Raw genomic sequence first — 57,671 nt, 5'->3', positions numbered from 1 at the left:
CAATAAACCACAGGTCAACATTATCATTAGTTGTCCCCGTTTTTCCCCCTTCTCCTAACCCCAAGGCAGCTGCACGACCAGTACCGTTGGTAATGACTCCACGCATCATACTGACCATTTGATTAGCAACATCCTGTTTGAGAACTCGTTTGTTGCTATTGGGGTCTTGGTCAACTGAATAGATGACACGACAGGTTTTTAAATTTTTACGGTCTTGACAATCGCTACTATCTAAAATCCGGCTAATAGCATGGGGAGGGTTCCACACACCACGATTACCAATAGCACCAAAAGCCCCAGTCATTTCTAAAACATTCACCACACTTTGACCCAATACCAACCCAGGTACAGGGTCAAGATGGGACTGCACTCCTAAACGCTGGGCCATTTCTACCACCTTGTTCAGACCAATTTCCCTAGATAATCTTAAAGCAATGGGATTTTCAGACAAAGCTAAACCTGTGGTCATATCCAAACTGCCACCAGCACCAGAACGACAGGGTTTATAAGTAAAACCTTGCCATCTTAACGAGTCACAAGAATAGCTTTTAAAAGGTGATATACCCTGCTCAATGGCAGCGGTATAGGCAAAAATTTTGAAAGTAGAACCTGGTTGTCGTTGGGCTTGGGTGGCACGATTAAACTGACTTTTTTTATAGTCAGTTCCTCCCACCATAGCTAAAATACCCCCAGTGCTGGAATCAAGAGTCACCATTGCCCCTTGGGAAAACCCAAAACTACCACCAGCAGTATTCACAGAATTACGCAGCGCTGCTTCTGCTTGGGCTTGAATGGCTGGGTCTAACTGGGTTTCAATAATGTAATTACCTTCCCTCGCTGCTCCCTCTCCCAAGCGAGCTTCTAATTCTTGAAAGACATAATTATAAAAATAGGGAGCAATGGTTTTAGCTTGTTGTTCACAAACCTTGGGGCTAACTCGCACCGTGGAACGTCTGGCACGGTTGGCATCTTCTTGGGATATTTTGCCCATTTCCAGCATCCGCTTAATTACCCGGTTGCGATATTCTGAAGCGGCCAATTTATTAGGCCCATTGCCGCAAAAATCAAAGGCATTGGGAGCAGGTAAAATACCTACTAAAGTAGCTGCTTCCGAGAGGGTTAATTCTTTCGCTGATTTTTCAAAATAATAACGAGAAGCATCTTCAAAACCAGAGGTATCTGCTCCTAGAAATACCCGGTTTAAATACATCAGCAAAATATCATTTTTGCTGTAAAAAGTTTCTAGTTTCAAGGAAACCACAGCTTCTCGTAATTTCCGTCCTAGAGAATCTTGGCGGCCGACATATTCCCGGAATAAACTGCGAGCTACCTGCTGAGTAACTGTACTTGCACCTTGTTGTACATCACCGCTGCGGCTGTTAATTAAGACTGCACGTAAAATACCCAATGGGTCTACCCCAAAATGCCAGTAATAGCGGCTATCTTCCGAAGCCACCACAGCCGCAGGTAAATAGGGGCCAAAATCAGTCAACTCTTTCATATCGATGTGAGCCGTCGTCCGTGGTTCCCGTAGGGGTGTAGAGCCATCACGGGCATAAACGACTACAGGGGCGCGAGTTGCGGTTGGTAAAGGCCGCACAGTAAATTTCGTCCATTCAAAGCCAATTACTAAAGCTAAGAGGGCACTGACACCACCAACGCCACAGACTCCCCAGGAAATAGCTTTGACATACCAAGGGGGAGGGTCAACATATTGTAGGCGCACTGATGCAGCTAATTCTGGTGGGCCGAGGGTGAAAATATCACCATGGCGTAGTTCTAGGGAAGTGATGCGACGCTTACCACGATAAATGCCATTGGTGGAGTTTTCGTCTTTAATGATGAAAACTGGTGTGGGTTGAGACGAATCCCGTGATAAGGAAAGGTGAATTTGGCTAACAACTGGATTACGGATGACAATATCACAGGATTTAGAACTACGGCCAAGAATATAGCGATCGCCTAATAATGGATATACTTCAGCTTTATCTGCCCCCGCATCCTGCACCCAAATTTCCGGTACTTTAGCATTAGGTTTCAGGGCCAGTTTAGAAAAATCAACCCTAGCTTGAATAGTATTTACAGCCTGAGTCAGTTGACCCAGTATGGTTTGTGGCTTTTGCGGGTGTTGGGGGGAACTCATCGGCTATATCACATTACAGCGTTTAATGCAAAATCTGGCGAATGGGCCTTGTTGATGCTATTCTTACACCATTTTACTCTCAAGCAAAAAGGAGTTTCGGGGGTCAGGAGTTCAGGAGTTCAGAAGTTCCAGAAGTTCAGAAGTTACAGAAGTATGGCTAACGCCACGCTACGCGAACAGGAGTATGCCTACGGCACGCTACGCGAACAGGAGTATGGCTAACGCCACGCTGCGCGAACAGGAGTTCCAGAAGTTCCAGAATGTCATAGAAGTTACAGAAGTATCAACAGTTGCAGAAGTTCCAATATGTGAGCAGAAAGACAGAAGGGATTGATATTTTTAGCATTACTCCCCCTGTTTATGGTGCTTTTATCTGGTTTTCCTCTGGGAACTGGGTGTATTGCGCCAATAAGCAATAAACAAACAAATAATACCAATAGTAATAAACGAATCAGCCATATTAAATACGGCAAAATTAATCAGGCGAAAATCGAGAAAATCAACTACATAACCAAGTCGAAATCTATCAATACCATTGCCCATTGCTCCGCCTAAAATTAATCCATAACCCCATTGTTCCCACACAGCTAAGGCGGGACCAAAATAGGCAATACCGATTAATAATAAACTGATGAATAAGGATAGCCACCTCAACCATTCGCCTTTTTCACTGAATAAATTGTAGGCTGCACCGTAATTTTTTACATAGGTAAAATGGAAAATATCCGGTAATAATGGTAGAGTTTGTTTCAAGGCAAAGGTCTGTAAAATCCAATATTTGGTAATTTGATCAATCACACAAGCAATTAAGGCGGCTATCCAGAAGAGGCGATTTTTTAGGCGCATGGTAAATCGTTTAATTTAGTCATTACAGAACATCCGACAAATGTTTCTTAGGTGCAAGTTTAATTACCTAATTTGTGGAATGAGCAGACGTATCATGGCAAGGTCAACCAACGTAATTGTTGTTTCTGCTAGGATTTTATAACCCCGGCTGGATTGCTGACACCTGTTAAACTTACCAACAGTTTTTTAAAGACACAAGGCTTGAGGAATACGCTACGCGAACAGGAGTATGGCTGGGCTATCAGCAGTGTCTTCGGGTGAGCTACTTCAGAACTTTTAGTCATAAGAGCGTAGCCTTGATTTTTCAAGGTCTCAAATCGTCCAGAGTCTTAGCTTTGCTACACTGTAGAGAGATATAAAAATCTCCGTAATTACCAATGACCAGTTCTCACCGCCGCTACCACATTACCACCTTCGGTTGCCAAATGAATAAAGCCGACTCAGAGCGTATGGCTGGTATTTTAGAAGACATGGGCTTTGAGTGGTCAGAAGACCCTAATTGTGCAGATGTAATTCTCTACAACACTTGTACAATTCGGGATAATGCCGAACAAAAGGTATATTCTTATTTAGGTAGACAGGCCAAACGTAAGCATGAGCAGCCTGATTTAACTTTAATTGTTGCTGGTTGTGTGGCCCAGCAGGAAGGGGAATCGCTGTTACGCCGTGTGCCAGAGTTAGATTTGGTGATGGGCCCTCAACACGCTAACCGTCTCAAAGATTTATTAGAATCGGTTTTTGAAGGTAATCAGGTTGTGGCTACAGAAGCGGTGCATATCATGGAGGATATCACCCAACCCCGACGGGATAGCAAAATCACTGGCTGGGTAAATGTGATTTATGGATGTAATGAGCGTTGTACATATTGTGTTGTTCCTAATGTGCGTGGTGTGGAACAGTCCCGGACACCAGAAGCTATTCGTGCGGAAATTGAAACTTTAGGAAAACAAGGTTACAAGGAAGTTACTTTACTCGGTCAAAATATTGATGCTTATGGTCGAGATTTACCTGGTGTGACTCCAGAGGGTCGCTACAAACATACTTTGACGGATTTGCTTTATTACGTCCATGATGTGCCAGGAATTGAAAGATTCCGATTTGCCACTAGCCATCCCCGTTATTTTACGGAAAGGTTGATTAAGGCTTGTGCAGAGTTGCCCAAGGTTTGCGAACATTTCCATATACCTTTCCAATCTGGTGATAATGATGTGTTGAAGGCTATGGCACGGGGTTACACTCAGGAAAAATATCGCCGGATTATTGATACTATCCGTGAGTATATGCCTGATGCTTCTATTAGTGCAGATGCAATTGTGGGTTTTCCTGGGGAAACAGAAGCGCAGTTTGAAAATACTCTCAAACTTGTAGATGATATTGGTTTTGACCAGTTAAATACTGCGGCTTATTCTCCTCGTCCTGGTACACCTGCGGCTGTGTGGGAAAATCAATTAAGCGAAGAGGTAAAAAGCGATCGCCTACAACGATTAAATCATCTGGTGGCACAAAAAGCAGCAGAGCGATCGCAGCGTTACTTGGGTCGTGTTGAAGAGGTATTAGTAGAAGACCAAAATCCCAAAGACACCACCCAAGTGATGGGCCGGACAAGGGGAAATCGTCTCACCTTTTTCACTGGTGATATTCAAGAACTCAAAGGACAAATAGTGTCAGTGAAAATCACCGAAGTGCGTGCATTTAGCTTGACTGGTGAAGCTGTTCAGGTACGGGAAGCAATACCCGTCTAATGCAGATACAATTCTCTTGTTCACCTTGTTAATATAGCAGGTGACAGGTGACAGGTGACAGTTATAAAAGCCTTTCAGTGTCTGAGTTTTAGTTTTGCTTCATGTCCTAACGGCATTGTCTACGGCTATACCTATCCTGTTGAGTTGGTGATTTGAGGATAAAAATTGCTGGAGGTGATGGAGTTCACTGATGTCCATCACCTCAATTTTTTATAGTCGTGGGGTTTTGAATGGATACAGGAGATAAATTCGGTGACTTATACCAACAAGAAATTGTTGATCAATACACCATGAACATATATTAGACATCTCCGAAAATGGATGTAGAAAAGTCTCTACAAGGATTATAGACAACACATATTTAATCGCACCACATGTCTATTGGGATTGCCAAGTTGTAAAAAGCCTCAATGTCAAAGTTTTTAATATTTAGAAAGAATCTCCTCATCTTGTTTGTCTAGAAAGGTATTGCATAACATATTATTGACATTATTTTTCAGTGCAAATTGAAAAGTTAGTAAAATTGTGGTTTTTTTTATCCAAGAAAATATATTTTAATTCAAAGAATTTTCAGACAATCAACATTGATTTTACGGTTGTCAAAGTAGTCAACAAAATATTTATAATAATTTAAAAAGTTAAATAGGATACTAAAAATGAGTGCTGGAAGCAAGAATTTACAGAACCTGCACGTCAAAACCCGGTTGTTACTTGCTTTGTGGGACTTGGGAGGGGTACAGCAAGAAGTAAAGAAGGGTCAAATAAGCAAGCGGATTGTAGCGAAAGGTGAGAAAATAGGGGATTATCAGCGGATTTTTGAGGAACTAGAGAAAGAAGGTGTGATCGCAATTTCCAAAACTGGTTACACTCTCACATCACCTACTGGTTTAGAGGTATTGGGTGCAAGTTTAGGTAATGAGGAGTTTAAATTTGACAAAAATGTTGGTGCTTGGATAGGAAATTCATTATTACGCTGGTTGCGTCAGACTGAGATTTTAGTAACTGCATCAGCTGCATCAGGTAATGGGACTAAACCTGGGTTGATTAGTTCTTACGAAGAGTTTAAAAATGTAGCTTTAAAAGTTTATGAAAAATTGAATTATGAATATAACTTTAATCATTTAGTTCCGATTTATCGGCTGAGAAGAACTATAGGAGAGCGAGTAAATAGAACAAATTTTAATGATTGGCTATTAGAAATGCAAGCTGATGATATTTTCCAATTACAAGGAGGAAGTATAGAAGATAGTGCCCCTGACAAAATAGAAGATTCTGTCACCACAGAATTAGATGGATTACGTTGTTACGCCAAACTTTTGAACGTTTAAATATCATTATTTCGTACACAACAAACTCACACTATTATGACTAATAACACATCTAGTATTGATGAATTACTTAAATCTCACAACCCATTTGCAGGACATATGGTAGTGAGACCACAGCAAATATGGGGAAAAAGCTTTCCAGATGTTCCTTCTATTAACTCTCATGCTTCTAACGCTGTATTCGATGCCCTTGAAAAAATTAATCAAGGACAGTATCAAACAGTAGGTATAACCATTACAGCAGAGAAAGGTTTAGGGAAAAGCCATATTATTAGTCGCATTAGACATCGATTACAGCCGCAAGATAATTATGTATTTATTTACATGGGTAAATATGATAACTTGAATCAAATTAAATATGAATTTCTCCAAAATGTTGCCTCTAGCCTAAGGGCATTTGGCAAACAAAATGTTATGCAAATACAAGAAATTGCGGCTTCATTAATTAACGAAGCCATACAACGTAAATATTCACCGCAACAGTATATTTCTGATATATATCCCAAGTGGTTACGTGAACGCTCAAATAAATTCATTGGACAACTGACACAAGCTATCCTAAAACATAAGCCAGAAATCCCTAATCCATATATAGTAAAAGCTATTTTGTGGACACTTTCATCAGACCATGTTAATTATGCTAGCTATTGGTTATCTGGGCTAGAGTTATCACAAACTTACACTAATGCAATGGGTTTGCCTAATATTAAAAGTAATGATAAAGAAATTGTATCAATGAATATTGCTCGCCAACTGCTAGATATAACTAATTATTATAAAATTCCGGTGATTTGCTTTGATGAATTAGATGATGGTAACATTTCAGATTTTGGCTTAACCACAGCACAAGTCATTGCTACTTTAGTCAAAGATTTATATCAAAGTATCAAACGAGGTGTTTTATTATTAGCCATGTATCCTGATACATGGAATCAACAAATCAGGGTATTACCCCAAGCTGAAGCAGTAATTGATCGGTTAGTGAGTGAACAACCAGATAGACAGCCAATAGCATTAAAATATCTCAATTCTGATGATATTGTGAATCTGGTTAAAACTTGGCTACAAGATTTTTACCAAGAAAATCAACAAACTCCACCACATCCCTTATACCCATTTGACGCAGGTAAACTTAAAGTTCTGGGCAAATCTAAGCCTACAGTTAGATCAGTTTTAAAATGGTGTGCAGATAATTTTATTGATGAAAAAATACCCAACCCTGATCCACCGATAGTAGAAATAAAAATATATTCCGTTAAACCATACTACCAAAGTGAACTAGTACATACACAAGCTTATATAGATTCTCTCATTGAAGATGAATCAATAATTGCCCAATCTCTGAAATTTGCCTTTGAAAGATTAATAGGTAAAACAATAGAAGGGGTAACAATTGAGAAAATTGAGGAAATACCTAACCAAAAACATATTGATTTTAAAATTGTTGGTAATCAACAGCAAATCAAAATTGGTGTAGATGTAGTACAGATAGCAGGGGGTGTAGGAATTACTACAGCTTTGCGTAAACTAATCGATTATCAAACTTTTGATTTAACTCGTGGTTGCTTGGTACGTTCAAAAACAATTGCTGCTAGTGCCACATTAGCTAGAGAAAATTTGCGAAGGCTTTTGAAAGAAAAGGGTGGAGAATGGGTGAGTTTACAGAGTCAAGATATTAAACCTCTCATAGCTATCTGGTTTGTGTGGAATCATAGAGAGATTTATGAATTAACAGATGACGAAATTTTTGGATTTATAGAACAGCAGCAAATAGCTATCAATAATCCTTTGATTAGGGAAATTTTAAGTGACCCTTCCGGTCAAGAACCTGATAATTTAACAGATGAAGACTTACCAATGAGAATTCCCCAAAGCGTTGTGAATAATCGGGTAATTGAATTAAATCTATAACAGGTTATCTCATTTTTTATGGGTTTAGGAATACTAAACCCTCATTGATTAAGGTAGTAATACCAATTCCATAAAAGAATGCGACAGATGCGTAGGTTGGGTTGAACAAAGTGAAACCCAACGTTTACAAGGTTTTAGAGTGTTGGGTTATGCCTTTGCTACGCAACGCTACCGCGAACGGCACACTGCGTGTTCACGCAGCGTCGCGCAGGGATACGTACCTCAACCCAACCTACATCTGTAACAATCATTTTTTAAATTGGTATAACTAGGTTATAAAAACATATTCTTTTGCCAATAATTTTGAACTACTTATAGAAATGAGTCAAGTTTTTTCACTACCCACAGCATTATGTTTACCTGTTGCAGATATTGAAGCTTTAATACAGGGCAGAACAATAGCAGCTTTACCTAATATGTTTCTTCGTCCAGGGCAGAAATTTGCTCTTTATCCTGTTGCTCATACAAACTTATTAATACCAATTGAAAAATACTATAGTCAAAGTTTTTTACCTACTGCTCAAACCGCTATCAAGTCAACTAATTCTCAAACAGTTGCAGTTAAAATGTGGGGTAAATGTGAATTTTGTCAAATTATAGATAAAACTAAATCATTAGATGTCTTTTCTAAATTAACTATTTGGACACCAGAAGTATTTTATGCACTTTTAGAAAAACAGCAAAATATTTTTCTGGCTTATTTGCGTGTTTATCATTTACCTCAATTTTATGAATTTACAATTAATCCAGGTAGTCAAGATAAACTAGGTAGATTTATTGCCATACATAATGTTACTGGTTCAGAAACTCAACCTATATTAACTGAACAAAGATTTAAACAGTATCAACGTCAATTAGAAAATCTAGAACCACCTTTGCATCCTCAGCTAGAAGAATTACACAATGCATTATCAAAAATATCAATCACCAACACAGTAGCACAGCAGTTAACACATGAAATCAGAGTTTTATTAGGTTGGAACAGTCAGTACAATCAAGATAGAGTAGATGGGGATTTAATTTGGATCAAGAAAATTGCTAAAGTTGGCAACTCTAGTGATGGTAATGAATTTGAAAAATTAGTACGTAAAAGCTTAGTAAAAATTGGCTTTTCTGCTTCTAATATGAATTCCAAAGCTAATCTAGACCCTGAAAAATTAGGTGGTGCTGGTGGTTTGGATTTTTATTGTGAATATCCCTACCTTGTGGTAGGAGAATGTAAAGCAACAAAGACAGAAAAAGTTCCTGATGGTACAGCAGCACAACTGGTAAAACTAGGCTTGAAGCATTTACAACAACAATACAATAGTTGTATCAAAATTATTATGGCTGCTGGAGAATTAACAACAGATGCTGAATTGACAGCAAAGGGAAATGAAATGAACGTTATTCGTCCAGAAACATTACAAAGACTAGTTGAATTTAAAGCTAAATTCCCAGGAGCAATAGATTTATTAAATTTAAAACCATATTTGCAAAACGAACCATTTGGTTCAGCAGCCGATGATAAAATTAATGCTTATCTTAATAAAATAGAGCAAAATATCAAGTTGCGATCGCACATAATTCAAGTGGTCAAAAACTATCTGCAAAACTCAGGAACCGAGTCTGCTGGAGTTGCAGCTTTACATGGGGCATATTTTGGGTCACAGCCCCAACAGCAATTAAAACCAGAAGAAATACACGAAATTTTAATAGAACTGTCATCGCCTCTAACTGGTTATTTAGGTAGAGAAAAAGGTAGTGACTGGACAACTGATAGATTTTATTACTTACGTGACTTATCTATTAATTAAAAAAAGCACCCTGGAAATAAATTGTCTTCATTAAACCCAATGTCAATTATATCACCACCAACGATATAAGCATCCCCATCAGACAAATAGGCCTTGAGGAGGATGCTTAATCATGAAGAATTGTTGCTGAAATAACAACACTCTTAGGTAATATGCTGTTTTACGCCAGAGAAACTGTTAAACTGCCTGGTTTACTCAAATCACCTGTTAACACCACACCTCTTTGATTAGCCTGAAGATGGCGGAGAATTTTGTAAATTGATTCAACTTGTTCAGGAGTGCCAACTTTGTGAGCAATTTCTTCCAGAGAAAGGGCCTTTTTCTCTTGTTGCAACACAGATATGACTTTCTGTTGTAATTCCAGAATAGCCGCAGCAGCTTTCTTACCAGCTTCTACACCTGGTTGGTGATAAGCATTAATATTCACCAAGCTAGCATAAAACCCTACTGCCCGTTCATACAAGGCAATTAAAGCACCAACTGTGCGGGCATTAACTTGAGGAATGGTGACTGTTATGGAATCACGGTTATTTTCATACAGTGCTTGGCGTGTTCCCAAGAGAAAACCAGAGAGATAGTCACCGGATGTGACACCAGGGTCTATTTCTGGGGATGCCCCTTGACGGTCTTCTAATACTTCTATCAAGGTAGCGAAGAAATTGGGTACACCTTCCCGCAACTGTTGCACATAGGCGTGTTGGTCGGTGGAACCTTTGTTACCATAAACGGCAATACCTTGATAGACAGTTTTGCCATCTAGGTCTTTTTCTTTACCCAATGATTCCATGACTAGCTGTTGCAAATAACGGCTAAAGAGCAACAGGCTATCTTTGTAAGGTAAGATTACCATGTCTTTTTCGCCTTTACCGTTGCCTGCATAGTACCAGGATAAAGCGAGTAGTGCAGCGGGATTCTTTTTCAGGTCAGGGATGCGGGTGGCATCGTCCATTTCCTTGGCACCATCCAACATGGCACGAATATCTATTCCCTGTAAGGCTGCCGGTACTAAGCCCACCGCAGACATTTCTGAGGTACGTCCGCCCACCCAATCATACATGGGAAATCTGGCTAGCCAACCTTCAGATTTAGCAATTTTATCCAAGTTACTATCAACGCTGGTAATAGCAACTGCATATTGGGCAAAATCTAGGTTTTGTCCAGCGTAGGCTTTCTTGACTTCTATCATGCCGTTGCGGGGTTCAGGAGTACCGCCGGATTTAGAAATCACTACGACCAAAGTGCTAGAAAGGTTATTTCTCAGTTGGGTGAGTACCCGGTCAATACCTGAGGGGTCGGTATTATCGATAAAGTGAATTTTCAGAGGGGGAAAATCAGGGGACAGGGCTTCTGCCACGAATTGGGGGCCCAAGGCAGAACCACCTATGCCTATGGAGATAATATCGGTAAAGCGGCTAGATTTGGGAGGATGAATAGCACCTGTTTGCACCTTTTCCGCAAAGGCTTCGATTTGTTCTAAGGTTTGGACTATTTCTTGTGTCAGTTCTGGAGATGGTGCTAAATCTGGATTCCGCAGCCAGTAGTGTCCTACCATGCGGTTTTCATCCGGATTAGCGATCGCTCCCTTCTCCAAGGCTGCCATATCCGCAAATGCCTTGTCAAATTTCGGCCGCAACGACTCCACAAAGGCATCGCTAAACTGCATCCGACTGATATCTAGATACAGTCCTAAGCCTTGGTGGTAATACAACCAATCTTGGTATCGTTGCCAAAGTACCCTAGCATCCATAGGGAAATCTCAAATATATTGGTCAAACTCCAGTTTAATGTATGGTTTTGGCGATCCCTGCTTTGTCTTATACAGTTTGTCATCACGAGATTGATAGGCAGCAAGGGAATGGAGGTAAATATTTTTGATTTGAATATTTTTGCTTGCGTATTACTGGCTAGTAATTAATATTTTATTGTATCGTAGTTCTTCCTTATCGAATTCATCATAGCAAAAATAGATTTAACTGTCAATATAGCAATGAACAGCGCGGTTAGGACATTAACTAACGATAAAACTTAGACAGCCAAAGGCTTTTAACACTGTATCTCGACTACGCTCGACTTGTACTGAGCGAAGTCGAGCGTAGTCGTATCGCTAAAGCGTGCCTTTTTCAGAGAAGCTACGCTAAGAGGAGTTTAAAAATGCAAGAATTAAATAGTAATGCTATGAATTATTCTGTACGGGCGGGTTTACCAAAATTCTCGTTTATAGTTGATGATATCTGTAAACCCGCCCCTACTGACTCCTGTTCGCGCAGCGTGCCGAAGGCATACTTCTGAACTCCTGAACTTCTGAACTTCTGTCTTCTATTCTGCCGAAAATACCACTCGAAAACCGCAAATTCTCAACCCACCATCCACTTCATTCCAACTGCGACTAGCACTGCGACATAGTTCAGCACTGAAATTCCAAGAACCACCACGCAATACTCGCCTATGTTTATCACCCCCATCTTCCCACACACTGCCATCATTGGGTGCATCTACATAGTTATTATGCCAAGGGTCAGCACACCATTCCCACACTAACCCGTGCATATCATATAAACCAAAAGCATTGGCTACTTCAAAACTACCTACATTGGTGGTTTCTCTGCGAAATTTACTTCTGGGTTCCACCGCGTAAATATCACCACCATTACAATTAATCAATTCTGCAGTGACTGCTTCCCCAAAATGAAAAGAAGTGGTTGTACCAGCACGACAAGCATATTCCCATTCTGCTTCGCTGGGTAAACGATAGTCTCTTCCAGTTTTTGCAGACAAGCGTAAACAAAATTCCACCGCTTCGTACCAAGATACATTTTCTACTGGTAGATTTGCACCTTTATATTTTGCCGGGTAGGGGTTTAAAGCTTGTTTGACTTTGGGTAAAGCTGCAACGGCTTTCCATTGTGCTTGAGTAATGGGATATTTCCCCATAAAGAAAGGGTTGATGGTGACTTGATGTTGAGGACGTTCATCTGCATCACCTTCTAAATTGGGAGAACCCATTAAAAATTTTCCACCAGGAATAGAGACCATTTCTAGATCAACATTTCTACTTAATTCCTCCTCAAAGTATTTAGCACTAAGTCTGTCACGGTTGACTTCTCTACCTTTGGTGTCTACGGTGACGACGTAAAAATCAAAGGTTTTGAGGGGAGGTAAGGGGACAATAATTTTTGTAGGTTGTGGTTGAGCTAATGGTGGTTGGGGAAGGGAAGAAAATTTGAGTGCGACCGGGAAGTCTGATGAGTTTAAATCTTCTAGCACTGTTGCCGCTGACTGATATCTATCATTGGGGAGATGTTCGAGTAATTTATTTAAAATTTTTCTTAAACTATCGCTAATGGTGATGCCTTTTTCTTCTAAACGTTCTTGCCACAACCATTCCCCATTCATGGGATCATATAGAGGATCGTTAAGTTGACCGTAATCATCTTGAACAGGTAAATCTTGGGTGAGTAACCGCACACAGGTGACACCTAAAGCATATAAATCGCTAGCTGGACAAGTAAACCCTGCCATTTGTTCGGTGGGTGCGTAACCAACGGTATAGATAATTGTTGCTTGTCTACCCATAGTTGTTTGGGTGACTTGTTTGGCACCACCAAAGTCAATTAATACTGGTTTACCGTCTGTGTCACGACGAATAATGTTTTCTGGTTTAATATCCCGATGGATAATATTGTTTTGGTGAATAAAGTCAATAACTGGTAATAAATCCGCTAAAAGTTGGCGAATTTGCGCTTCGCTGTAGGGTTTTTGTTGAACTTCTTGGAGAAGGGTAGACCCGTTGATAAATTCTTGAACCAAATACAAACTGGTGGCTTGTTCAAAATAAGCTAACAAACGGGGAATTTGGGGATGATTTTCTCCTAATTCATAAAGGCGAATGGCTTCTTCTTTGAAAAAATCTGCGGCTTTAGCACGTTGTCCTGTTCCCCGCACTTGGGGGAAAAATTGTTTGATGACGCAGGGTGCATCAAGTCTATCTACGTCTTGTGCAGCATAAGTTCTACTAAACCCACCTTCACCAATCAGCCGCAGGACTTGATAGCGGTTTCTCAACAGTTGTCCAAAGTTGGTTTGTCCACAACTGATGCAAAATCTATTGCCTATGGGGTTGAAGGGGTTGGAACAATTGGGATTTTGGCAGATTTGCATAATGAAGGGAAGATGGGATCTTGTCCAAAGTTAGCCCCAATATTATCCATTTGCAAAAATCGATTTATTTATAGAAGTGACAGTTTCTCTATGAAGAAAAGATGATGGAAATGAATTTGTTGAATTGATTTATGTGGGGGAAGGGAAAAACTGAGTTGAAATTGATTTGGAATTTATGTATATCTTATATATATGCGCGCACAGATTCCCATTATAAATAAATTATAAACAAAACCACGGTTTTGTCAAGGGGGTAAATCACTGGAGGCAATTAACCTACTTAGGGACGATTTTCACCTGAAGCGCGAATTAATTCGGCAATTAAAGCGACAATCCCGGTGATGGAAATTAACATAACGCTGAGGGCGTTGATATCTGGTTTGACTCCGGTTCTAATGCGGCTGAAGATTTCCATGGGTAGGGTACTAGCACCACTACCAGCGGTGAAACTGGCAATGAGGAAGTCATCTAAACTGAGAACAAAGGCGAGTAGACAGCCAGAAATTATCCCTGGCATGAGTTGGGGTAAGAGGACTTGAATGAAGGCTTGAAGGGGGGTTGCACCTAAATCTAGTGCAGCTTCTTCCAGGTGGGGGTCGAGATTATTGAAACGGGAGGAGACAACCAAGCCAATGTAGGCCAGACAAAAGACCACATGGGCAGCAACAATTGTCCATAGACTGAGGGGAATGGCAAAGGCAGCTAAACAAACGAGGGTAGCTACAGCGATCGCTATGTCGGGGATTAATAATGGTAGATAGGCAATACTCTGGTAGATTTTTTTCCCAGGAAATTCGTAACGAGCTAATCCCACAGCCATCAAGGTTCCCAACACAGCGGAAATACCCACAGCACCAAAAGCTACCAACAAGCTATGGTTTAACGCTGATAAAATCCGCTCATCATTGAATAATTTTTGATACCATTGCCAAGTAAAGCCTTGCCAAGTTGCACTGTAGGGCGATTTGTTAAAGCTATAGAAAGCCAGTACAAAAATTGGTAAGTACATGAATACAAATATCATGGCTGAGAAAACCGCCTGCCAAGGGACACGCGGTTTTTTGCTGTGCTGAGATATATTCATGTTGCTTTGGTAATGATTTTTCGGTATTTACACTAGCAGTTTTTGTGCAGAAAGTCAATTGACTGCATGAGTTACTGTAGCAATGGGTAAAAATTGATGATGTTGAAAAGATACAAAAGCTAATTAACAAGTTCTACGCCCAAATTAGATATGTATTTTCATCTCTTCTTCGCCACTTATTCCCCAGAATAAATAAAGGCAATTTTCAGGTAATTTTGCTTTTTTAGGAAAATAAACAGAATTTTTAATTTTTGCTGCCACTATATTTTTGACTAATTTATTTCTCAGGGGGAAGGTGATTTACCTACCTGAGATAGACAAAAAATATCAAAGTCAACGCATAAGATTTTGAAGCGATTGTTTCTGTTATTGGTGTTGATCGATATTAACTAATACAGTTATCGCCATCCATTAATTGTCAATTACACAAGTAACACCAATCAATTTACATTTCATTTTCAGGAGTTAGATTATGAGGATTGCTCAGATTGCACCACTGTGGGAGAGAGTACCACCTCCTGCTTATGGTGGCATAGAGTTGGTAGTGGGGTTATTAACTGATGAATTAGTGCGGAGAGGGCATGAAGTCACACTATTTGCATCTGGAGATTCTCTGAGTTTAGCGCAATTAATTTCTGTTCATCCCCGTGCCTTAAGACTTGATTCTACTATCAAAGATTACAGCATTTATGAACTAATGCAACTGGCTGCTGTATTTGAGAAAGCCGATGATTTTGATATTATTCATTCTCACATGGGACATGCGACTTTAGGATACATTAATTTAGTCAAAACGCCCATAGTACATACATTGCATGGCATTTTTACTTCAGATAATGAAAAGATATTTACTTACGCCAATAAACAGCCCTATATTTCTATTTCTGATGCTCAACGACAACCCAATTTGGGCTTGAATTATGTCGCAACTGTCTACAATGGCATAGATGTTAATAGCTATGACTTTTATCCTCAACCCACAGAACCACTGTATTTAGCATTTTTAGGGCGGATGTCACCGGAAAAAGGCCCACATTTAGCAATTGAAATTGCCAAAAAATCAGGTTGGCGATTAAAGATGGCAGGTAAAGTAGATGTGGTAGATAAAGAATTTTTTGAAAAAGAAATTCAACCCCATATTGATGGGGAACAAATTCAATATTTAGGTGAAGCTAATCATGCACAAAAAAATGCGTTGATGGGAGGTGCTGTAGCCACTCTATTTCCCATTACTTGGCGAGAACCTTTTGGGTTAGTAATGGCAGAATCTATGGCTACAGGTACGCCAGTTATTGCCATGCGCTTAGGTTCAACAGAAGAAGTAATTTCCCATGGAGAAACTGGCTTTCTATGTACAGATATCCAAGAATGTATACATGCCATTTACAAAGTCAGAAGGTTAAACCGTTATGCCTGCCGACGGTATGTGGAAAATAATTTTAGTGTGGAACAAATGACAGATGGTTATGAAGCTGTGTATCAACAAGTGATGGCAGAAAGATTTTCTCAAAATGGGCGTTTTTATAGGATGACGAGTTTAGGGAAATAGTCCTGTAGGGGAATTAGTTGTTATGGGTTGGCGATTTATTCTTAAGTCGCCATTACCTGAGATGATTAATCTCGATAATGTGCTAATAACCACAGAGCGTAACGCTCTAAACCTACTAGAATAGATGTAATTGCTAATGCCCAAGCAAATAATACCAAGTTATTAACATTATTGGCTTTAAGAGCAAAACTGAGAGATGTAGCAACAGCGGGTGGGTGCATAACATCGAGGAATATCATTAAGAAAATAGCTGTCACCATAGCCAGTCCACCGGAAATATAGCCACCACCAAAAAATATATAAGTGCTAAAACCAATACCAGCAGCCATCATTTGAGCAATTATCAAAGTGCGGATAGCATTTGTACCATGTTGGGGGTCAAGATAAATTAAAAAGGCGCTGGAAGCTAAAGAAGCAAATAATAGGCGTTGTTGAGTGAGTGCTTCGACAAAATACATAACCAACAAAACGACAGCGGTCGGTGCTGTAGCTAAGGCTATTTCTCCTTTCCAGTCTAACCTACGCCTCAGTTGACGATTTGCCCCTGGTAATGGTTTTAAACTAGAACGTTTTTCACTCATGAGACCATATCGCCTTAACAACCTGTTACATCTACTTTAAGACTTGAGGAATATGGCTTCTTCTCACGAATGATAGACAATTTTGAGGCTGATGAAAACATCGGTAATCTAATCGCTTTATCATGCCATTAATTACTATTTAGCCTCGAAATCAAATATGACATCTACAATTTCCATCAACGATAGTCAACGTTTACAACTCTCACCCCTAGAAGTCCCCAACCGCTTATTATTAGGCCCTGGCCCCTCTAACGCCCATCCTGCGGTCTTACAAGCCATGAATACCACCCCATTAGGGCATCTTGACCCCTCATTTTTAGCCCTGATGGACGAAATTCAATCTTTATTGCGCTACGTCTGGCAAACAGAAAACCCCCATACCATCGCCGTTAGTGGCACAGGTACAGCTGCCATGGAAGCTACCTTAGCTAACACCGTAGAACCAGGAGATGTGGTATTGATTGGTGTCGCTGGTTACTTCGGTAATCGTCTCGTGGATATGGCAGGAAGGTATGGTGGAGATGTTCGCACCATAACTAAACCTTGGGGACAGGTATTTTCTTTAGATGAAATTAAAACAGCTTTAGAAACTCATAAACCAGCTATTTTTGCTTTAGTCCACGCAGAAACTTCCACCGGTGCCCGTCAACCCTTGGAAGGAGTAGGGGAATTATGCCGCAAACATGGCACATTGCTATTACTAGATACTGTTACCAGCTTGGGTGGTGTTCCCATCTTTTTAGATGAGTGGGGTGTGGACTTAGCTTATAGTTGCAGTCAAAAAGGCTTGGGTTGTTCTCCTGGTGCTTCTCCCTTTACCATGAGTCCCCGGGCCATGGAGAAGGTACAGAAGCGGGAGACTAAGGTAGCAAACTGGTATTTAGATATGTTGTTGTTAGGGAAATATTGGGGAAGCGATCGCACCTATCACCACACAGCCCCAATTAATTTATATTATGGTTTAAGGGAAGCTTTGCGTTTAGTCGCAGAAGAAGGTTTAGCTAGCTGCTGGCAACGCCATCAAAAGAATGTGGAATATCTGTGGGAACAGTTAGAAAGTATTGGTTTAAAAATGCACGTTGCGAAGGAATACAGATTACCAACTTTAACTACTGTTTGCATTCCTGATGGAGTGGATGGGAAAGCTGTAGCACGGCAGTTATTACTTGAGCATAACATTGAAGTTGGTGGCGGTTTGGGAGAACTAGCTGGTAAGGTTTGGCGTGTGGGTTTGATGGGTTTTAATAGCCGTCCTGAAAGTGTGGATAGGTTGGTTGAAGCTTTGAAGGAAGTTTTGAGTAAGTAGCATCATTGGTGGTGGGCATTTTGCCCGCCAAGATTCACAATTGTCTCACCCAGAGAGGAGAAGATAAGATTGTTTTGATATAGCTGTAGACAAGGGAGTTAGGAAATTTCCACCAACTAAAATTGTAGGTTGGGTTGATGTACGAAACTCAGAAAATTCAACTTGGTTTGGTGCTATATAAAACTCACATCTTCATATAAATCATCCATATTTCCATGGAAATTAATACTTTGTAAATCAAAAGATGATTCTGTGTAAGATTGTAATACCCACAAACCTTGAGAATTACGGCGAAAACATTCTATTTTAGGTTTTTTAATATTAACTAAAACGTATTCTTGTAAAGTCTCTATATTTTGATAATCTGCAAATTTATCACCACGATCAAATGCTTCTGTAGAATCAGATAATATTTCAATAATTAAACAGGGAAATTTTTTATAAACTAAATTGGCTTTATCTCTCTCATCACAAGTGACCATCACATCAGGATAGTAAAAACGATTTATAGATTCTATTCTGGTTTTCATGTCACTTGTAAAAACTCGACATCCACTACCGCGAATGTGATTCCGAATGAGAAAAGCGATATTTAATGTTACAGTAACATGAGGGTCAGAAGCTCCAGCCATTGTGTAGATATAGCCGTTAATGTATTCATGTTTTACTGGGCTTTTCTCTTCTAGTGCTAAATATTGTTCGGGAGTAATGTAAACATCATGATTGGCAATCATAAAATTTCTAGAATGTTTCTCTTAATGTGTTAATCAAATTTTACTGTAGATGTATTAGGTCGCACTTCATTTAACTAAACCTACAATTAATTAACTCAAGAAATCAATTGTTTTTGCAAATACTGAGTAAAATTTTTGTCTTTGACGATGGATTTGACATCATGCAATGAATATTTATATTTTCTTGCATATGAAATTGTAAAATTAATAAGTAAAGATATGGTTTGTTTGAGAATATCTTTTGATAATTCTTCCAAGACAAGGCTTTTTATATCATCTGGTTTGTAATTAGACTTACCTGCTAATTTAGATGTGAGAAGCATTGCAATATGAAACCTTAATGTATAAAGATTTTCAGGTGTACAAATTGTTTGAATTTCACGCCTATCAATATCTTTCAAAACATTTGATTGTTCAGATTCATTGTTCCGAATAAATGTCTCAATATTCTTTAATGTACTAGCACAAAATAGATATACATCTGGTTGAAAACGTTGATTAAATACTCTTTCGTAATCTTTGGTTATAATTAAAGATGGACTTCCTTTTGTTGATGATTTATGCGGTTCAAATAAAACTATTGCCATGACTGCTTGAGCTAAATATGTTATGCTTATAATTCTATCAATAGGTTTACCTATGTTTTTGTAATAGTTTTTACGGCGATCATAAAACCAATTATGATTTAAGAAATAATGTTCAATGTCTCTTTGAATAGACTGAGTTACGATTGATATTTGAGTAGTTGGAATAGGAGTTTGATAATTGGTTGCTTTTATAATTCTGTCTCTAGTTTCAGGATCTTGAATTACAATAACTTTGATTAAAATTGCCTTATCAATATTTTTTGTTTTGTCTTGTTTGCGTACATATTTATACACTTCAGTAGTAGTCTGAAGTCCATTAACTATTTGTACATCATCAAGTTGAATAGTATCACCAGAAATAGATTCTTTAGACGCAAGAATTGTTACACCATTATTTAGCCACCAAAAATCTGCTATGTCATTTTCTCTTTCTAAAGTATTGCGAATATTTTGATTAACTCCAACATCTCCTTGGTAGTCACGAACATTGGACTCAAAAATATATCGACGTAAGTTGCCATGCTCATCTGTGACAAAATTATAATAATCTTTCAGACTAGAGAGCAAAACGTATTGACCATGGCTGGAAATATTTTTCAAAAAGTTTAAATTTAGAGTGTAAGTAACTTCTTGTCGTGATTGTTCTAATAGTTCACGTGCGCCCCAATATTCTACACTCACTCTAGATCCTGGCAAGTATTGAGAGATAGTTTGTTTAAAAAGATCAGCTTTACTGAAAACCTTGGGATGAATTTCGTTTCTATCGCCTGTGCTTGCATAGAAAAAATTAACGGATAAATTAGCGTGTACAGCTTGTTTAATAGCCTGTCTGAATTTGTCTAGATTCTTAATCAACTCTTGATTGTAATTTTTACTCAATTCGGATATTTCTTTTCTAAAATCAAAAATAGTCATAATAGTTGATATAACTTTATCAAATACTTGTTCACTAAATGAAGGTGTTTCTTTTGCCTGAATTAAATATAGTTCTATTGAGGGATTTCTTTGACTAATTTTTATGGTTGCTTTTTCATTATTATCCAATACCATAAAATCATCAATTATCCTATTTTCAATAAAAACAAAAAAACCATCTATTCCTCCATCATCTCCTTTTCCTGTTTTACCAGATAATAATTCATCATTTGATAGATCAAATTTTTTTAAAATCTGCTCAAATGTAAATAGTTCAAAAAAATCGCTTTTTGATAATGAAGTAGCAGTTAGATTTTTCTTTTGTTCTAGAGTATTTTCTAAAAACAAGATGTCATTAACAGCCATGTTAAGTAATCCTAAAGTTTTAAATGTCACAAGTTGTCAGATGATACTAACAAACAGATATAAATCATATTATACTGTTTTATAATTAAAAGTAGTTAAATTTATTACTTCACTACATTAACTTGTTGGCAGTATGTCAATGTGTAAAAGAGATTCACATAAATCCACATTTATTGTATAAAAATACATACAAAAATGCAGCTTACGTAAAAATCTTGTATAACATTGTTTCCCTCGTTCCCAGTCAGAGACTGGGAATGCTTACCAGGTTAAAATTATTCTAGAATGAAGATAAGAATTCTATCATTTCCAAACTCTGGTTGGGAATGCCTACCAAAATACTCCCAGATTTAAGGCTAAGAGTAGTTAAATGAATACAGTCACCTTAAACCTCGATCCAATTATTCGCCTTACAGATGATCAGTTTTACCAACTCTGTATGGCCAATAAAGATGTAAGCTTAGAACTAAATGCACAGGGAGAATTAATTATTGTGCCACCAGTAGGAGGAGAAAGCGGCCGTAGTGAAGCTGACTTAATTATCAAAGTAGGTAATTGGAATTACCAAACAAAACTAGGAATAGTATTTAGTTCCTCAACAATATTTCGACTTCCCAATGGTGCAAAACGTTCACCTGATGTTGCTTGGATAAAGTTAGAACGCTGGGAAGCATTAACAGAAGAAGAACGAGAAAAATTTCCCCCACTTACACCAGATTTTATCATTGAACTGAGATCAAAAACCGATAGATTGAAAACCCTGCAAGAAAAGATGCAGGAATATATAGAAAATGGTTTGCGTTTGGGTTGGTTAATTAACCCCCAAGATAAAGAAGTAGAAATTTATAGAATCGGAAAACCTGTAGAAATTGTCCAACTTCCTGCTGTACTTTCTGGAGAAGATGTATTACCAGGATTTGAATTACAAATTTGAACCCTATATTAAAGCCACCTGATTATTAGATAAATAAACAGGACGACACTTTTTCTCTTATGTGGTAATTAAATTTTAATTGTAAATGTGTTGGATTGCACTTCGTTTAACCCAACCTTTTATCTTAGAGGAAGTGGTAGACTAGATTATTATGTATTTGTTAGTTAAAATAGTTTTAGGAAAGCGCATAATATCACCAGAGAAATACGTAAAGCATGGTATATACTTTGACATTCCCCCAAGAGATGATTGACAGCATTCAGGAAAGGATAGAAGTCCTGGAAAAATGCTTAAATGATGCTAACCCGCACGATGAAAAAATGGCGGAGATGATTGAATTTGCTAATATTCAGGAAATATCTCTTATTCAACTTAAAGAGGAATTAGGAAAGTTAATTGAAAAGTTGATTAATAAAAGCAAACTATATCAGGTAATTTGTGAACAATCAACCAAGGGAGAATTACCTTTGTTACTATATGTAAAACATTATTTTATAATGAAAGAAAGTATAGATATAGAATTTATAGACTTTGATTTATACTTAATTACCAAAAATCAAGAAATCCTCAAAAAAATAACAATAAATATTGTAGAACAATTTAATCAATCTAAAATAGAAAATGTACAGATTGTAGATAAAGATTTTTATAAATTATTAATTATTAGGGAATCTTTAAAGCACTTACTACAATCACTTATCAAGGCTTGTTTAAAGACAAATCTGTTCACGGAACAAGAGATTAATGCTTTTAATTTGGGAGATATCACACCCCAAGAATCAGAAGCTATGCTGATTTCTTTAGCATCTACGGAAAAATGGGATTATGTGTATAGAAAACTGGCATAATCCTAAATTCATTAATAAAGAAGATGTATTAAATATACATAAAAAGCAGATTAACCTTTATGGTGGATTACATGGTATCCGAGATGAAGGTTTATTAGATTCTGCTATTTATCAACCTCAAGCAAGTTTTGGCGGAGAATTATTACATCCGACAATTTATGAACAAGCAGCAGCATATTTGTTTCACATTTGTAAAAATCATGCTTTTATAGATGGAAATAAACGCACTGCTTTTGATGTAATGGTGACGTTTTTGAACTTGAATGATTATGAATTAAATCTGACACCAGAGGAAGCATATCAATTAACAATGCAAGTTGCTGATGATAAAGTGAGTAAAGAAGAGTTAATTGAGATATTGAGAGATTGTATTATTGAACTGTTTTAAAATATTTGTTGAAATGTGGTGCGTTAGCGATAGCGTAACGCACCCTACCATTAAACCGTTACACCTTCCAATTCTTCATCACTTAACTCATATAATTGACGCAACTTTTCCAACCTATTACTATCAGCATTCCATAAACCGCGGCCATGGGCTTCTAACATTCTGCTGACAATATTTCTAAATGCTTCTGGGTTGGCTTGGCGTAATTTTTCCGCCATTTCTGGGTCTAAAGCATAGGTATCTGCGGCTTGGTCATAGACCCAATGATCTCGAAAATCAGCAGTACCACCCCAACCAATTAAAGCTGTCATGCGTTGGGAAATTTCAAATGCACCACCAGAACCTTGATTAGCCATTGCTGCGGCCCATTTGGGGTTTAATAATTTGGTGCGGTATTCCATTCGCAGTAAATCATCTAAATTGCGGGGTGTTGTATCTTTAGAGAAGCTTTCCACAAAGCTAGCTTGTACCTTTTTCCCGCTTTGCTGTTCTGCGGCTTTTTTCAATCCCCCAGTATTGGCATAATATTCCTGAATATCAGTTAAACCATATTCTACCGAATCTATTTCTTGAACAATGCGATCGCTTGTTTTTAACAAAGTCTGCAAAACTTCCGGTCTTGCTTGTCCTTTATCCTGTCTTCCGTAACTAAACACATTGCGGCTTTCCCAAGTCTTCCCTAATTCATCTCCAGAGTCCCAGTTACCGTCCACGACTCTATCATTGACCAAAGAACCAAAATCACCTGCTGGGTTAGAAAATAATCGCGCAGAAGCATTTTCCACACCTTGCGCTTTCAATGTCAACGCATGTTTGCGAATAAAGTTCTGTTCCTCTGGTTCATCAGCATCCGCAGCACGTTGAAATAAATCATCCAATAATTCGATAATATTCACAAAACTATCGCGGAAAATTCCTGATAAATTTCCTAACACATCAATGCGGGGATGTCCTACTTTATCCAGAGGTTTTAATTCATATCTCACAATTCTTCCTGTTCCCTCTTTTACTGGTTCAGCACCCACTAATTCCAATAAAATTCCCAAAGATTCACCCTTGGTTTTAATGGCATCTAAACCCCATAATAAAACTGCGACTGTTTCAGGATATTTGCCATGTTCTTGTAAATGTTGAGCAATGATTTTCTGTCCTATTTCTCTACCCCGTTCATAGGCAGCAGGAGAAGGCATTCGATAAGGATCTAAAGCGTGAATATTTCTACCAGTTGGTAACACACCTGCACCATCCCGTAACAAATCTCCACCAGGTGCAGGAGGAATATATTCACCATTTAAACCTCGTAAAAGATTAGTTAATTCATCAGTAGATTGATTGAGCAAATCTGTAATAAACTTTGCTTCTTCTTGCCTTTCTAGTTCTATTTTTTCACCAAAATACCCATTGAGATAACCTTGTAACTCTTCCTCATTTGGTGCTTCACCCAAAACATGCAAACCAGAAGAAAACAGGCGATTTTCTAACACCTGTAAATACTCATACAACTTCACCAAATAATCATCAAAAGCATGGGCACTAAACATCCTGATATTTTCTGGTGTAAAGGGAATACCTAACTTTTTCGCCTCTATAAATGGACAATCAACTTCTAAACCAGTATCCAGAATCTTTTTACAAATTCCTTCTTTTAAGACATAATTCTTTTGCGGATCTTCCCGATATTCAGCAATTAAATCCCGTAATGCTACCAATTCCTTATATAAACCAGCCCGACCATAGGGGGGAACATTATGAGAAATTAATACCCCATAACCACGGCGTTTAGCTAAAATCGATTCCGAAGGATTATTAGCAGCATATATGTATAAATTTGGTAAATCTCCTAACAAAATATCTGACCAAGAATAGCCTGTATTTCCTAAAGGGGAACCAGGCAACCATTCAACAGTACCGTGCATTCCGAAATGGACAACTGCATCTGCTTGAAATTCTTTTTGTAACCACTTATAAAATGCTGCATATTGGGGATGGGGTGTTAAATCGCGCTCAAACATTAACCGCATGGGGTCGCCTTGTAAACCCAATGGTGGTTGTACACCTATCCACACATTTCCTAACTGCACACCACCAATATGTAAATCATCTCCATAGGTTTTAATCCCACTACTGGTTAAAGATTTCCATTGTTTTTCAATGCGAGAAGTGCGGAGATATCCTAACCATTTTTCTAATTTACGAGCATTAACTGTATTGGCATCAATGGGAAAAGGTTTATTTTTTTCCCATGTTTCCATTTCTTCATCTGCTGCTTTTACTTGACGAATTAATTCTTCACCATCTTCAGGAATATCACCAACTTGATAACCCTGTGCTTTTAAAGCGTGAAGCAATTTAATTAAACTGCGGGGAACGTTTAATAATGCTGCTGTACCCACTGCACCGTAACCAGGGGGAAACCCATATAAAATAATGGCTATCTTTCTGGCAAAGGCAGGTTTTTGACGTAATGCCACCCAGTTTTTGATTCTGCCAATTAAACGCTGTACCCGTTCAGGAACTAAATAAATATTTTCTCCTACTAAACCACCAAGGGGAACAGTATCAATTGCACCATCTAATTCTGGTAGTGCATATAAAACTACACTTTGCAAACCTCCCACACCTTGACGTGTCCAAGAATAAATATCTTGAATTAGCAAAGGTGCAGCCACAATATAAGGTAAATTTTTGGCGCTAAGAATGCGTTTAGCAACTTCCACCTGTCGTCCTGCTTCCATGGAACCCGCAGGCCCACCCACCAGGGGAAACCCAATAGTAGAAACTATTGCATCAACTTTCACTGCTTCGGAGGACAGAGAAGGAGTTTCAATATTTCCTTGTTGACGTTGTTGTGTTTCATAGTCGGTGGTCATCCAGTCGCGGACAGCTACATGTCCTTCTACACCGTTGATGAAAATGGGTAAGGGAATTAAACCTGATGCTTCAAATTTGCTAATTAATTGGGGAATATAAGGTTGTTTAGTAATAACATGTTTACGATAAAGGAGAATACCAATGACAGGTAAATTCTTTCTGCCCTTTTCTTTTTTGTGATACCAATCTAAATATTGTTTTGGTGATGTAAAAAAGCCTGGGTAGTCTGGATGAAGTAACCCCATGTTGGGTGTTTCGATGGGTGGGGGAATTTCACCAACTCGTAAATCTAAATATTTTTCTGCTAATGTCCAAAATAGGGCAGCAACATTTTCTGTACCTCCAGCATTCCAGTAACCGTAGATAATTAACCAGTTGCGGAGGTCTTGAACTTTTTGAACGGGAACAAATTTGAGGAGTTTGGGACCGATTTTCAGAAAACTAATATAACCAGCAAGTTTATCTTCTTCTTTGCCATTGCTGAATTTATCGAGAATGAATTTAACTGGTTTTGGCATTCCTTTGGGTTTGTCACCAATAGCAAAGGCACCAATCTTAGTTAAACTCATCAATTCTAGTGCAGACTCAAAGACAAGACGAATGGGAATATTAGCGACACGTTCCCGTAACCATACCACTTGGTCATAATCAAAGAGTAAACTGCCAAAAAACACGTCTGCACCTTGGAGTGCGGCTTCTACCTCGCTGCGTTTAGTGTTAATATCGCGATCGCTAAACACCCGAATATCCAACTCCTGTACCCGTGAATTAGCCAAAAAAGCGGCTTTCCGGTACAAGTCAGCGTTAAACGATTCAAACCCAGCAATTAAGACGATGCGTTTCATGCTCTTCAGCTACGAAATCTTTCTTTACTTACATCTTAGACATCGTGACGGGTTTGTGGGGGAATATCTACCTAATTGATGCTGTTGAGTGGGAAGATAATGCAGGGTGTAAGGAAAAAAGAGTTAATGAGCATGTTGATAAGCAAAAACACTGTGAGGTAACACCCTCAATATCTCCTCTATCGTCGTCACCCCAGTTGTCACCTTTTGAATAGCAGACACACGAAAAGAAACAAAGTTAATTTCTTGGAGATAACGATGTAACTGAGTCATCGTTCCCTCATAAATTAACTCTCGTACCCGGTCATCCACATCCAATAACTCCACAATTGCTTCCCTACCCAAATAGCCAGAATTAAAACATTGAGGACAACCCTTACCTCGTCTCCAACCTGTAGTTGTGGTTGATGTTGCTTCTAAGCCCAGTTTGCGTAAATCAGCCGCATTAGGTGTATAAGGTTCTGCACAGTAGGGACATACCCGACGCACTAAACGCTGGGCCACAATACCCAACAGGGCATCACTAATTAAACCGGGGTCGGGGCCAATATCTTTTAACCGGGGAATTGTACCCACAGCATCGTTAGTATGCAAAGTAGTAAACACCAAATGTCCAGTTAAAGCCGCCCTAATTGCCGTTTCTGCCGTTTCTGCATCCCGAATTTCCCCCAACATAATCACATCTGGGTCTTGACGCAAAATTGCCCGTAAACCTGCCGCAAAGGTCATGCCTGCGGCTTCATTCACCTGGGTTTGGGTAATTCCTGGTAAAACATATTCTACCGGGTCTTCCACTGTGACGACATTAACTGACTCTGTGGCTACCTTTTGCAAACTTGTGTACAAAGTGCTGGTTTTACCGGAACCGGTGGGGCCGGTGAGAATAATCATCCCTTGGGGTTGACTTAACCATTTGGTATATGTTTGCAATGTGGCACCAGAAAAGCCCAGTTTATCCATATCTGTGAAGGGGTTACGCTGGGGTAGTAAACGAATCACGACCTTTTCACCACCAACACAAGGGAGGGTACTTACCCGCATGTCTAACCCTAAGTTGAGTGAGTCACCAGAGTTATATTTTTCCCCAATACGTCCATCTTGGGGACGACGACTTTCAGCTATATCTAAGTCAGACATCACCTTCAGGGCCACAACTACTCTGCGGCTGAGTTCCAGGGGTAAAGTAGTAATATTTCGCAATACACCATCGATGCGATAGCGCACCCTTAACCCATCGGGAATGGGTTCTAAGTGAATATCACTGGCACGGTTGCGTAAAGCACCACTAATGATGGTTTTGACTCGTTCAATTTGGTCTGAGGCTTTGGAAAGATAGAGTTCTGTGACTTCAGAAATGTTTTCTGGTTCTGATTCTTTGGTTAAGGGGTTAACTAAGGTATCATCATTGATTTTGCTGAGGTCGAGATTTTGGGTGAGATACCAGGTTTTATAGCTTTTTTCCGAAATCGAGATGATTTTGATATCGGTGTGGGTGCGATCGCTCAGTTTCTGAATTATATTTGGTGTGAGAGCCACTGGACTCCCTAAATAATAACAATTCCGCCACAATAATAGGGGAACAACAGGGGGAATATCTTGGACATGAGGAAATAATTTAAAAAAGCGGTTGCTCACTTCTGCATCTAAGGCAGCAAAGCAAACATTTTTATCTTCATTGACTATTAACCTTAAAGCCTCTTCACAGTTAATTTCCGATTGTTTTAGCCGTTGCCAAGGCGATTTAGTAATTGCATTAAACATAAGTATTTACAACAGAGAATGATATTTAATTAATCATCTAATTCAGGACAGTAATACTCCACAGCCATAGTATTCATAAGATCGGCATCAATATTGCGAGAAATTGCATCTAAATTAGCTGAATCTCTGCTTTGAATTACCCCACAAATTCCCCTAGCACGTTTAACTACATTCTCTGGAGATGATTCTGCCTGTGAGAGAGCACTACTAATCAAAGGCGAACCACCTAATCTTTTTTTTAAGAAAAATTTGTACTGTTGTAAAAATTGCTGATCTGTGGATGAAATTGTCGATTTGAGAACCGGATTTTTTTTAATACCACACAGTTTGGTCAGATTGATAACTTGCCCATCACTTCTTTGCATATAACAAAGAAAATCTCTGGCTGCATTTGCTGTTGAATTACCAGATTCAGATAAAGCTGCTTGGGGCAAAGATAAAATTATTAATGAACATGGCAAAATTGACATGCCAAATTTAACGATGCTTTTGTGCATGACTATTCTCAATTGTCTAAACTTTATATTCATCTGCCAATTATTTGTAGAGATATTCCCCTAGAACATCTCTACAAAACTGAATTAACCTATTCTCACAGAGAACGATTAAGCATTTCTTCCTGTCCAAGGTCCCCAAATAGCTACAGTAATTCCTGGGGTTTGGATATTGACAAACATAGTTTTGCCATCAGGAGAGAAACAAACACCAGCAAATTCACTGCCATTGATAGCGTTGGTTGCAAACCGGTAAATTTCACCTCTTTTGTTCACCCCATGTACATATTCTGTACCGCTACCATCTTCACAAATGAAGAGATGACCAAATGGTGCCACAGTAATATTATCAGGAGCATTTAATTCATTAGAATTTATAGATTCAACAACCAAGGTAAGAGTATTATTGTCAGGGTTATAAGCAAATACCTGGCCCTGTCCTATATTACCACCATTAGTACAGGTAAAATAAACTAAACCATTGCCATACCAACAACCTTCTCCACGACTAAAGATAGCTGCACCTTTATCTTGTCCCTGTTTCCGTACAGAAAGATTAAAATCATTGTTAACAGGGTCAACCGTATCTATGTTTACCCAACTAACAGGTAAAGGTTTATTTTTGTATTGCAGAAAATTATTGCGAGTATTAACTTTAGGCATTCCTTCAATGACTAAAGCCTCTAGCACTCCACCACTTTGGAGATTATCTTTCTGATTAGGACGGAAACGATAGAAGCAACTATTTCCTTCATCTTCTGTTTGATAAACCCAACCAGTTTTCGGGTCTACTGCAATCGCTTCGTGGTTGAATCGTCCCATAGCTACCAGAGGAATAGGGTCAGCAACTAGCACATCTTCAGTTGCTGGTACTTCAAAGTTATAGCCGTGTTTCTTAGTAGCTAGATTATTAGGATTATTAGGAGTAGGAATAGTTAAAGTTTCTTCACAACTTACCCAAGAACCCCAAGGAGTTGGGCCACCAGCACAGTTACGAACAGTTCCCGCTAAAGAAGCAAAATGTTTTTCTATTCGACGATTTGGCCCCACAACCAGAGTTGTTGTCCCTCCGGCAGTGCGGTCATATTGCTTAGATGCAATTACCCCGTTAGCTGTGAAACCCAGTTCATGATTTCTGACGATAATAGTCCTATTGTTTTCACCTGGGAAAGCCGCCATACCATCATGCAATCCAGGTACAGGCGTATTATCACTCATCATTTGCCCTGTATAGGAGATAGCTGTGTAGTTAAAACCTGGGGGAAGTTCCAGTAAAGGAGTTCTACCTAAATCAATTCCTCCCAGCACAACACCCATGAGTTCATCCGCATTTTCAGGCAGTTTGGCTGCTAAAGGGCCATATCCAGTCCCACGCACACGTTGACCATTGGCAACTTTGGCATAGAAGGCTTCCAAAGGAGAAAGCATGGTTACGCCAACAGCACTAGCACCAGCTAATGAGAAGAATTTACGTCTTGATAAGTTCATTGTTGGTAAATGGTGATTATGTTGGAACTAGAATAATTCCATCAGTAACATTAAGTATTTTTGTCTAAAGACTAAATAAGATCCGGTTAAGATTTAGAAAATAATTGAAAATTCAGGGTGTAAGTAAAAACCAATACTAATACTTTTGATAGAGGCAGGACAGAAGGTCATAAAAATAATTCCTCAAAATAAAAAAGCTGCGATCGCAGCCAAGAGATAGGATAGGCTGTATTACCTACTCCTATAGATTTTATAAAATTTGTTGTGAATTCAACTATTCTGAGAAAGCTGAAGCCGGGGGTAAGTTGACATCCTTAGCTAAACCCATAGTCTTTAACAGTCCAATTACCCACCAAGTTAAATCAATTTCCCACCAACGCCAACCGCATTTTGCCACATGAGGATAGGCATGGTGATTGTTATGCCAACCCTCACCATAGGTAAGAATAGCTGCCCACCAAAGGTTGCGGGAATTATCATTACTGTCAAAGGTGCGATATCCCCACATATGGGTAACAGAATTAATTAGCCAAGTTGTGTGCCAGAGAACCACGGCTCTCACAAATACACCATAGATGATATATGGCCAACCACCCATAAAATAGAGCAGTATGGCTACGGGAATTTGCAAAACTAAGAAATAGCGATTTAGCCAGCAATAAAATGGGTCTCGCGCTAAATCAGGGGCATATTTTTGATAATAATCGTAGTCGAAAAACTCAGATTTGGGATAAAAAATCCACAGCATATGACTCCACCAAAAACCCCGTTGAGCAGAATAGGGGTCTTTATCTTCGTGTTCGGTGTAGGCATGATGTAAACGATGGCCAGCGACCCAGAAAATCGGCCCTCCCTGAATGGATAATGCACCAAGAATAGCGATCGCATATTCTAACCATTTAGGGACTTTAAAGCTGCGATGGCTCAACAGTCGATGGTAGCCTAAACACACACCAATGCTACCAAATAACCAGTGGAGAAATATAGTTACACCTAATGCACCCCAAGAAAAAAACCAAGGGGCCAACATTGCTAATCCATGAATTACCCCGAAAAATGCTACTGCTGTCCAGTTGAGATGGAGTGGTTCCGGTTTCCCTGGTGAATTGGAGATGAAATTGGTCATGAGATTTGGAATTTGAGATTGTAGATTTGAGATTTTGAATTGTAGGTTACTTGGTTTCAAATTGATTTAGAAAAATCAGTCAAGCTACGACTAGGAAGATAGGCATCAAATATAGAGGCTATGTTCCTAATCAGTAATCTTCCCGCAGGTGTAACCTCAATCTTATCGGTAGATAGCTTCACTAACCCATCCGTCTCTAGATGTTGTAATTGTAATTTTGCTTGTTGAAAATACTCCGCAAACTTGAAATCTAAATGTAAGTGATATTTTTTCTCTATTTCCTCTGGTGAAAGTTGGAACTGGCACATCAATTCCATAATAATTGTCCGCCGGATAATGTCATCTTGGTGGAGTTTTACTCCTTTTTCAATTGGTAATTCTCCATGATCTACTTTTTGATAATAACGCTTTAATTGTTTCTGGTTTTGAGTGTAGACATCTTGCAGCATACTAATGGATGTCATACCAAAACCAAACAAATCTGATTCTGGTTTAGTGGTATATCCTTGAAAATTGCGATGTAGTTGGCCATTTTGTTGAGCGATCGCTAATTCGTCGTTGGGTTTGGCAAAATGATCCATGCCAATAAAGACATAACCATTAGCTGTCAATTCCTCAATGGTCATCCGCATGATATCTAGTTTTTCCCCTGGTGATGGTAATGCTGCTTGAGGAAGTAAACGCTGAACAGGCTTTAACCAAGGTACATAGGCAAAGTTGAAAACCGCAATGCGGTCAGGATTCAATTTAATAGTCTTGCGAACAGTATCTTTAAAAGTTTCCAAATTTTGATATGGCAAACCATAAATCAGGTCAACATTAACGCTAGTAAATCCAGCTTCCCGCACCCAATCCATGACTTGAAATAACATGGATTCTGGTTGAATGCGATTTACTGCTTGTTGTACTTGATAGTTAAAATCCTGAATCCCAAAACTAATGCGATTAAAGCCTAATTGCTTGAGGAAAAATAGGTAGTTTCGGTCAAGGGAGCGCGGATTAACTTCGATGGAAATTTCCCCATTATCATCAAAGCGAAAATGGTCAGTTAATGCTCTCCACAAAGTCTCAACTTGACTGAGAGATAAATAGTTAGGAGTACCTCCACCCCAATGTAACTGTTGTACAGTGCGATCGCTATCAATCAACGACCCCACCTGATGAATATTGCGAATCAGATAGTTGAGATATGGTTCTGCTAAGACCTTGTGTGGTGTAATTACAGTATTGCAACAGCAAAAATAGCAAGGGCTATCACAAAAGGGAATGTGGCAATAGACTGATAGAGGGGTATTTTTCTCATTGCCAACAGCGATCGCATTTGTAAAATCTACATGGCTAAAATTTTCTGTTAACTCTGTAGCTGGGGGATAGCTAGTATAACGGGGTAAAGGCTGATCATATTTCTTGAGTAAATCAGCATCAAATTTAACTGTTTGTGATAAAACTTTCATGTGCCCATCGCATCAAAAATACACATCAAATTCTGATTCAACCTATGATTAGTAATTGATAATTGATGGCTAAATTTCAACTTATTTTTCTCACCAATTACCAATTACCAAAACAACTGAACTCACTATTTTTCCACTAAATGCTGTATTCTGCCGCTATCAAACCACTGGCCCAATCTTGAGGCTGAAGGAAAAACTTAGTTAATTGGGCTTCTGGTGAATCTGCCTCTGGTTCATACCCATATTCCCACCGGGTTAAAGGTGGCAGAGACATTAAAATAGATTCCGCCCTACCATTGGTTTGTAAACCGAATACCGTACCGCGATCGTATACCAAATTAAACTCTACATAACGACCCCGACGGTAGAGTTGGAATTGACGCTGACCTTCCCCATATGCCATTTTTTGTCTTAATTGGGCAATGGGTAAATAAGCAGGTAAAAATGCTTTGCCACAAGATTGAACAAAAGCAAATAAATCTTCCCAATTCCGAGTGACTGTCCCCACTTTTTCACTATAAAGTGCTGCCGGACTATCAGACTGAGAACCTACATACAACTTGCCACTGGCATCTTGATAATCAAAGAAAATACCACCAATTCCCCGTTGTTCTTGGCGATGTCTTAAATAGAAATACTCATCACACCAAGGTTTAAAAGTGGCATAGTATTCAGGATGATGTTGGTCACAGGCAGACTTAAAAGTTTGGTGAAAATGAATAGCATCTTCTGTAAAGGGATAATAAGGCGTTAAATCAGCCCCACCACCAAACCACCACACAGGCCCAGCTTCAAAATAACGATAGTTTAAATGCACCGTTGGGACATAGGGATTGCGAGGATGCAGCACCATGGAAGTACCAGTAGCAAAAAAGCCTTGTCCCGCAGCTTCTGGGCGTTGACTCAAAATCGAAGGTGGTAGACTATCTCCCCAAACTTCAGAAAAATTTACCCCACCTTGCTCAAATACTCGACCCTCCCGAATCACACGGGTACGTCCTTCTCCACCTTCTCGACGTTGCCAGCAGTCTTGACGAAAACGGGCCTCTCCATCCAGTTCTTCCAGGGCGGCGCAAATTTCATCCTGTATATTCAGCATAAACTGCTTGGCCCGTTGGCGTGAATCTACAGGTGGGTTATTAGCTGAATTAACCAATGTATCTAGATTTGTGGATTCCCGCAGATGATTCTTTGAGTAAGCTCCCATGCCGCAATTCCTTTCAACTGTTTAAGAGTTTAACATCGATTAATCACTTTATAGTTATTAAGCCAATAAAAAATGTTTTTTTTCAAAACTTAATAAAATTCCAGCGCCGATTTTGCCAATCTTAATGCCTAAAACCCTTGCCCAAGTTGATTTTCGCCATTGTATATAAATGCTAACAATCCGTCTTAGCAAAACTTTCAACTCCAGGGACTAGCCAAATGATGACTCTTATCATAACTTGTTAGTTATCTAAGTATTTAGCTAATTAACGGAGCAACCATGGTTAGTAGCATCCCCCAATCAGCCCCCAAAGCACCGAAAGAGGGAATTAAGCAGCCCAGTCAAGAAACTATTCTCACCCCTCGGTTTTACACCACAGACTTTGACACCGCTGCCAGCTTGGATCTTTCCGCCCAAGAAAACGAGTTACAAGCCATGGTGGCAGAAATGCGGGCAGACTATAACCGTAACCACTTTGTGCGAGATGAAGAATTTGCCAAATCTTGGGAACATATTGAAGGTAAAGCCCGCCGTGGTTTTATTGAATATTTAGAACGCTCTTGTATCTCTGAATTTTCTGGATTTCTGCTGTTTAAAGAACTATCTCGCCAACTCAAAAAACGCAATCCATTATTATCAGAACTATTTCACCTCATGGCCAGAGATGAAGCCCGCCATGCTGGATTTCTGAATAAAGCCATGGGTGATTTTAAACTATCCCTAGATTTAGCTGATATTACCAAAACCCGTACTTATACATTTTTCCCCATTGAATGGGTAATTTACACCGTTTATTTATCAGAAAAGATTGGCTATTGGCGCTACATTTTGATTTATCACCATTTACAAAAACACCCAGAAAATCAGTTTTATCCAATTTTCCGCTACTTTGAAAGTTGGTGTCAGGATGAAAACCGCCATGGTGATATCTTCAAAGCTTTACTACGTTCCCAACCAAAAATGTGGAACAACTGGAAAGCAAGACTTTGGAGCAGATTTTTCCTCCTCTCAGTCTTTGCTACCCACACCTTGACAGTGCATGAACGGGCAAGTTTTTATCATTCATTGGGAATTGACCCCACAGACTTTGACAGTCAAGTAGTTATCAATACCAATGACACCGCAGGTAGAGCATTTCCAGTTATGCTCAATACCCAACATCCCCAATTTTTCCCTCTTCTGCATAGCTGCTCAAATTACAACTTAAAAATATCCGCTATTGAGCGCAGTTCTCAACCTAAGTTCTTGAAACTGATGCGTAAAATTCCCTTGATCACTGCCATAGTTGTCAATTTGCTGCGGATATTCTTCATCAAACCAGTTAATACAGAAGCCTTGAAAGGCACAGTTCGTTAATCATCAACATCTCTTAAAAACCCCTAAACTGTGCGCTTTTCTCTGCCCTCTATCAAAAAATATCTTGATACCGCAAGTTTAGTGAATCAATCACCATAAAACCTGTTCAAAAAATCCATTTAGGGTGTAGACAATACACCCTAAAAATTTTGCATAATTGAAATTTTGTTCGCCATCAAAAAGGCAAAAATTGCAGTAAAACAGAACCAATACTACCCACAAAATCAAAAAAGCTGGGACTACCAGTGCTGACCTTTTCAGTATAAGGAGTTTGTAGTTCCTTCACAAAAGCTTGGGCTGTATTCAAACCATCGGGATTATTTTGAGATGCAAACAATTTTTCTGCTTCTTGAGCATCTGCTAAAGCCTTTTGTCTATCTAACTTTTGGTATCTGGCCACACCACGGGACAAATAGGCACCAGCATAGTCAGGCTTGAGAGCGATCGCTTGACTAAAATAATCAATAGCTGCTTGTAAGTTGCCTTTTTCTGCCTCCGCTACACCCCAAGCATAAAAATCCTCTGGTTTAGCAATTTGCGAAGGTATGCCCAAAGCACCTTGAAAGTTCACACCATTGAGACTGGCACCTTGCAACTCTGCATTCATTAAATAAGTATTTCTTAAATCCGCACCAGTCAAATTCGCACCACTCAGTTTTGCTTCACTTAAGTTCACCCCAAACAAACTAGCACCACTCAAGTTAGCACCACGCAAATCCGCACCAGTCAAATTCGCACGACTGAGATTGGCACCACTTAAATTGGCACCGCTTAAATTGGCACCAGATAAATCAGCCATGACCAAACCAGCATTGCTGAGGTCACAATTTTCACATTGTTTTGTGGCTAATAACTGTCTTATGTGTTCATAATTAGCTGCTTGTACCGCACTAGGTAAAGAGATTAAGAATAGAAAAGCCGCTGTAGGGATAATTTTGTTGTTCATAACTACCAAGAAACTCAGAGTAAGCAAACCCGTTGGTATTACGTTAAGATAATATGCTCAATTGTCACAAATTGCCCTCCGTATTCCTCTCCCTGTCTTCCTCCACAAAAATAGGGGTCTAGCACTATGCTCAACCCCATCACTCAATGTCTTGAAAACTATATTTTGCCATCAACAGGTTAGTACCATCCAATTCACTCAATCAAACCTGTTACCTGTTAATACCTTAATAATACTTTTGCCGCTGACGGAAATTAGCTACAGACTCCACTATCCCTAAACCAATAAAATTAGTTAGCATCGCTGAACGACCATAACTCATCCAAGGTAAAGGAATTCCCGCGACAGGTGCTAAACCAACTGTCATCCCCACATTCACAATCAGTTGAAACACAATCATCGATAACATACCAATAGCCAACAGAGAACCAAAGTTATCCTTGGCAGTTTGAGCAACATGGAGGAGACGCAGACAAATCCAGCAGAAAACAAATAGAACCACTAAACAACCAATAAAACCAAATTCTTCACCCACTGCCGAAAAGATAAAATCCGTATGCTGTTCAGGGACGAAATTCAGTTGAGTCATTGGCCCCTTAAATAAGCCCCAACCCCAAATTTCCCCAGCACCAATAGCAATACGAGATTGAATAAGGTGATAACCAGCCCCTAGAGGGTCATGGTCTGGGTTCATAAATACACTCAAACGGTCTTTTTGGTATTCCTTCAACACATGGTTCCACAGAAAAATTCCTAATTCCCCACCCAAGAGATTGAGAAACAAGGAACCAATGGCACTGATACCATATTTTCGCCAGGGTAGAGTTAACCAACCCAGAACCCCCATCGTCAAGGCCCACAATAATCCCAATGGTGTCAAAAATATATCTTTGAACAAAACTATCGGTGTGGATAGTGGCCAAGCAAAACTAAATAAAATTGCCGCTAGTATGGGTGACACTAAAAGTATGAGCCAACCAGGATTAGCATTAGCCCAATAGAGCATTCCTAAAACGATCGCTCCAAATACTAGGGAAGTAGCCAAATCTGGCTGTAAAAATACTAATCCCCACGGTATAGCTGTAATCGCTAGGGCACGGAACACATTTTCGATTTTGGCAGCTGTGGTTTTATGTAACACTGCCGCGATGGTGATAATGATGCCAACTTTGGCAAATTCCGAGGGTTGGACATTAAAGCCGGCCACACTAATCCATCTTTGGGCACCCTTAGCACTAGTACCAGCCACCATCACAGCAATCAAACTCACAGTGGTCATCCCATAGGTGAACCAGTGCCACTGTAAAAGATTTTCATAACGGAAACGAGCCAAAAACAAGGCAATAACTGCCCCAATGCCTGCAATTAACCAATGCCACCACCAATCTGTCACCGGCTGTTTGAGTTCTGTACTCAAAATCATTAAGCCACCAAAGATGCTGACGGCCACAGGTAGGCAAAATAGTAACAAATCAATATTTTGCCAGGGCTTCACCCAATATTGCCAGCGAAATTTCGGGAGCGAACGTTTTAATAACATTGTGCGAAAGAGACTTGAGCTTTGCGATATCCAGTGCTGTATCCCAGGTTCAGACCCAGGAAACAGACAATCATTAATATTTCTTATGGTTTGTGCTTAGGTCAAAGCCGCCACAGATACTTTTCCTGCCAGAGAAAGAGCGATCGCTTTGAGGGCTTTGGCAGAAGCTGAATCTGGCTCTGCTACGACTATAGGTACACCACTATCACCACCAACACGTGTAGAAATCTCCAGTGGTACACATCCTAACAATGGCACGCCCAATTCTGCTGCTGTTTTTGAACCACCACCAGAACCAAAAATGTCATATTGCTTATCTGGTTGGTCAGGAGGAATAAAATAGCTCATATTTTCCACAATTCCCAGCACTGGGACATTCATCTGCTGGAACATCCGCAAACCCTTGCGAGAGTCCAACAGTGCCACAGTTTGTGGTGTAGTGACAATTACTGCCCCGGCCATGGGCACAGCTTGAGTTAAAGTTAATTGAGCATCCCCAGTTCCTGGGGGCATATCCACAATCAAGTAGTCCAATTCGCCCCATTCAACTTGATAGAGAAATTGGCGAATTACCCCATTCAACATTGGCCCCCGCCAAATCACAGGCTGGTCTCTGTCAATTAAAAATCCCATGGAAACCAGCTTCACACCATGATTAAAAGCAGGTTCGAGAATGTCACCTTTCTCTGTGCTGCGAACAGCAATTTCCACATCTGATAAACCCAACATTGTCGGGTCATTGGGCCCATAAATATCCGCATCTAATAAACCAACTTTGGCCCCTGTTTGTGCTAGAGCAACAGCCACATTCACTGCTACAGTGCTTTTACCAACACCACCTTTGCCACTAGACACCGCGATAATATTTTTCACCCCTGTCACACCAGTGCGGTCTGGTAAATCTTTTTGTTGGGGTGTTTCTGCTGTGACTTCCACGCTGACATCAGTTACGCCAGGCAGCTTTTTCACAGCTTTTTGACAGTCTTCAACAATAAATTCTCTTAAAGGACAGGCGGGAGTAGTCAACACCAAAGTAAAGCTAACCTTACCACCGTCAATTTTGACATTGCGAATCATATTCAGTTCTACCAGACTTTTACGCAGTTCTGGGTCTTGAACTGGTCGCAATACTTCTAGGACTGACTGGGAATCTAGGACATCATACATAGCGTGTTTACCGTTACCGCCTTTAAAAAATTTAAAAAATTTTAATTCACACCTACTTGAATCTTAACTTTCTTGGGGACGTAGAGATAGAGATGCACAAGCAGGGGGCGGCAGGGAGGATATATACTTTCACCTGTCACCTGTTTCCTGTCATCTAGCTTCTCCCCTAAAAATCAAAACAACTATCGTTGAGGGATTTTTTCTTGCCTGGAGATAGGGCTGCCTTTTCTGTTGCTTCCACTAGGGAACGTGCGACTTTATCTACATAGGGACGAGATAAAGACCAAATCAAAGGTGATAACCAGCCACGTAAGGTCACAGAATAGGAAAGGTAAGTTCCGCAAACTGTGGACTCAACTTGATAAATCACTCTCTCCTCTATGCCGGGAATTGCTAAGACGCGGATACTTAGCATTTGTTTAGGATTGACTCGCTCGACAAAAATGCGAATGGGAATAGGCCAAAAGCGTGTCATTGCCTGAAAAATCAATCCTGGTTTCGGTACTAGCCCATAGGGGACATTGGTACTTTTAAGCATGGGATGCCAAGAAACATCTGTTAGGTCAACGACTTTTTGCCATAATTCATCGACAGAAGCAGAACTAATTTCTCGATAGGTTCGCACTAGAGAGGCACAAAACCGGCGTTTCTGACGCTGAATAAATTTAGATAAGCAACCTTGCACTTTCGTGATCCTGCATTATCAAGCTGATGAATACCGGAAATTTCCGGTTACAAAAGTTAATTTGCGATTAATTCAATTTGTCTGCTGGGGAAAATGGGGAAATACTTCCTTGAATGGGAAGTATTGACAATAAATAACGGTTTGTAAACTAATAGCTATTGTGACTCCCCATCTTCTAGACTAAGTAACTGAATTCTGGTACGACTACCAGAATATTTTGAGCCAGAATTTCAAAAAAAACTTGGTTAATATACAAGCCTATACGCATTTGAGGGACAATAGCTCTAGTCATGCCCATCGATGTGTAAATGCTCGACCAGTAAAAGAAAAGCAATTTTGGCAAATTGAGCAAGATTTTTGGCTCTGATTGCCGAAAAATTTAGTAACTCAAAAATTTGTCGCTTTTGGGCAATTGTAACTTTAGGTTCGGGAATCTATGTTGATCAACGCGCAAACCCCCACTCTCACAACAGAATCCTCTAAGTCTCTGCCAGCACCAGATGCTCAGGCTAGGGTGAGCCAATTTATGAAAAAGCTGCAAGAGGAAATCACTCAAGCTTTAGAGACTTTAGATGGTGTTGGTAAGTTTCAAGAAGATAGTTGGGAACGTCCAGAAGGTGGTGGTGGGCGATCGCGTATTTTGCGAGAAGGGGCTATTTTTGAACAAGCAGGTGTAAACTTTTCTGAAGTTTGGGGTTCTCATCTCCCTCCTTCCATTCTCGCTCAACGTCCAGAAGCCGCAGGTCATGGTTTTTATGCCACTGGTACTTCTTTGGTATTACATCCCCGCAATCCCTATGTGCCCACTGTCCACCTCAATTATCGCTATTTTGAAGCCGGCCCAGTGTGGTGGTTTGGTGGCGGAGCCGATTTAACACCTTACTATCCCTTTGCTGAGGATGCTGCCCATTTTCACAGCACTCTCAAGCAAGCTTGTGACCAACATTATCCTGAATATTACCCAGTATTTAAGCGTTGGTGTGATGAATACTTCTATTTGAAGCATCGCGGTGAAACTAGAGGCATTGGTGGCTTGTTCTTTGACTACCAAGATGGTCAAGGTACTTTGTACCGTGGACCCGATCCTCAAGGTCCTGCTGCGGTTTACAGTAACCAACTCAAACCCATACCACAGCGGAGTTGGGAAGATTTATTTGCCTTTATTCAAGATAGTGGCAAGGCCTTCTTACCAGCTTATACACCGATTGTCGAACGGCGACATGGTATGGAGTATGGCGATCGCGAAAGAAATTTCCAACTTTATCGTCGCGGCAGATATGTGGAATTTAACTTGGTTTATGACCGGGGTACAATTTTTGGTCTGCAAACCAATGGCCGGACAGAATCCATTCTTATGTCCCTTCCTCCCCTAGTACGTTGGGAATATGGCTATCAACCAGAACCCAATTCCCCAGAAGCAGAATTATATGACACCTTCCTCAAGCCTCAAGATTGGATTAACTGGAAACATGCCTAATTCTGAGTTGTGAGTATTGACGCTAACAGGTGTGCCGAGTTCATCAATTTGGAATTGAAATTAGGCGATTTTGTATTGATGACTCTGCACATCAGTCAATAATTCCCAGTTATTGCCTACTCCTTTACTTCATTGGCTAATTCAGTATGCGCTGAGTGAGTTAAACTACTACATGTATCCACTTTGCCAACATAGTGGTACTTATCATAGCGACTTTGTAAATTTACAAATCTGTGCTATACCATTTTTGAACAAGTGAGCCAAGTAACTTGTACTCTGGTAAAAATGACTAAATTCAATCTCACTACCAGTTGACATTAGAGCAGTTGATTCTGACTCACCGCTGACATTCAATATCAACCAGTAGTTTATCTTCAGGGTAATCTTCAAGGGAGGTACTGTGATTAATATAGACCAAAAAACCCATACCACCGAAGACGGCACGACTGTGATTGTTTTAACACCTTCGGGTCGTCTAGATATCACTACTGCATGGCAATTTCGCCTGAAATTACAGGAATGTATTTCTAAACTCAGTCGTCATGTAGTTGTCAATTTAGCTCAAGTTAACTTTATTGATAGTTCTGGTTTAACTTCTTTGGTAGCCGGAATGCGTGATGCTGATAGAGTCAAAGGTAGTTTCCGTATTTGTAATGTTCACCCAGAAGCCAAGTTGGTTTTTGAAGTGACAATGATGGATACGGTATTTGAAATTTTTGAAACTGAAGCAGAAGCTTTAAACATTCAATCCAGTACCACCACTAGTTAATCAAAATTTTGGCTGAGAAATTAAGCCTAAATTATAGACAAATACTCAATATTCTAGCCTTTTGGTGTAGCGATAAGGGCCGGTCACTGCTCCCCAAGTGGCTTTTCCGGTCTCTGAATCAATTCCTTTGTCGTAGCTAAGGAATTGGTTTGCTGTCACCTCAAATCCTAAAGACACCTGTATAGTATTACCAAGATAAGTAAAGCGGCAAAGGCTACCTGTGGGTTGGGACGCAACGAATTTATATTCTTTTGGGGTAACTGTGCTTTGAGTCACTGAAAGTATACAGCCTGGTAGCAAATCTAAAGCATCAGGGGATAAATGATGAAGTAAAGCAGGGTTGCTTCCTGCACCTCTGAGAGCATCTGGATTTTTCGGCATGTAATACTGGACTTGCAGAGAATTGTCACCATGAGGTGAGACCCTTAACCGCATAATCCTCTGTCGGTAAGGCTGGTCAAGTTTGACAATGTTGGCTTGCTCTGCAAACAGAGTAATACTATCTTCCAGAAATAGAGGGACTATTCTTTGCCACAAACGTAAATGGACGTACCAAATTGGTTCGGCTATGGCCTGTTCTCGATTGTCGAATTCCCCAGCCAGATAGTGACCTAAAGTGATTAGCTGTGGTGACAAACTCATAAATGTAGTAAATTCTCGAACAGCCTTTATTATGACACGTAATTTTTCCAGAAATTTTTTGAACCAACGCCGATGAATCTATAACTTGGCAAAGTAGCATTTAAACTAGAGAATAAGAATACGTCGCCCTTAAGATTTTCCTTGTGAATAACGTCCGTACTGTTTCTGATACAAAGCGAACTTTCTACAGCCTTCATACCCGTCCAATCAATACGATTTACCGTCGGGTGGTAGAAGAGTTGATGGTGGAAATGCATCTGCTGTCAGTCAATGCTGATTTTAGCTACAATTCCATTTATGCCTTGGGCGTTGTCACTACTTTTGATCGCTTCATGCAAGGCTATCAACCAGAACAGGATCAAGAATCAATTTTTAATGCACTTTGTCAAGCAGTGGAAGCAGACCCACACCGCTATCGACAGGATGCTTTAAGGTTGCAAGGTGTGGCTCAAAGTTTACCAGGGAAAGATTTAATTGCTTGGTTGAGTCAAGCTACACCGTTAGATCGAGATGGTGATTTGCAAGCGCAACTGCAAACGATCGCTCAAAATGGCAATTTTAAATATAGTCGCCTCTTGGCGATAGGATTATTCTCTTTATTAGAATCTGCTGATTCTGAATTTGTCAAGGATGACAAACAACGAACAGAAGCACTCAAAGCGATCGCTAATGGTTTACATCTGCCTGAGGAAAAAATCATCAAGGATTTAGATTTATATCGCTCAAATCTGGACAAAATGGCTCAAGCTCTCATTGTCATGGCAGACATGCTAGTTGCTGATCGCAAAAAACGAGAGCAGCGTCAACAACAATCCAGTGCTGCCGTTGCTCCTCCCTCTACTCAGGAATAATTCATCACCAATTTTAGATTTGAGATTTGTATCCACCACAAATAGTGAAGCATAAACCAACAATTTCCACATCTAAAATTGGCTTTCAAGAGTCAAAAACTAGAGTTTTACTAACTTGATGTTGATGACTCTTGAGCACATCTCATGACTTTATAGCAGGTGACAGGTGACAGGTGACAGTGCTAAAAGCCTTTCAGTGTTCAGGTTTTAGTTGTGGTTCATGTCATAACCATCTTGTCTACGGCTATAAGTTATGATTTAGGTTGCTTTAAACACCCAAAAGTTTGTAAATGAGATTGTTAATTACTGTGAGTGCGAACGCACCTAAAATAGCACTCCAAAGACCATAACGTAAGCGAAATCCTTCTACTAACCAAGCCGCAAGGCTGAAGCAAACCACAGCAATCAAGAATGTAAAGATACCAGATAATAAGTCAAAGGTGACTAAATTTGGTACGGCAAACACTAACTTGAGAATTGGCTTCACTACTGTGGTAATAATACCCAAAACTGCTGCGGAAATAATGACTTTACCAGGAGTATCTATTTCTACTCCTAGTGGTAATTTACTAATCAGCCACAAGCTAATAGCAGTGACTAACCAAACAATTAATAATGTTGTCAGATTCATTGCCACAACCCCTGAAACGTGAATGGCGATTAGAGAGATAATTTGATGATAGTGAGGAAATTTTTGACTTTTGCACCTATTATCAATAACCTACCACTAGTTTTTTGGGTGCAGAAAATTTATTTCATATATCTTTATTTTTAAGATTTGTTGTCAAATTGAAATGATAGAAATTATAGCAATGACTAAATAAAATAATAAATAAACAAATTCTAAAATACTGAAAAATTCCCCCTGCTTCACCTATGAAAGAGAAAGAAGGGGGAGTATAGATGTTGATTTTGAAAAATACAATTCACCTTTGGGGATTGGAATTGGTACCTTGGGGATTTACAGGTGGTTGCGGAACACCAGAGTTAGGAACTGTCAAAGAACTACCAGGTGGTGGGGGTACTTGAGGAATACCAGAATTAGGAATTACTGGAACAGTTCCACTGGGACTAACTCCACTGCCAGATGGAGGAAAATTATTCAAATCACCAGGAATTCCTGGATTAACGTTACCTTGGGGATTGGTACCAGGAATGGTATTAGGAATAGGAACTACCGGATTATTAGGGAAGTTGGGTATGCCAGTTAATGGTTGACCAGCCCCTGGGATAATTCCTAAAGAAACCCGATTTCCTCCTACTTTCCGCAGCAAATCTAAGGTAGTAATTACATCATTATAAGTAGCTGTACGTGAAGCATTCAGAACCAAAACACCATTAGGATTTGCTTGTACATACTGTCTTAACCTGACTTCTAATTCTTCTGGTCTAACAGGTTCTTTTTCGATGTAAGTTTGACCTATGGCATCAATGGTAACTGGTAAAATGTTATTTTTACTTTCCGCACTAGCAGCAGAAGTTGTACCTGTACTCGCTTTAGGTAAGTCAACATTGATGGCTTGTTGACGAGTAAATTGGAGTGCTGCAAGTAAGAAAAATGTGAGAATACAAAAGACAACATCAATTAAAGGAATGATTTGAATTTGTACTTCTTCAACTGGGGTATGTAGGTTAACTTTCATCTTCTGGTTGTGTAGCAGAATTAGTAGTTACATTAGTCAAAGTATCTTCTGGGGGGAGTGTGGCTACGTTATCTTCTAAAGATGTTTCGTTATGATCCAAGTATTTGTTTTTATTCCGCTTCCGAGGACGAGTGAAACTTTCCTTTGCTGCTTCTTGTTCTAAAATTGAGGAGATTTTGCTCATGTCTGGAGGAGACTGACGATAGAGCAATTCCATATCATTTCCTGCTTTGTTAAAAACTTTAACTTGGTTGACAACAAAGCCTTGAAATAACCGATAGAATGCCAAACTGACAATTGCAACTATTAACCCTGCGGCGGTACTAATTAAAGCTTCCCCAATACCTGTTGTTACCCCAGCCGCAGCCTCTGTGCCTAAATCAGCCAGTCGAATTGAACGCAAAGATTGAATCAGACCTAAAACAGTACCTAATAACCCTAACAGAGGCGACAGGGCAATGACAGCCTCTAGTAGTTTTTCTCCCCTTCGCATTCCTGCTAGTTCTTCAGCCGCAGTAGACTCTAAAGCTAGTCGAAATGTTTCGGCATCGCTTTTCTGTAAGCGTAAAGGTGCATAGAGAAAGCGTCCAATGGGTTGATCTACTGCTTGTTGGGCAATTGTCGCAGCGATTTCCCAATTTTCACCAGCAGCATCAATTACACGATCTACTATTTCTTTTTCTTGCGTCAAGATTCGTAACCAGAACCATAAACGCTCAAAAATTACACTTAGGGACAAAATTGACAAGGTGAGTAAGGGCCACATTGCTGGCCCGCCTTTCTGGAAAAGTTCTAAAATATCCACTGTGTTAGTTTCCTCCCTCCATTACTAAAGCAACTATGCCAAGGCATTTTGATTTTAATTGCCATTTTCGGCATTTGGGTGAGCTACAGTGAGTCAGTTTTATCTGACAAGTAGCATCTTCAATACACACTATGGCGGTTTATCCCACCGGAAGTTTAAAGCATAATTTGTCAAAATAAAAGGTAACTTGAGGCTACAAACATGAAATTTTCCGTTCAATCTCTGTACTCTTGGTATCGTAATTTGCTACGAAACCCTAAATATCGTTGGTGGGTAATTATCGGTACATTAGTTTATCTTGTCAGCCCATTTGATATTGCTCCAGATTTTATCCCGATTGTTGGTGAACTGGACGATGTTTTACTTTTGACTCTGCTGGTGTCGGAAGTGTCTGGATTAGTGGTGGAAAGCTGGAAAAATCGCCAGAGTGATGCTAATCAGAGTAGTAGTGAGCAAAATCAAGATAATACGACTAGCACAAACACCATTGATGTTGATGCTGTTTCTATTAAGTAGTTTGATTAAATCATCTAATTTTGTCATACCCTGGCGGTGGTGTTTGTTGGAAACATGATGGCCAGGGTGTTAAATTTATTTGACAAATTCTGTGAGGAATCGGAAGGCTTTTAAGATGTAGCCAGCGGAATCAAGGGGTGAGGTGTTGTAAAAATACCGCCATGCGGAGGCTTTATCTTCATCGTAGCGATCGCCCCGATCGGGATGATTCTCTAACCATGCTAACCGCACTGCGTGACCTATTAATACATCTAAAACGATATATTCTTCAATTTGCAGGTTGGGGTTGTTTGCAGCGATCGCACTCAGTTCCATTAATGCTTCAATATTGACTTGACGATATTCTGGTGCTTCGATTTTATTCAGCAGGTGTTCGATTCGCAGGGCAAAATTCCGTTCTCCTGCTGTCATTTCGGAAATCATCAAATCCCCTTCTAGACGGTTGCGTCGTTCTAATTTATCGCCAATCACAATGCCTTTACAATGGTGCATTAACAACCACACTTGTTTAAAGAAGTCCTGGGGGACTCGATTTAATGCACCTTCAGCTTGACGAAATCTCCGCCATCCTCCCGATGGAACTTCCATTTCTGTGGCAATGATGGGTAGGACGACCCAGGCAATATCACTTTCTTTTTGCTTGACGTGTAATGATTCCTGCTGACGTAACAGGTTACTCATGCGACTGTAGCCTGTTAAAACTTTCTGTAAGCGGGTTTTCACTTCGTAGGGTGACAACTGCATTAAATGGTCGTAAGCTTCGTCTTGGGTGGCGTGTAATTCCTGGGCTAATTCGCTGGTAATTAGCAGGATGAGATAACCGACCCGCAGTGTCAGCAGTCCTTGGAATAATTCTGGTTCTGATTTGATTAAGACACCGAGATAAATTAAAATTTCTTGGGTCAGGACGCGATCGCGAATGTCTTCACGACAAAAATTATTGATTTTGTCAGCGATTTCTGTGTGAGACATGGGAACAACTATCAGGGAGTATTCACTGTAAGCCCTGCCCACAGCAATTTGCTTACCCCGAATTAACAAACTGGTGACTGCATCCGATAAACCAATATCCACCATTTGCAACAAAGCCGCAGCCCGACGGACTACAGCCCACAAGCCTAAATACCCTGCTTTGGTGTAAATTTCATCCAGTAAATCACCAACGGTAACTGGATAATTAGGCCCACCATATCCGGTATCAAATTCTAATCCTTGTAATCTTTTTAGAGTTTGTAATAATTCTGTTTGCTCATAAATATTTTCTGATTCTCGTAAGTGATTTAGCAATAAACTTAAGTTAGTTTCACACTCCATTTGGAACTCTTGAGTGTGTCCTAATCGCCAATTTTTTTCTGGATAGGAAGTGAGATAGTAGCAACGTAGTCCTGCATTTTTAATTAGAGCAGGCGATAATTCTTCTTCAGGAATAAAATCTATTCTTTGAATAGCGGCGGTGAGCATTAACTGATTTAATCTTCCTAACTTCACTCTCACTCCACCACACACGCCGTTTTTCAACTCCTGCATTAATTCTAATAATGCTTCTGCACCAGTTTCCAACATAGTGCGGGTAATCATTAAGGTCAAAGTTGGACGACCTAAATCACTCCAAGACTTCTGAATATAAGCCAGTTCGCCTCTAATTTGGTCAACTAAAAAATGATAATCTAATGTTAAATAAAACTGCTGTGAATCTAAAAAAGCAGGTAAGAAAACAAGTGTTTGATTGCGAATTTGAAAGATTCTAGAAATAGTCAGAGTTCTTAATCTTCGCACTGGACGACCAGTTAAACCCAATTTATCATTGCGGCCAATTTGGGTATAAATTTGTGCCAGTTCCCCAGCTTGTCTAATTTGAATTGGTTCAACTTGATTGGGTGTTTGAGTCTCAATCCCGTAAACTTCTAACTGCGCCTGTAAATCTTCATCTTCTGCTAATAAAGCAATTTGCACAGAAACATCACGCTGTTTACCCACACTCAAATGTCTACCTAAAGGGTCAATATCACCTATAGCTATTAAACCTTCATCTAACATTTGTCCCACAAAATATAAACTTTGGGCCCAAACTAAGGGGATATTTTCATTTGGTAATCTAGTTTGGGAATGGGGTTGGGATTTTTCTGCTTCAATGTTTTCTTCTGGCACGTAATACAGTTCTGGTAATAACCACAATCCATCCCGTTCTACTAGTAATGATTTTAAATGTTCTTGATAATATTTAACTTTTTCTTGATTGCCACTAAATATACTATCAATCATTAAATATGTAAAAAATAGCGGCCATTCACATTCAATATTTTCAAATTGTTTGAGTTCCCAAGGTTCATAATGTAAACGATGGGTGTCTTCTAACACAGTTTGGTGTCCATCGCGCAAAAATCGCTTGCAGCCGTAGTTACCAGCGAGTTTAGTGATAATCTCTTTTAAGGTGCGATCGCGTAACTGAGCATTTTCGACCGCAAATGCAGGATAACTAATCACACTCAATACTGCTGCATCAACTTCCTTTGACCCCGACTCCCTTGGTAACAGGGACTCCAATGTACTTCTGGCCCTAGCAATTTCGTCTGGCAGAACATGAATTACTGAAGCTTGACCTCCATGAACACCAAACAAATTTAGTCCGTTCATAGCTTCTAACGCAGCTTTTGCCATTCCCACCGAACTAGCATTTAATTCTGCATTACCATGATTAATTTTATTTCCCCTCTCCCAAATGCCAAAATCAGGGGTACGGTAGGCACGGCCAATGTAATACACTAAGTTTTGGACAAAATTCACCTCATCTAGGGTGAAAATAATCTTTAATCCCCCTGCCGTCATCTGTGCCAACATCAATAAATAGATAGATGTAGCATCAAGTTGTAAATGCCCCCATTCATCATCACCCACCACAACATCACCAGTGGCGGTATTATATTTGGCGTGCAGTCCATCTAGCAAAGATTGGGTGTATTTAAACTTCTCTACTTTATGGGATTGTCGCATCATAGCAAATAACAATCCCCGCATTAATTTCACTACACTTTGCTCTAGTTCGTAGGTACGTCCCTCATCATGATCAACTTTGCGATAGGCTAGAGCTAAACCCCACACCGCTAAAATACTGTAAACATTGTCTCGCACCCAGGCATCTGTATAGTCACCGTGGGCTGTAATTGCTGTACTCGCCGGTAACAAGCCTGTAATTGGATTTTGACGTGCCAAAATAATCGTCTTGATTTGCTGGTAGTAAAAATCCAGGCGAGTTGACAATGCGTAAGATGTTTTCATGAGTTAATAGGAAAAGATTTACGAAATTTTACCCTTGCAATGTGAAGTAAATTATGTAACTGACAAAAAAAAATCTGTCAAGGGCAAAGACACCACACTCAAATTAAATGTTTCTACTGGTGAGTCTTTTCGGTGATTGAGTATATTAGCGGAGAATCATTATGCAAATAACTAAGATAGCATTTTTTACCCAATCTTTACAATATTTGGGTCAAACTTATAGTCTATTTCTAAAATCTTTGTTAAAATTGGATCAAACAAAAAAAGACAATACTAATAGCAACAACCCCAAATCAACTTTGAGTTAAATGTTGCACAAAAGACTAAACACATCCCTAAAATGAAAGGGAGGTAAAGTTATGTTACGCTACAACGAAAACCATGCTCCATTGGTAAAAGTAGTTTATTCCCAAGTTAAAGTTAACGGTAAAACCGAGTTAGTACCACTAGAACTTTACGCAGATGGTTCACTCAAACGTTCTTATGGTTGATTCATAAGAACTGTAAGTTGGATTTTTGATTATGTATGAAATCTTTGATTAGAGTATTTTTGAGGTAAATACTGACCCTATGCCTAAATATTATAACAAATAGCTGGACAAGTGGGAAGTATTTGTAAACAATTTGCTAGTTTTTTGGTAAGCAGGATGATTGATATTTGACTAAGCGATCGCTCCTGTGCAGATATTACCAGCATTGTTCTAGCAAAAGACTGAATATATTAGTCAGAGGCAATAATTTTTTCTATGATGACTTTGCCACTTTTCGGTTTAATAGTGAAAACCCGATTTTTGGTATCCAATTTATAGACAGTACCATTGGCAGAACGGGCAGTATACACCTCATTTTGATTATTAATAATATCCACAGTCAAAACTTTTTGCTGACGACGCACACGCATCGCTAAAACTGTTGCATCAGCATCTTCTTGACCACAAAGATTCAAGTCATGCTGTGTTGTGACATAGGTAGCAAACCGAGTCATCCCCACAGGACAAATAAAAAATTTTGGTTTAGAACCATCAGGATAAGGTTGAGCTTGTACAGCAGGAATGAACAAAATCATACAACTCAGATTGACTAATCCTGTCAAAATTGATTGGTAATAGCCATATTTTTGACTCAACATCTATTAAACTCCCCATATTGCATTCTACTGTAAGCCATACTTCTGTTAGCGAAGCTCCTCGCTTTGCAAGGTACTCCTGTTAGCGAAGCCATACTGCTGCAACTTCTGAACTTCTGAACTTCTGAACTCCTGTTCGCGCAGCGTGGCGTTAGCCATACTTCTGTAACTCCTAACTTCGGAAATTTTCTCCTAGGAAATTGATGCTAAAAACGATATCATGTAAAGCATCACTTCAGACATCACAGCATCCACACGGTATGAAAGCAGAAACCGTCCGCACGACGTTAACTATCCCCAGGGAACTGCTAGAAGCTACAGACAAAGCAGTGCTGGAAGGAAAAGCCAAAAGTCGAAATGATTTTGTTGTTCAGGCTTTGCGACGGGAACTAGCAGCGCAAAAAAGAGAAGAAATAGATGCTGCTTTAGCAGAAATGGCTAGTGATCCCGATTATCAGGCAGAAGTATTAAAACTAGAGGTGGAATTTGCTACGGCCCAGTGGGAGGCGTTGCAGTTAGGGGAAACGCCAAAATGAGAAGGGGTGAAGTGTATGATGCGCGGCTAGAAACGACTGAAGGCTCGGAACAAGGAGGAACTCGCCCGGTAATTATCGTCAGTCGGGATGCAATTAATTTGTCTAGCCCAGTAGTTTTGGCAGTACCTTGCACTACTTATCAAACGGGGAAGCGAGTTTACCCTACCCAAGTCTTAATTTTAGCACCAGATGGCGGACTCAAAAAAGACTCTATCGCAATGGCAGATCAGGTGCGGGTATTATCAAAGACCCGCTTTTTGCGTTTAAGAGGGATTGTTTCTCAAGCTGTGATGGATCATTTAGCGCAAGCTTTGTTAATTGCCTTAGATTTACCGGATTTAACAGGAATGTAGCCATAGCAATTATTACTTGCATCGAGTAATTAATAGCCATAGTTATTGACTTTTATTCCCAAAACCCTTAGATTCATTGGTTGAGCTAGTTGCAATTAATTTGCAAATTTATTGAGAATTGTCTGCACGGAGCAATAAACATGAAGGTAAGCAAAAAAAGCTTGTTGGGTGTTGGAGGAACTTTATTAGCCCTGAGTGGGTTGGCTTTCAGCACCTTGGGATTTACTCAACCAACCATCGCTAACTCCACTTCCAATCCACAAGCACCAAGCTTACTTGCTAAACGCCTCAAATCATTAACAATAGTTTTTCCTAGTCGGTCGGATTCCACTGATTTACAGAATAAAGCCAACTCTGTCGCTGCATTTTTATCTAAAGAGTTGGGAATGCCAGTGAAGGCGCAAATTGGTGATGATACCGCAGCCGTAGAAGCATTGAGAGCAAATCGAGCAGATGTGGCTTTTTTGAGTAGTCGTCCAGCTTTGAAGGCTGAACAATTAGCAAATGCACGCTTGTTCTTAGCGGAAGTACGTGACAATTATTCTGGCAGATTCACTTACAACTCTGTATTTGTGGTTCCTAATAATAGCCGTCTCAAGAGCAAAAATTCTACGAAAGCCACTCTAGACCAACTACGGGGTAAAAAAATGGCGTTTACCTCCCCGACTTCTGGTTCTGGTTTCATTTTCCCGGTCAGTGAGTTAGTAAAACAGGGATTTGTAGAAAATCGCGATCGCTTGGATGGCTTTTTTGGGCAAATTACATATGGTGGCAACTACAGCAAAGCTTTACAAGCTGTGTTACGTGGTCAAGCCGATGTAGCCGCAGTGTCAGAATATGCCCTATTCCCACCCTACATTACCGCCGAAGAAAGAGGCAAATTGCGGATATTGCATAAGATATCTGGTGTTCCTGCCCATGGTATTGCTATTGATGATGATGTTCCGGTCATTACCAGAGAAAAGATCATTAATGCTTTATTGAAGTTAAATAAATCCGAAAACAACCAACTGCTCAAAAACTTGTACAATTCTACAGAATTGGTACGAGTTGATCACAACCGTCACCTCCGTCCTGTACGTGACGCATTGAAAAATGCAGGTATTGATCCATAATTACAGCCAAAAACACTACAGGAATTGTTTCCCTATACCAATGACCCATTACACAACACCAGCGTGAAATTGATTGAATGTCGCAACCTAGAGACAGCTTATGTCAAGTCTCTACACCGTCCCATCCTTAATGGTATTGATTGCCAAATTAACCCAGGAGAATTTGTCGTTTTGCTGGGACTAAATGGTGCAGGTAAGTCAACATTTCTGAAATCTCTAGTGGGTTTGGTGCCATTGGTAAAGGGAGAAATTATCGTTGATGGAATTAAAATCACACCCCATACACAGTCACAAGTCCGTCGTCACATTGGGATGTTATTTCAAGGTGGTGGGCTAATTCGACAATTAACAGCAGTGGAAAACGTCCTGTGTGGACGTTTGGGTGCGAGAAATAGTGGACAAACCTTGTTTGGTTTTCCAAAACGCGATCGCCTTTTGGCATTAGAATTATTAGAACAACTGGGATTAAAAGACCAGGCTTATCAAAAAACTGGTCAACTCAGTGGTGGACAACAACAACGGGTCGCTATAGCCCGTGCCTTAATTCAATCACCTCAAATACTTTTAGCCGACGAACCCATTACAGGCCTAGATGTAGTGGCATCACAACAGGTCATGCAAACCTTAGCAGACCTGAATACTCAGCATGGCTTAACTATAATCACAGTTCTTCACGACTTGGGTATAGCCGCAGAATATGCCCATCGAGCTATTATTTTAGATGCCGGACGCATCAGTTATGATGGCAATTGTGACAACCTACAAACCCAATTTTCCCAAGCATTGAGTTTAGAAACAAGCCCAACTTCCACAAAATGAAAAAACCTTTGAATTCTCAACTTCCACACATGTACCCTTGGGTACAACCTCTCATCATTTTTTTCATTCTTGTTTCTCTATATGTTTGGGCATTAAGAGGTTTAGAAGTAGATTTTGAACTTGTTCAAGATAGTTGGCCCCACATCACTGATTTTATCTCTCGTCTATTTCCTCCAGATTTCACAGTTGTTGACATTGCCATAAAGGCATTAATTGAAACGGTACAAATGTCTCTTTGGGGCACTACCATTGGTGCTATTCTTTCCTTACCCATCGCCATTGCTAGTGCCAATAATGTTGCACCTCCATGGTTGCAATGGTTAGCTAACTTACTCCAAAATACCGTCCGTTCCGTTCCTTCAATTATCTTAGGTTTAATCTTCGTTGCTGCCACAGGTTTAGGCGCACCCGCAGGTACTTTAGCCTTATCAATATACACCATTGGCTATCTCGCTAAATTTTATCAACAAGCAATAGAAGCCGTAGATAAACGTTCTTTAGAATCTTTACAAGTTATTGGTGCATCTAGAATTCAAATTGCTCAATATGGCATATTACCCCAAGTGTTACCTTTGGGTTTAGGTTACACCATGTGGATGTTTGAATATAATATTCGTGCTGCTTCTGTACTAGGTGTAGTAGGTGCAGGAGGTATTGGATTTCAGTTAAAAAGTTACATTGATGGATTTGAGTACACTAAAGCCACAACCATGATGTTAGTTTTGTTAGTGGTAGTGACAGTAATTGATATTTTTAGTAGTAAGTTACGTCATTATTTAGATCAAATGTGATCTTAATTTATCAATTATTTTGTAGGGTGTGTTACGCTAAAAGCTAACGCACCCGCAACAAACGACAAGGCTTTACACTATACAACAAACTCTATATCAAAATGTCTCAACATAGATGAGATATTGAACATTGACTTACTCAGAAACCCAAGTAGTATTTTTGGTTTCTCATCATAACCCTCTTCCATGACTCTAGGGAACACAAAATTTAAGACCTTGATTTAACAAGGGTTTTGGCGATTTATTAATGTTTCAAAATGTTCGCCATATTTTGTTAGTAATAAAATGTTCAAACCTTTATCACATCTGGATTTCAAAATTAGGAAATTATTTTTGTGATTCCCAGTTTAATGAAAGAGGGACAACCAAACCTAGTAATTAAACTCCAGCAAAAATAGTCATTATTTTTGCTACATCACTCAGTCGGTTCTGATTGTTACTACCAAAATGCTTATTTACCAACCCTGGAACCTGTGATGCTTGAATGCGAGTATAGTGGGTTTTATCTGGCATGATGAGATTAGGGCCAGCTTTGCACTGCTTCATGCAGCCAGTACCTTTTATGGTCACTTTATCTTCTAAACCATTCTTTCTTAATTCGGACTCTAAAGCTTGGCACAAAGCCTTACCACCACGCTTCATGCAATCTGACTTTTGACAAACTAGAATACTTTGGGTTTTAGCTGGTTTAGTTTGGGGATGCAACGGTGATGGAGAAACTGATGCAACTTTTTCCTGGTCAGAATTTTTAGCAATAACACGTTCTGCTTTGAATTTGAATGTTCCTTTCTTGTGATCAAATTTTTTTGTCCCTACCACTTGCAACCAAGTTCCTTTAGGTAGTTTCCAATCAAAATTAATGCGTAGATTTTTCGCTAATTTTACATAAAATTCTCCTTCCACAGTTTTAATTAAGAAACCTTTTAATTTATACCCATCTTCGATCACAAAGTCTAAAAATCTGCCTTCAATACAAAATTCTCGGATGTTGGTATTTAGAGATAAACTCATTTTAATTACACCTAATTTCTCAAAATCGATTATTCTTTGTTGGTTAAAACTACTGAGAAGCAAGATGCCAGCAGTTTTCTAGTGTGGATATTAATTCTTGTCGAGAAGCCGTACAGGATCTGAGTACGCTCCATATTTGCATGGCAACATTGGCATTGGTTATTTCTACCTGCAATGGCTGATTCGCTTGGCAAAAACAAGGAATATCTAGCTCGTTTAGGCGTTGATAAACTTGCCAACGGTCTGCCCAATTTACCCTCACAAAATACTTGATGCCGGTTTCGGTGCTAAAGGATTCCAAGGGAATTGCCCTCAAAATGCAATATATTTGCAGTAATTATGACAAATTAACTCCCTTTAATAGGGAGTTGGCGGTATTTGATGTTCTTAATCTAAGAATACACTAAGTGCAAATAATTGTCATTAATTTTGAAAAAATTTCTTGACTTGGTGGGGTGGATTGACTGCATATTTGCTGGCGAGAGTCAAGGATATTTTTGATATTCCTGGGTGAAGATGGGAAAATTTATTAAAAGAAAATCCTTTTATTCATCAATCAACTGGTTGAGTTTTGAATGTTATTTACCATCAAAATTAATCACCTTTTTGGTAGAGGGAGTTAATAAATACACTTGTGAAGATGGAAAAAACATTCTGAGGTAGACAAATGACTAAAGCCAATCCAGTTGAAGTTCAAAAACACTTAAAAGGAGTAGATTATCCTGCTGATAAGCAAGAATTGATTAGACATGCACAACAACAAGGTGCTGATCGAGAAGTTCTCTCTCTGTTAGAACGATTGCCAGAAGATGAGGAATATGAAACTCCTGCTGAACTCAACAAAGCTATAGGTGAGATTCAGTAGGTCATACAACTGGTGGGGAATAATCACCTGATTTCCCACCAGTTTTACTAACTAAATGAATAGATTCAATTTGAATAGATTTTTCTAAACCTTTCGCCATATCGTACAGAGTCAGTGCGGCAACAGAAACAGCAGTTAAAGCTTCCATTTCTACGCCTGTTTCTGCTTTGGTTTTGACGGTGCCATAAATTTGATAACCAGGTAAGTTAGAGTCTGGGGTAATTTCTACTTTGATTTTGTGCAAAGGTAAAGGATGACACAGAGGAATTAAGTTAGATGTTTGCTTGGCCGCCATAATGCCAGCGATTCTGGCAGTTCCTAACACATCTCCTTTAGCAATATTTCCGGCTTGAATAGCAGCAAAGGTTTCTGGTTGCATCCGCACTATCGCCACAGCTACAGCTTCCCGCACAGTGGGAACTTTAGCAGATACATCCACCATTTGGGCTTCCCCTTGGTGATCAAGGTGGGTGAGTTGGGGAGAAATTGAAAAATTATCTTGCGTCATTGGCTGAGGTTGTGCTAATATGAAATTCGTGCGGTTAAGGGCGTGTAGCTCAGTGGACTAGAGCACGTGGCTACGGACCACGGTGTCGGGGGTTCGAATCCCTCCTCGCCCGTTAAAAAAATGATGGCACAAACGCGAAAAGATTACGTTTGTGCCATCGTTTTTTTGTTTATTTTAAGGCATAGCCATCTATACCCCGACCTAGAGCGAAACGTAATGATGTAGTGAGACTTTTGCTAGATTGGGTGAGAAAGACAATTGTGGCTATGGTAGTGAGTGCGATCGCTACACTAAACATACTCCGATAACCTATAGTTTCGGCCACAGCCCCAAAAATTGGCCCTGCACCTACTAAACCAATATCAAACCCCATTAAAGATATCCCAAACACTTTTCCTCGTTCGTGGGGTAA

At 39.6% G+C, this 57,671-nt stretch carries 50 protein-coding genes and 1 tRNA gene (2 of these 51 cut by a window edge); 22 read left to right on the top strand and 29 right to left on the bottom strand.

The window, feature by feature from the left end; all coding sequences use genetic code 11:
• Together H6G73_RS05630 and lspA are read right to left on the bottom strand one after the other, a co-directional pair.
• Nucleotides 1-2,143: the 5' portion of a transglycosylase domain-containing protein gene (locus tag H6G73_RS05630; protein ID WP_190602099.1), read on the bottom strand. Its footprint begins 128 nt before the window's first position; the window shows 2,143 of its 2,271 coding nt (coding positions 1-2,143); it begins with the start codon at nucleotides 2,141-2,143; its stop codon lies beyond the left edge, outside the window.
• Nucleotides 2,144-2,512: 369 nt separating this feature from the next.
• Nucleotides 2,513-2,989: a signal peptidase II gene (gene lspA, locus H6G73_RS05625; RefSeq protein WP_190602090.1), complete on the bottom strand. Its 477-nt coding sequence runs from the start codon at nucleotides 2,987-2,989 to the stop codon at nucleotides 2,513-2,515.
• Between the two features lie 377 nt (nucleotides 2,990-3,366).
• Between lspA and miaB the strand changes: the two genes are divergently transcribed.
• The 4 genes from miaB (at nucleotide 3,367) to H6G73_RS05605 (ending at nucleotide 9,766) form a co-directional block, all read left to right on the top strand.
• On the top strand, nucleotides 3,367-4,731 hold the full coding sequence (miaB, locus tag H6G73_RS05620; RefSeq protein ID WP_190602088.1) for a tRNA (N6-isopentenyl adenosine(37)-C2)-methylthiotransferase MiaB: 1,365 nt from the start codon (nucleotides 3,367-3,369) through the stop codon (nucleotides 4,729-4,731).
• 656 nt (nucleotides 4,732-5,387) lie between these two features.
• Nucleotides 5,388-6,059: a hypothetical protein gene (locus tag H6G73_RS05615; RefSeq protein WP_190602086.1), complete on the top strand. Its 672-nt coding sequence runs from the start codon at nucleotides 5,388-5,390 to the stop codon at nucleotides 6,057-6,059.
• 36 nt (nucleotides 6,060-6,095) lie between these two features.
• Nucleotides 6,096-7,970, top strand: a complete 1,875-nt coding sequence (locus H6G73_RS05610; RefSeq protein ID WP_190602084.1) for a hypothetical protein — start codon at nucleotides 6,096-6,098, stop codon at nucleotides 7,968-7,970.
• 320 nt (nucleotides 7,971-8,290) lie between these two features.
• Nucleotides 8,291-9,766 carry a DUF1802 family protein gene (locus H6G73_RS05605; RefSeq protein WP_190602082.1) on the top strand — a complete coding sequence of 492 codons (1,476 nt, stop codon included), beginning with the start codon at nucleotides 8,291-8,293 and terminating at the stop codon, nucleotides 9,764-9,766.
• Nucleotides 9,767-9,926: 160 nt separating this feature from the next.
• On the opposite strand, the gene H6G73_RS05600 is transcribed toward H6G73_RS05605, so the two are convergent.
• The 3 genes from H6G73_RS05600 to H6G73_RS05590 form a co-directional block, all read right to left on the bottom strand.
• Complete coding sequence (locus tag H6G73_RS05600) at nucleotides 9,927-11,513, bottom strand: glucose-6-phosphate isomerase (protein ID WP_190602080.1); 1,587 nt, start codon at nucleotides 11,511-11,513, stop codon at nucleotides 9,927-9,929.
• Between the two features lie 569 nt (nucleotides 11,514-12,082).
• The gene (locus H6G73_RS05595) at nucleotides 12,083-13,924 is read right to left on the bottom strand and encodes a bifunctional serine/threonine-protein kinase/formylglycine-generating enzyme family protein (RefSeq protein ID WP_190602078.1); all 1,842 of its coding nucleotides are present in this window, start codon (nucleotides 13,922-13,924) and stop codon (nucleotides 12,083-12,085) included.
• Nucleotides 13,925-14,204: 280 nt separating this feature from the next.
• A complete protein-coding gene (locus H6G73_RS05590; RefSeq protein WP_313947139.1) occupies nucleotides 14,205-14,948 on the bottom strand; it encodes an ABC transporter permease in 744 nt (247 codons plus the stop codon).
• Nucleotides 14,949-15,480: 532 nt separating this feature from the next.
• Between H6G73_RS05590 and H6G73_RS05585 the strand changes: the two genes are divergently transcribed.
• Nucleotides 15,481-16,557, top strand: a complete 1,077-nt coding sequence (locus H6G73_RS05585; RefSeq protein WP_190602068.1) for a glycosyltransferase family 4 protein — start codon at nucleotides 15,481-15,483, stop codon at nucleotides 16,555-16,557.
• Between the two features lie 65 nt (nucleotides 16,558-16,622).
• On the opposite strand, the gene H6G73_RS05580 is transcribed toward H6G73_RS05585, so the two are convergent.
• On the bottom strand, nucleotides 16,623-17,138 hold the full coding sequence (locus H6G73_RS05580) for an HPP family protein (protein ID WP_190602066.1): 516 nt from the start codon (nucleotides 17,136-17,138) through the stop codon (nucleotides 16,623-16,625).
• A 157-nt stretch (nucleotides 17,139-17,295) separates the two neighbouring features.
• Here H6G73_RS05580 and H6G73_RS05575 point away from each other — a divergent pair, with 157 nt between their 5' ends.
• Nucleotides 17,296-18,444: an alanine--glyoxylate aminotransferase family protein gene (locus tag H6G73_RS05575; protein WP_190602065.1), complete on the top strand. Its 1,149-nt coding sequence runs from the start codon at nucleotides 17,296-17,298 to the stop codon at nucleotides 18,442-18,444.
• A 173-nt stretch (nucleotides 18,445-18,617) separates the two neighbouring features.
• Here H6G73_RS05575 and H6G73_RS05570 read toward each other — a convergent pair whose 3' ends face one another.
• Together H6G73_RS05570 and H6G73_RS05565 are read right to left on the bottom strand one after the other, a co-directional pair.
• Complete coding sequence (locus tag H6G73_RS05570; protein WP_190602064.1) at nucleotides 18,618-19,178, bottom strand: Uma2 family endonuclease; 561 nt, start codon at nucleotides 19,176-19,178, stop codon at nucleotides 18,618-18,620.
• Between the two features lie 95 nt (nucleotides 19,179-19,273).
• A complete protein-coding gene (locus H6G73_RS05565; RefSeq protein ID WP_190602063.1) occupies nucleotides 19,274-21,046 on the bottom strand; it encodes an AIPR family protein in 1,773 nt (590 codons plus the stop codon).
• Nucleotides 21,047-21,416: 370 nt separating this feature from the next.
• Between H6G73_RS05565 and H6G73_RS05560 the strand changes: the two genes are divergently transcribed.
• The 3 genes from H6G73_RS05560 (at nucleotide 21,417) to H6G73_RS05550 (ending at nucleotide 23,216) form a co-directional block, all read left to right on the top strand.
• Nucleotides 21,417-21,980 (top strand): Uma2 family endonuclease, encoded by a 564-nt coding sequence (locus H6G73_RS05560; RefSeq protein ID WP_190602061.1) that lies wholly within the window; start codon nucleotides 21,417-21,419, stop codon nucleotides 21,978-21,980.
• A gap of 215 nt (nucleotides 21,981-22,195) precedes the next feature.
• Nucleotides 22,196-22,828 (top strand): hypothetical protein, encoded by a 633-nt coding sequence (locus H6G73_RS05555; protein WP_190602059.1) that lies wholly within the window; start codon nucleotides 22,196-22,198, stop codon nucleotides 22,826-22,828.
• A complete protein-coding gene (locus H6G73_RS05550) occupies nucleotides 22,806-23,216 on the top strand; it encodes a type II toxin-antitoxin system death-on-curing family toxin (protein ID WP_190602057.1) in 411 nt (136 codons plus the stop codon). Before H6G73_RS05555 ends, H6G73_RS05550 begins: the two co-directional genes overlap by 23 nt.
• A 50-nt stretch (nucleotides 23,217-23,266) precedes the next feature.
• On the opposite strand, the gene bchH is transcribed toward H6G73_RS05550, so the two are convergent.
• The 7 genes from bchH to hemF (H6G73_RS05515) form a co-directional block, all read right to left on the bottom strand.
• On the bottom strand, nucleotides 23,267-26,932 hold the full coding sequence (gene bchH, locus H6G73_RS05545; RefSeq protein ID WP_190602055.1) for a magnesium chelatase subunit H: 3,666 nt from the start codon (nucleotides 26,930-26,932) through the stop codon (nucleotides 23,267-23,269).
• 123 nt (nucleotides 26,933-27,055) lie between these two features.
• Entirely contained in the window at nucleotides 27,056-28,693 is a 1,638-nt protein-coding gene (locus H6G73_RS05540; RefSeq protein WP_190602053.1) for a GspE/PulE family protein, read from the bottom strand.
• Nucleotides 28,694-28,722: 29 nt separating this feature from the next.
• Nucleotides 28,723-29,190 (bottom strand): hypothetical protein, encoded by a 468-nt coding sequence (locus tag H6G73_RS05535; RefSeq protein WP_190602052.1) that lies wholly within the window; start codon nucleotides 29,188-29,190, stop codon nucleotides 28,723-28,725.
• Nucleotides 29,191-29,298: 108 nt separating this feature from the next.
• Nucleotides 29,299-30,675: an alkaline phosphatase PhoX gene (locus H6G73_RS05530; RefSeq protein WP_190602051.1), complete on the bottom strand. Its 1,377-nt coding sequence runs from the start codon at nucleotides 30,673-30,675 to the stop codon at nucleotides 29,299-29,301.
• 274 nt (nucleotides 30,676-30,949) lie between these two features.
• Nucleotides 30,950-31,801: an acyl-CoA desaturase gene (locus H6G73_RS05525; RefSeq protein ID WP_190602050.1), complete on the bottom strand. Its 852-nt coding sequence runs from the start codon at nucleotides 31,799-31,801 to the stop codon at nucleotides 30,950-30,952.
• Between the two features lie 56 nt (nucleotides 31,802-31,857).
• Complete coding sequence (gene hemN / locus H6G73_RS05520; RefSeq protein WP_190602049.1) at nucleotides 31,858-33,255, bottom strand: oxygen-independent coproporphyrinogen III oxidase; 1,398 nt, start codon at nucleotides 33,253-33,255, stop codon at nucleotides 31,858-31,860.
• A 136-nt stretch (nucleotides 33,256-33,391) separates the two neighbouring features.
• On the bottom strand, nucleotides 33,392-34,462 hold the full coding sequence (gene hemF / locus H6G73_RS05515) for an oxygen-dependent coproporphyrinogen oxidase (RefSeq protein WP_190602048.1): 1,071 nt from the start codon (nucleotides 34,460-34,462) through the stop codon (nucleotides 33,392-33,394).
• A gap of 279 nt (nucleotides 34,463-34,741) precedes the next feature.
• On the opposite strand from hemF (H6G73_RS05515), the gene acsF reads away from it, so the two are divergent.
• A complete protein-coding gene (gene acsF, locus H6G73_RS05510; RefSeq protein WP_190602047.1) occupies nucleotides 34,742-35,818 on the top strand; it encodes a magnesium-protoporphyrin IX monomethyl ester (oxidative) cyclase in 1,077 nt (358 codons plus the stop codon).
• Nucleotides 35,819-35,993: 175 nt separating this feature from the next.
• Here acsF and H6G73_RS05505 read toward each other — a convergent pair whose 3' ends face one another.
• From H6G73_RS05505 to H6G73_RS05490, 4 genes are all read right to left on the bottom strand, one after another.
• Complete coding sequence (locus H6G73_RS05505) at nucleotides 35,994-36,764, bottom strand: pentapeptide repeat-containing protein (RefSeq protein WP_190602045.1); 771 nt, start codon at nucleotides 36,762-36,764, stop codon at nucleotides 35,994-35,996.
• A gap of 226 nt (nucleotides 36,765-36,990) precedes the next feature.
• Nucleotides 36,991-38,304 (bottom strand): rod shape-determining protein RodA, encoded by a 1,314-nt coding sequence (gene rodA / locus H6G73_RS05500; protein ID WP_190602044.1) that lies wholly within the window; start codon nucleotides 38,302-38,304, stop codon nucleotides 36,991-36,993.
• A 96-nt stretch (nucleotides 38,305-38,400) separates the two neighbouring features.
• Entirely contained in the window at nucleotides 38,401-39,471 is a 1,071-nt protein-coding gene (locus tag H6G73_RS05495) for an Mrp/NBP35 family ATP-binding protein (protein ID WP_190602043.1), read from the bottom strand.
• Nucleotides 39,472-39,637: 166 nt separating this feature from the next.
• Nucleotides 39,638-40,156: an SRPBCC family protein gene (locus tag H6G73_RS05490; RefSeq protein ID WP_190602042.1), complete on the bottom strand. Its 519-nt coding sequence runs from the start codon at nucleotides 40,154-40,156 to the stop codon at nucleotides 39,638-39,640.
• A gap of 436 nt (nucleotides 40,157-40,592) precedes the next feature.
• Between H6G73_RS05490 and hemF (H6G73_RS05485) the strand changes: the two genes are divergently transcribed.
• Together hemF (H6G73_RS05485) and H6G73_RS05480 are read left to right on the top strand one after the other, a co-directional pair.
• Nucleotides 40,593-41,633 carry an oxygen-dependent coproporphyrinogen oxidase gene (hemF, locus tag H6G73_RS05485; protein WP_190602041.1) on the top strand — a complete coding sequence of 347 codons (1,041 nt, stop codon included), beginning with the start codon at nucleotides 40,593-40,595 and terminating at the stop codon, nucleotides 41,631-41,633.
• 400 nt (nucleotides 41,634-42,033) lie between these two features.
• Nucleotides 42,034-42,402 carry an STAS domain-containing protein gene (locus H6G73_RS05480; protein WP_190602040.1) on the top strand — a complete coding sequence of 123 codons (369 nt, stop codon included), beginning with the start codon at nucleotides 42,034-42,036 and terminating at the stop codon, nucleotides 42,400-42,402.
• A 45-nt stretch (nucleotides 42,403-42,447) separates the two neighbouring features.
• Here H6G73_RS05480 and H6G73_RS05475 read toward each other — a convergent pair whose 3' ends face one another.
• Complete coding sequence (locus H6G73_RS05475) at nucleotides 42,448-43,044, bottom strand: chromophore lyase CpcT/CpeT (protein ID WP_190602039.1); 597 nt, start codon at nucleotides 43,042-43,044, stop codon at nucleotides 42,448-42,450.
• Between the two features lie 143 nt (nucleotides 43,045-43,187).
• On the opposite strand from H6G73_RS05475, the gene psb29 reads away from it, so the two are divergent.
• The gene (psb29, locus tag H6G73_RS05470; RefSeq protein ID WP_190602038.1) at nucleotides 43,188-43,895 is read left to right on the top strand and encodes a photosystem II biogenesis protein Psp29; all 708 of its coding nucleotides are present in this window, start codon (nucleotides 43,188-43,190) and stop codon (nucleotides 43,893-43,895) included.
• A gap of 268 nt (nucleotides 43,896-44,163) precedes the next feature.
• Here the strand turns inward: psb29 and H6G73_RS05465 are convergent, their stop codons facing one another.
• From H6G73_RS05465 to H6G73_RS05455, 3 genes are all read right to left on the bottom strand, one after another.
• Nucleotides 44,164-44,526 (bottom strand): phage holin family protein, encoded by a 363-nt coding sequence (locus H6G73_RS05465; protein ID WP_190602037.1) that lies wholly within the window; start codon nucleotides 44,524-44,526, stop codon nucleotides 44,164-44,166.
• Nucleotides 44,527-44,821: 295 nt separating this feature from the next.
• Nucleotides 44,822-45,538: an ExbD/TolR family protein gene (locus H6G73_RS05460; RefSeq protein ID WP_190602035.1), complete on the bottom strand. Its 717-nt coding sequence runs from the start codon at nucleotides 45,536-45,538 to the stop codon at nucleotides 44,822-44,824.
• Nucleotides 45,528-46,343: a MotA/TolQ/ExbB proton channel family protein gene (locus tag H6G73_RS05455; RefSeq protein WP_190602033.1), complete on the bottom strand. Its 816-nt coding sequence runs from the start codon at nucleotides 46,341-46,343 to the stop codon at nucleotides 45,528-45,530. The genes H6G73_RS05460 and H6G73_RS05455 overlap by 11 nt, the downstream gene beginning before the upstream one ends.
• A 201-nt stretch (nucleotides 46,344-46,544) precedes the next feature.
• Here H6G73_RS05455 and H6G73_RS05450 point away from each other — a divergent pair, with 201 nt between their 5' ends.
• Nucleotides 46,545-46,859, top strand: coding sequence for a YkvA family protein (locus H6G73_RS05450; protein ID WP_190602031.1), 315 nt, complete (start codon nucleotides 46,545-46,547; stop codon nucleotides 46,857-46,859).
• Between the two features lie 75 nt (nucleotides 46,860-46,934).
• Here H6G73_RS05450 and H6G73_RS05445 read toward each other — a convergent pair whose 3' ends face one another.
• A complete protein-coding gene (locus H6G73_RS05445; RefSeq protein ID WP_190602029.1) occupies nucleotides 46,935-50,135 on the bottom strand; it encodes a glycoside hydrolase family 15 protein in 3,201 nt (1,066 codons plus the stop codon).
• Nucleotides 50,136-50,494: 359 nt separating this feature from the next.
• Between H6G73_RS05445 and H6G73_RS24730 the strand changes: the two genes are divergently transcribed.
• Nucleotides 50,495-50,626: a hypothetical protein gene (locus H6G73_RS24730; RefSeq protein WP_256443781.1), complete on the top strand. Its 132-nt coding sequence runs from the start codon at nucleotides 50,495-50,497 to the stop codon at nucleotides 50,624-50,626.
• 230 nt (nucleotides 50,627-50,856) lie between these two features.
• On the opposite strand, the gene H6G73_RS05440 is transcribed toward H6G73_RS24730, so the two are convergent.
• Nucleotides 50,857-51,264: a hypothetical protein gene (locus H6G73_RS05440; RefSeq protein WP_190602028.1), complete on the bottom strand. Its 408-nt coding sequence runs from the start codon at nucleotides 51,262-51,264 to the stop codon at nucleotides 50,857-50,859.
• Between the two features lie 257 nt (nucleotides 51,265-51,521).
• Here H6G73_RS05440 and H6G73_RS05435 point away from each other — a divergent pair, with 257 nt between their 5' ends.
• The 5 genes from H6G73_RS05435 to phnE all read left to right on the top strand — a co-directional run bounded on the left by H6G73_RS05435 (nucleotide 51,522) and on the right by phnE (nucleotide 54,875).
• The gene (locus H6G73_RS05435) at nucleotides 51,522-51,797 is read left to right on the top strand and encodes a ribbon-helix-helix domain-containing protein (RefSeq protein WP_190602026.1); all 276 of its coding nucleotides are present in this window, start codon (nucleotides 51,522-51,524) and stop codon (nucleotides 51,795-51,797) included.
• Nucleotides 51,794-52,150, top strand: coding sequence for a type II toxin-antitoxin system PemK/MazF family toxin (locus tag H6G73_RS05430; protein WP_190602024.1), 357 nt, complete (start codon nucleotides 51,794-51,796; stop codon nucleotides 52,148-52,150). The genes H6G73_RS05435 and H6G73_RS05430 overlap by 4 nt, the downstream gene beginning before the upstream one ends.
• 140 nt (nucleotides 52,151-52,290) lie before the next feature.
• A complete protein-coding gene (locus tag H6G73_RS05425; protein WP_190602022.1) occupies nucleotides 52,291-53,265 on the top strand; it encodes a phosphate/phosphite/phosphonate ABC transporter substrate-binding protein in 975 nt (324 codons plus the stop codon).
• A gap of 63 nt (nucleotides 53,266-53,328) precedes the next feature.
• Nucleotides 53,329-54,084 (top strand): phosphonate ABC transporter ATP-binding protein, encoded by a 756-nt coding sequence (locus H6G73_RS05420; RefSeq protein WP_190602019.1) that lies wholly within the window; start codon nucleotides 53,329-53,331, stop codon nucleotides 54,082-54,084.
• Nucleotides 54,081-54,875, top strand: a complete 795-nt coding sequence (phnE, locus tag H6G73_RS05415; protein ID WP_190602017.1) for a phosphonate ABC transporter, permease protein PhnE — start codon at nucleotides 54,081-54,083, stop codon at nucleotides 54,873-54,875. The genes H6G73_RS05420 and phnE overlap by 4 nt, the downstream gene beginning before the upstream one ends.
• Nucleotides 54,876-55,253: 378 nt before the next feature.
• On the opposite strand, the gene H6G73_RS05410 is transcribed toward phnE, so the two are convergent.
• Nucleotides 55,254-55,886 (bottom strand): (2Fe-2S) ferredoxin domain-containing protein, encoded by a 633-nt coding sequence (locus H6G73_RS05410; RefSeq protein WP_190602015.1) that lies wholly within the window; start codon nucleotides 55,884-55,886, stop codon nucleotides 55,254-55,256.
• Between the two features lie 49 nt (nucleotides 55,887-55,935).
• On the bottom strand, nucleotides 55,936-56,187 hold the full coding sequence (locus H6G73_RS05405; protein ID WP_190602013.1) for an Asr1405/Asl0597 family protein: 252 nt from the start codon (nucleotides 56,185-56,187) through the stop codon (nucleotides 55,936-55,938).
• A gap of 366 nt (nucleotides 56,188-56,553) precedes the next feature.
• Here H6G73_RS05405 and H6G73_RS05400 point away from each other — a divergent pair, with 366 nt between their 5' ends.
• The gene (locus tag H6G73_RS05400) at nucleotides 56,554-56,751 is read left to right on the top strand and encodes a DUF2795 domain-containing protein (protein WP_190602011.1); all 198 of its coding nucleotides are present in this window, start codon (nucleotides 56,554-56,556) and stop codon (nucleotides 56,749-56,751) included.
• A gap of 1 nt (nucleotide 56,752) precedes the next feature.
• On the opposite strand, the gene moaC is transcribed toward H6G73_RS05400, so the two are convergent.
• A complete protein-coding gene (gene moaC, locus H6G73_RS05395; RefSeq protein ID WP_190602009.1) occupies nucleotides 56,753-57,259 on the bottom strand; it encodes a cyclic pyranopterin monophosphate synthase MoaC in 507 nt (168 codons plus the stop codon).
• A gap of 38 nt (nucleotides 57,260-57,297) precedes the next feature.
• On the opposite strand from moaC, the gene H6G73_RS05390 reads away from it, so the two are divergent.
• Nucleotides 57,298-57,371 (top strand) — tRNA-Arg (locus tag H6G73_RS05390).
• Between the two features lie 57 nt (nucleotides 57,372-57,428).
• Here the strand turns inward: H6G73_RS05390 and H6G73_RS05385 are convergent.
• Nucleotides 57,429-57,671 carry the final stretch of an MFS transporter gene (locus H6G73_RS05385; protein WP_242034122.1) on the bottom strand. 981 nt of this gene lie beyond the right edge of the window, so the window shows 243 of its 1,224 coding nt (coding positions 982-1,224); its start codon lies off the right edge, out of view; its stop codon occupies nucleotides 57,429-57,431.

It is taken from the genome of Richelia sinica FACHB-800, assembly GCF_014698825.1.
GTDB lineage: Bacteria > Cyanobacteriota > Cyanobacteriia > Cyanobacteriales > Nostocaceae > FACHB-800.
This window is presented reverse-complemented; position numbering and strand designations above follow the sequence as displayed.

Excerpts from the sequence above, each read along its gene's own strand:
- miaB (WP_190602088.1), top strand. The coding sequence starts at position 3,367 with ATGACCAGTTCTCACCGCCGCTACCACATTACCACCTTCGGTTGCCAA.
- hemF (WP_190602048.1), bottom strand. The coding sequence starts at position 34,462 with ATGGGAGCTTACTCAAAGAATCATCTGCGGGAATCCACAAATCTAGAT.
- H6G73_RS05530 (WP_190602051.1), bottom strand. The coding sequence starts at position 30,675 with ATGAACTTATCAAGACGTAAATTCTTCTCATTAGCTGGTGCTAGTGCT.
- H6G73_RS05400 (WP_190602011.1), top strand. The coding sequence starts at position 56,554 with ATGACTAAAGCCAATCCAGTTGAAGTTCAAAAACACTTAAAAGGAGTA.
- H6G73_RS05560 (WP_190602061.1), top strand. The coding sequence starts at position 21,417 with ATGAATACAGTCACCTTAAACCTCGATCCAATTATTCGCCTTACAGAT.
- H6G73_RS05535 (WP_190602052.1), bottom strand. The coding sequence starts at position 29,190 with ATGCACAAAAGCATCGTTAAATTTGGCATGTCAATTTTGCCATGTTCA.
- H6G73_RS05540 (WP_190602053.1), bottom strand. The coding sequence starts at position 28,693 with ATGTTTAATGCAATTACTAAATCGCCTTGGCAACGGCTAAAACAATCG.
- H6G73_RS05505 (WP_190602045.1), bottom strand. The coding sequence starts at position 36,764 with ATGAACAACAAAATTATCCCTACAGCGGCTTTTCTATTCTTAATCTCT.
- lspA (WP_190602090.1), bottom strand. The coding sequence starts at position 2,989 with ATGCGCCTAAAAAATCGCCTCTTCTGGATAGCCGCCTTAATTGCTTGT.
- bchH (WP_190602055.1), bottom strand. The coding sequence starts at position 26,932 with ATGAAACGCATCGTCTTAATTGCTGGGTTTGAATCGTTTAACGCTGAC.
- H6G73_RS05605 (WP_190602082.1), top strand. The coding sequence starts at position 8,291 with ATGAGTCAAGTTTTTTCACTACCCACAGCATTATGTTTACCTGTTGCA.
- H6G73_RS05425 (WP_190602022.1), top strand. The coding sequence starts at position 52,291 with ATGAAGGTAAGCAAAAAAAGCTTGTTGGGTGTTGGAGGAACTTTATTA.
- H6G73_RS05555 (WP_190602059.1), top strand. The coding sequence starts at position 22,196 with ATGGTATATACTTTGACATTCCCCCAAGAGATGATTGACAGCATTCAG.
- H6G73_RS24730 (WP_256443781.1), top strand. The coding sequence starts at position 50,495 with ATGTTACGCTACAACGAAAACCATGCTCCATTGGTAAAAGTAGTTTAT.
- H6G73_RS05610 (WP_190602084.1), top strand. The coding sequence starts at position 6,096 with ATGACTAATAACACATCTAGTATTGATGAATTACTTAAATCTCACAAC.
- H6G73_RS05600 (WP_190602080.1), bottom strand. The coding sequence starts at position 11,513 with ATGGATGCTAGGGTACTTTGGCAACGATACCAAGATTGGTTGTATTAC.
- hemF (WP_190602041.1), top strand. The coding sequence starts at position 40,593 with ATGTTGATCAACGCGCAAACCCCCACTCTCACAACAGAATCCTCTAAG.
- hemN (WP_190602049.1), bottom strand. The coding sequence starts at position 33,255 with ATGAAAGTTTTATCACAAACAGTTAAATTTGATGCTGATTTACTCAAG.
- H6G73_RS05615 (WP_190602086.1), top strand. The coding sequence starts at position 5,388 with ATGAGTGCTGGAAGCAAGAATTTACAGAACCTGCACGTCAAAACCCGG.
- H6G73_RS05495 (WP_190602043.1), bottom strand. The coding sequence starts at position 39,471 with ATGTATGATGTCCTAGATTCCCAGTCAGTCCTAGAAGTATTGCGACCA.
- H6G73_RS05410 (WP_190602015.1), bottom strand. The coding sequence starts at position 55,886 with ATGAGTTTATCTCTAAATACCAACATCCGAGAATTTTGTATTGAAGGC.
- H6G73_RS05550 (WP_190602057.1), top strand. The coding sequence starts at position 22,806 with ATGTGTATAGAAAACTGGCATAATCCTAAATTCATTAATAAAGAAGAT.
- rodA (WP_190602044.1), bottom strand. The coding sequence starts at position 38,304 with ATGTTATTAAAACGTTCGCTCCCGAAATTTCGCTGGCAATATTGGGTG.
- H6G73_RS05430 (WP_190602024.1), top strand. The coding sequence starts at position 51,794 with ATGAGAAGGGGTGAAGTGTATGATGCGCGGCTAGAAACGACTGAAGGC.
- H6G73_RS05465 (WP_190602037.1), bottom strand. The coding sequence starts at position 44,526 with ATGAATCTGACAACATTATTAATTGTTTGGTTAGTCACTGCTATTAGC.
- H6G73_RS05450 (WP_190602031.1), top strand. The coding sequence starts at position 46,545 with ATGAAATTTTCCGTTCAATCTCTGTACTCTTGGTATCGTAATTTGCTA.
- H6G73_RS05595 (WP_190602078.1), bottom strand. The coding sequence starts at position 13,924 with ATGCAAATCTGCCAAAATCCCAATTGTTCCAACCCCTTCAACCCCATA.
- H6G73_RS05440 (WP_190602028.1), bottom strand. The coding sequence starts at position 51,264 with ATGTTGAGTCAAAAATATGGCTATTACCAATCAATTTTGACAGGATTA.
- phnE (WP_190602017.1), top strand. The coding sequence starts at position 54,081 with ATGAAAAAACCTTTGAATTCTCAACTTCCACACATGTACCCTTGGGTA.
- H6G73_RS05435 (WP_190602026.1), top strand. The coding sequence starts at position 51,522 with ATGAAAGCAGAAACCGTCCGCACGACGTTAACTATCCCCAGGGAACTG.
- H6G73_RS05570 (WP_190602064.1), bottom strand. The coding sequence starts at position 19,178 with ATGATTGCCAATCATGATGTTTACATTACTCCCGAACAATATTTAGCA.
- H6G73_RS05590 (WP_313947139.1), bottom strand. The coding sequence starts at position 14,948 with ATGATATTTGTATTCATGTACTTACCAATTTTTGTACTGGCTTTCTAT.
- acsF (WP_190602047.1), top strand. The coding sequence starts at position 34,742 with ATGGTTAGTAGCATCCCCCAATCAGCCCCCAAAGCACCGAAAGAGGGA.
- H6G73_RS05575 (WP_190602065.1), top strand. The coding sequence starts at position 17,296 with ATGACATCTACAATTTCCATCAACGATAGTCAACGTTTACAACTCTCA.
- H6G73_RS05445 (WP_190602029.1), bottom strand. The coding sequence starts at position 50,135 with ATGAAAACATCTTACGCATTGTCAACTCGCCTGGATTTTTACTACCAG.
- moaC (WP_190602009.1), bottom strand. The coding sequence starts at position 57,259 with ATGACGCAAGATAATTTTTCAATTTCTCCCCAACTCACCCACCTTGAT.
- H6G73_RS05460 (WP_190602035.1), bottom strand. The coding sequence starts at position 45,538 with ATGAAAGTTAACCTACATACCCCAGTTGAAGAAGTACAAATTCAAATC.
- H6G73_RS05475 (WP_190602039.1), bottom strand. The coding sequence starts at position 43,044 with ATGAGTTTGTCACCACAGCTAATCACTTTAGGTCACTATCTGGCTGGG.
- H6G73_RS05565 (WP_190602063.1), bottom strand. The coding sequence starts at position 21,046 with ATGGCTGTTAATGACATCTTGTTTTTAGAAAATACTCTAGAACAAAAG.
- H6G73_RS05585 (WP_190602068.1), top strand. The coding sequence starts at position 15,481 with ATGAGGATTGCTCAGATTGCACCACTGTGGGAGAGAGTACCACCTCCT.
- H6G73_RS05580 (WP_190602066.1), bottom strand. The coding sequence starts at position 17,138 with ATGAGTGAAAAACGTTCTAGTTTAAAACCATTACCAGGGGCAAATCGT.
- H6G73_RS05525 (WP_190602050.1), bottom strand. The coding sequence starts at position 31,801 with ATGACCAATTTCATCTCCAATTCACCAGGGAAACCGGAACCACTCCAT.